This is a genomic window from Nocardioides phosphati, assembly GCF_014646375.1.
Classification (GTDB): domain Bacteria; phylum Actinomycetota; class Actinomycetes; order Propionibacteriales; family Nocardioidaceae; genus Nocardioides; species Nocardioides phosphati.
The window spans coordinates 114,140-159,670 of record NZ_BMNI01000008.1 but is presented as its reverse complement, the minus strand read 5'-3'; the positions used below and the strand labels follow the sequence as shown (position 1 = coordinate 159,670).

The window sequence follows — 45,531 nt, the reverse complement described above, 5'->3', positions numbered from 1 at the left end:
ATCACCGAGGAGGTCGCCATCAGCGCCTAGCGACACGCCCGACGGAGGATTCGTTTCGTACACCACGCCTAGGGACTTGACCGGTTGAGGTTAGGTTGGCCCGGAAGTTTGCAGTGAACAAGGGGGATAGACCGTGGCTGATGGGGTAGCCAGGCAGGGCTTTGTGCGGCGGCACCGCGTCACGATCGCATCGTGGTCGGCGCTCGCGGTCGTGTCCGGCGTGCTCGTCGCCTACGCGGTCAACGCCGACGGCTATCCCGTGCACAAGGCCGAGCTCAACGACGGTGGCGTCTGGGTGACCAACCAGGCCATGGGTGCGGTCGGCCGGCAGAACGTCCCGGTCGCGCAGATCGACGGGCGCGTCTTCGACGGCGCCGCGTTCAGCGCGAACCCCAACCTCGACGTGCTGCAGGACGGCTCTGCCGTCGTCTCGGTCAACCGCGCGTCCAACTCACTGCTGCCCATCGACGCCGCGATGTCGGCCGGCCTCCCCGAGCAGGCCGTCACGGCGGCCGGCTCAGCCACCCTCTTCGGCGGGGGCAGCCTCGGTGCGCTGGACCCCTCCACGGGCAAGGTGTGGGCCACGACGGTCGACCCGGACAGCGGCACCACGACGCTCACCGGCGTCACGAAGGACGCCAAGCCCCTCGCCACGGTGGGCGGTGGCGCGGTGGGCGCCGCCGGCGTCGACGGCACCCTGTACGCCGCGTCGGGCGACGAGGGCAAGGTCGTCACCCTGCGCCGCGCTGCCGAGACGTTCGAGAAGCCCGAGACCGACGACCTGTCGCCGGACCGCGAGGGCGATCTCGCCGCGATGACCGTCGTCGGCGCGACGCCGGTGGTGCGTGACGACAAGGGCAACGTCCTGACGCCCTCCGAGGCGCTCGGCAACTTCGGCGCGGGCTCGGTCCTGCAGCAGTCCGGTCCGGCGTCCGACGACGTCCTGGTGGCGACGCCCGACGCGCTGATCGCCGTCGCGGTCGACGGTGGCGGCAAGCGCGAGGTCGCCAAGGTCGGCGCCCAGTCGTCGATCGCCGCTCCCGTCGAGATGGCCAACGGCTGCGCCTTCGCGGCGTGGGGGAGTGGCGACAAGGGCACGCTCGTCACGGCGTGCGGCGACGACAAGGCTGCGGTCAACACCTTCGACATCAAGGACGGCGCGCAGCTCGTCTGTCCGCCCTCCTCGAGGTCATGGAGGAGGGCCGGGTCACCGTCGACGGCACCACCCATGACGCGGGCAAGCCGTTCATGGTCATCGCCACGCAGAACCCCATCGAGCAGGCCGGCACCTACCGCCTGCCCGAGGCGCAGCTCGACCGCTTCCTGATGAAGACCTCGGTGGGCTACCCCGACGAGGCCAACACCGTCGACCTGCTGCTCAACGCCTCGGTCCGCGACCGCGCGACGCTGGTCGAGCCGATCATCACCTCGGCGACCGTGGCGCAGATGGCCGAGCTCGGCGACAAGGTCCACGTCGACGCGGCGATCGTCCGCTACGTCTCGCAGCTCGCCGAGGAGTCGCGCCGCCACCCGCACGTCAAGCTCGGCCTCTCGGTCCGCGGCTGCCTTGCCTACGTCCGTACGGCGAAGGTGTGGGCGCTGGCCGACGGGCGCGACCACCTGATCCCCGACGACATCAAGGACCTCGCTGTCCCGGTGCTCTGCCACCGCCTGCTTCTCGACGCCGAGGCCCAGTTCAACGGCGTGACCGTCGAGCAGGTCATCAGCCAGCTCCTCGACGACGTCACCCCGCCCAGCGAGCGGGTCGCCTGAACCCATGGCACGGACGAAGGGGAGGCGCGCGGCGCCGTCCGGTGAACGCCGGGCGGCCGGTGCCGCGCGCGGCGCGACGGACGCGATGCGCTCGTCGTTGAGGAAGGCAGGCCCGGTGCTCCAGAAGGTCAGCCCGGCGCTCCAGAAGGGGCGCGAGCGGGCCGGTGAGCTGAGCGAGCCCGTGCGCAAGCGCGTGGCACCCGCGTGGGCGACGTTCACCCCGGCTGCGCGTGCGCTGCTGGTGGTCTGCGTCGTGGCGTGGCTCGCCGCGGCGTTCGGGGGCTGGAGGGAGATGGCGGTCGTCGCCGCCGGCGTCCTCACGCTCCTGGTGCTGGCGGCCCTCTTCATGATCGGCCACACCAACCTCGAGGTCCGGATGACGACGGAGCCGCCGCGGGTCACCGTCGGCGACCCGGTCACCGGCGAGGTCGAGGTGAAGAACAAGGCGAAGACCCCGCTCCTGCCGGTGCGCCTGGAGCTCCCAGTCGGCCGCGGCGGCGTCGCCTTCGACCTGCCCGCGCTGCGCCCGGGCAACTCCCACTCCGAGCTCTTCGTCGTCCCCACCGAACGCCGCGGCGTCATCGAGGTCGGTCCGGTCACCACGGGTCGTGGGGACCCGCTCGGCCTCTTCCGCCGCGAGGTGACCTGGTCCGACGTCCACGAGATCTTCGTGCACCCGGTCATCACGCCGCTGGAGCCGCTCGGAGCCGGCCTGATCCGCGACCTCGAGGGCAACGTCTCGGAGAACGTCTCCCAGAGCGACCTCGCCTTCCACGCGCTGCGGGAGTACACCCCCGGCGACGACCTGCGCCACATCCACTGGCGCTCCTCGGCGCGCCACGGTCAGCTGCTGGTCCGGCAGTTCCTCGACACCCGGCGCTCGCACCTCAACATCGTGGTCGACAGCGACCCGGCGTCGTACCGCGACCCGGAGGACTTCGAGCTGGCGATCAGTGCGGCGGCCTCCCTGCTGGTCCGCGCGATCATGGACGGCTTCGACGCGACCTTCCTCTGCGGCGAGCACGCGATGACCCGCGGCACCGGCCGCTCCGCGCTCGACGCGTGCTCGCGTGCCGAGCTGGCCGGGAAGCGGATCATCGACGTGGCAGGCCGCGGCGCACGGCTCGCGCCCGACACCAGCCTGGTCTGCCTCGTCACGGGTCCGCATGCACCGTTCACGACGCTGCAGCGGGCGGGTGCGCACTTCCCGATCGAGGTCGGCAAGATCGCGATGATCATCGACCCGACCGCGTCGGCGTCGCTGAAGTCGGTCGCCGACCTGCCCCTGCTCACGCTCGGTGCACTCTCCGAGCTCCCCGGCCTGCTGAAGTGGGGTCTGTGATGAAGCGCCCAGCCTCGATCGTCCCGACCGGGCGCGCGCTCGTCGACCTGCTCTTCGTGCTCGCCCTCGGCACGGCCGCCATGATCGGCTTCCAGGACACCTTCCACGGCTCGATGTTCCTCGTGGCCGGCCTGCTCGGCCTCGTGCTCGGTGCGCTGCTCGCCCACCTGGCGGTGGAGCTCGGCCAGCCCGTCGTGGTCCTCGCGCTCTTCGTCGTGGTGGCCTTCTTCCTGCTCGGCGGCGCTGTCGCCGGTCCGGAGAGCGCCGCTTCGGCCCTGCCGCTGCCGGACACGCTGGTCGACCTCGCCGACAAGTCCGTGCACGGCTGGAAGGAGCTGCTCACCACGCTCCCGCCGGTCGACGGCGGACCGCTGCTCGCCCTGCCGTACCTCCTGGGCCTGGTTGCCGGCGCCGGCACGATGACGCTCGCGCGCCGGCTCCGCTCGGCCTGGATCCCGCTCGTCGGGGCCCTCGCCCTGCTCGCCGCGGTGATCCTGCTCGGCGTGCAGGACGCGACCCACCTGGCCGTCATCGGCCTCGTGGTCGCCGTCCTCGGCGTCGCGTGGGTCGTCGTCCGCGCCCGCTGGCAGTCCATGACGGTGACCATCGGCAGCCGCAGTACGAGCCGTCTGGTGCTGGGCGCCGTCCTCTGCGCGGTGGCTGCCGGCGGCGCCCTCGCCATCGGCCCGCGCCTGCCGGGCACGGGGGAGGAGCGCACCGTGCTCCGCACCTGGGTCGAGCCGCCGTTCGACGTCGGCCAGTACCCCTCGCCGCTCGCGTCGTTCCGCAAGTACACCGAGGGCTACCAGGGCCCTCCGCAGTACCAGCTCAAGGAGAAGCCGCTGCTCGCGGTCAAGGGCCTCCCCGAGGGGACGCGGGTCCGCTTCGCCGGCATGGACAGCTACAACGGCATCGTCTTCGGCGCCGCCAACGACTCCGGCACCGAGTCCGGCAACCGCGACACCTTCCAGAAGGTCGGCTCGGTCATCAAGAACCCGGCCCGGGGCAAGGAGGTCACCGCGACCGTCAAGGTCGAGGAGGGCTACAAGGGCGTGTGGCTCCCCGAGGCGGGTGCCCTGACCGGCATCACGCTCGGGAAGGGCCTGGAGGACCAGACCGACGCCTTCCGCTACAACCTGGCGACCAACACCGGCGTCGTTCCGGGCGGCATCAACCCGGGGGACACCTACACCTTCCGGGCCGTCCTCGCCGACGACGAGCTCGACAAGAAGGGGACCACCTGGCTGGGCGCCCTGCCCGGCATCGAGGCGGCCAGCCGCTTCCAGGAGCTGGCCACCCAGTTCGCGGGCCAGAACGCGTCCACGCCGCTCCAGCAGGTCCTCGCGATCGCTGCCGAGATGAAGTCCTCGGGCAAGTACACCGACGGCGGTGAGGGCGCCGAGCAGTTCCGTCCGGGCCACTCGCTGCTGCGGCTGAGCCAGTTCGTCGCCGCTGACCAGCAGATGGCCGGCAACGACGAGCAGTACGCCGCGATGATGGCGATCCTCGCCAACCAGGCGGGGGTCCCGGCCCGCGTCGCGATGGGTGCCAAGGTCCCGGCCGGCGGCGTCATCAAGGGCAAGGACGTGCACGCCTGGGTGGAGCTCCGCGCCGGCGACGGCACGTGGCGCGTGCTCGACACCGACGAGTTCATGGGCGACACCCCGCCCGAGCAGGAGACCCCGCAGCAGAAGAAGCTCGTCGCGGGCAAGGTCGTCCCGCCGCCGGCGCCGGTGCGGCCGCCGTCGAGTGCCGGTGACCCGGTCGAGGACAGCCTCGACCGCCTCGACCAGCACCGCGACTCGGGCTTCGAGATCCCGGGCTTCGTCTGGTGGCTGCTCAAGTGGGTCGTGCTGCCGCTGCTCATGCTCGCCGCGATCGCCGGCCTGATCCTGTTCCTCAAGAAGCGCCGCAGCCGCATCCGCCGTACGACGGGCCCGGCCGCGGCCCGGGTCGCCGGTGCGTGGCGTGACCTGCTCGACCACGCCCGCGACCACGGTCACGCGGTCAGCGGCCGGGCGACCCGCCGTGAGCAGGCGGCCGGGATCCCGGTCGAGGGCCTGGGTGCGGTCGCCCGTGGCGCCGACGCCGGTGTCTTCGGTCGGGTGGACCCGACGGAGGAGCAGGCCGAGGAGCTGTGGCGTCAGGTCGACGCGCAGCGGGCGAAGATGGTCGAGCCGCTCAGCCGGCTGGCCCGGTGGAAGGTGGCGCTCAACCTGGCCAGCTTCCGCCCGCCGTCGCGCTCCTGACGATGTCAGACCGGCTCGATGCCTCCGGGCGGGGAGCCGGTCTGCGTGTGCGGGGTACGCGCCGCGCCGATTTCGCCGGCGCCGTCGGATTCCGACGTTGTCGGGCTGCCCGAGGGGTCCCTTTCTGCCGGGACCGGCGAATTCCGACCTCGCCTGCGGGCGCGCCCGGTGGTCGAGACTTTCGAGACCTCAGCCCGTCTGGGCCAGACGCCGCTCGATCCGGCGCAGCACCGTCCGTGCGCTGCGGTCGCGCGGGTCGGCGTCTGTCGGTGGCTGTCAGCCGAAGTGGCAGACGTAGTGCAGCGTCTCGGTCGTCTCGATGTCGAACGACGAGTCGCCCGGGACGTCGAAGGACTGGCCGCCGGTGTAGTCGGTCCACTCCTGCGAGCCGGCCAGGCGGACGCGGCAGGCGCCGGCGACGAGCTCCATCGTCTCGGGAGAGCCGGTCGTGAAGACGAGCTGGGAGGGCAGGATGACGCCGACGGACTTCTTGGTGCCATCCGCCAGCTCGATGCTGTGGGAGACGCACTTGCCGTCGAAGTAGACGTTGGCCTGCTTGGTCACGGAGACGTTGTCGAACTGGGTCACGGCGCAGATCCTACGGTCAGCGGAGCCAGCCGGCGCCACAGGAGCAGCTGACGCGGGCGGAGCGGGATGCCTTGGAGACCTGGTGTCCGCGCCAGAGGTGGAGGCGCTTGAGGAGCTTGTGACGCATGTGGTCAACGCTGGCAGGGAAGCAGCGCTATCTCCGAACCGCCTGTCTGGACCAGTCAGGTCCGTTGCCCGGGCCCCTCGGGTACCCCTGAGCGCGGGTGGTCGACAGGCGTCGTCCGATCACCCGACTCCGGGTGGACGAAAGTCTGACCGATCGGAGGACAGGGTCAGTTGACGTCGCCGGGCGCCGGGAGGGCGTCGACGCCGTACTCCGCCTTGTACGCCGCGAAGTCGTCGCTCTCGATCGCGTCGAAGAGCGCGGTGGTCTGTGCGATGTCGAGGGAGACGGTGCTCGCGGCACCCACCATCGCCGTGCCGTCGTGCGGCGCGGTGACGTACTGGACCTGGCCGCCGCGGGAGCGCGCGATGTCGATGGCGAGGTCGCGGATCACGCCGGAGGTGAGGTTGTCGTCGACGGCGACGAGGTCACTGAGGTTGCGCACCAGGCGGGTCAGCTTGATCGGGTTGAGCAGCGTGCCGTTGGACTTCAGCTTGGCGACGATCGCGCGCAGGAAGTTCTGCTGGCGACGGATCCGGTCGAAGTCACCGCCAGGCAGGGTCTTGCGGGCCCGCACGTAGTCGAGCGCCTCGTTGCCCTTGACCGTCTGCTCCACGCCGTCCACGGTCACGGTGACGCCGCCGAGGGCGTTGGTGACGGCCTTGAAGCCCTCGAAGTCGACGATCGCGACGTGGTCGATGAAGACGTCGAAGTTCTCCTCGAGCGTCTCCGCCAGGAGCGCCGGTCCGCCGAAGGAGAACGCGGCGTTGAGCTTCTGGGTGTCGTGACCGGGGATCGGCACCCACGAGTCACGGGGGAAGGAGACCAGCTGGCTGGTCTTCCGGTCGGCCGAGAGGTGCCAGACCATCATCGTGTCGCTTCGCATGACACCGGGGGTCCATTGGCCGCTGGCGAGCATGTCGCGCACGTCGGCGCCGTGGCCGTCGTCAGCGCCGATGAGCAGGATGTTGAGCGCCTCGCCCTCGGCACGCACGGGACGGTTGGGCCGGTCGATGCCGGCGCCGAAGCGGTCGATGCCCGCGACCTGACGGTCGAGGTAGACCACCCAGCCCGCAGTCACCAGCAGCAGGGTCGCCAGCAACCCTCCCAGGACCGAGAGGGCCTTGTGCCGGCGGAGGAAGGACATCGTCAGCGCTCAGCGGAGGCGTCGACAGGGCCGTCGACGGGGGCGCCCTTGCCGGCCTTGACCTTCGACGGCTTGCTGCCCTTGCGCTTGCCGCCCTCGGGCGTCTCAGGCGCAACGGGGGCGTAGCCGTACCCGTAGCCGTACCCGTATCCGTAGCCTTCGCCGCTGCCCTTCTGGGGCACGCGGTTGAAGACGACACCGAGCGGAGCCGCGTCGATCTGGGTCAGGCGCTCGCACGCACCACGGACCTGCTCGCGGCTGGTCTTGCCGTGGCGGACGACGAGGATGGCTCCGTCGGTCTTGGAGGCCAGGAGTGCTGCATCCGTGACCGGCAGGAGTGGCGAGGCATCGAAGATGACCACGTCGTACGACGTGCGCAGCGTCGCGATCAAGTCGGTCATCGCCTGGCTCTGCAGCAGCTCGGCCGGGTTGGGCGGCACGGCGCCGGAGGCCATCACGTGCAGACCGGTCGGGTGCTCCTGGATCACGTCGGCTGCGGTGAGCTGCCCGACGAGGACGGTCGTGAGGCCGACCGCTTCATCCACGCCGAGGATCGCGCTGGCGCGCGGTCGGCGCAGGTCGCCATCGACGAGGAGGACCCGGACACCGGCCATGGCGAGGGTGATCGCGATGTTGTTCGCGGTCGAGGACTTGCCTTCGCCGGGTACGGCGGAGGAGATGACGAATGCCTTGCTCTGCGCGTCGACGTCGACGAACTGCAGGTTGGTGCGCAGCACACGGAAGGATTCGACGCGGGGGTGGTGGGGACTCATCGTGCTGATGAGCGGCTCCTTGGCCACGATCGCGTCGTTCTGGATCCAGCCCAGGATCGGCGCCGGGGTGATCGCCTCGATGTCATCGGCGGTCTTGAGGCTGGTGTCGAGCAGTTCGCGGAGCGCGGCCAGGCCGAAGCCGAGCATCAGGCCGAGGACGGCGCCCATGAGCAGGGTGCGGAGGGCGTTGGGGGAGACCGGCGCTGTCGGCACATTGGCCGACTCGACGGTGGTCGCCTTGAGGACCGGCTTGTCCTTGCCCGGCGGTGTCTCGAGCTCGGCGACCAGGTCGGCCAGCTCGTCGGCGTACGACGCCGCGATGTCGCGCGCGAGCTCCGGGTCGGGGTCGGTCACGGTGATCTGCAGGAGCACGGTCTCGGGCACCGCCTGGGCCGTCACCTTGCTTGCCAGCTCGGCCGGCGTCAGGTCGAGGCCGAGGTCATCGACGACGTTGTCGGCCAGGTCGCGTCCCTTAGCCAGGTCGGCATAGGAGGCGACGCGCTGCATCGAGAAGATGGCGCCCTGGTTGGCCGCTGTCGTGTCGCTCGAGGACGTGGAGATGAAGATCTGGGTCTGCGACTGGTACTGCGGGGTCGCGCGCAGCACGAACGCCTCCGCCAGCGCGATGCAGACGATCAGGCCGAAGGCGACCCAGCGCCAGCGGCGACGGAAGACGTGCAGGTAATCGCGTAGCTCCACGGTTGTCCTCTACTTTCCCCCATGACCGGGCGGTCCCCGGAAGCGTAGGCCACATGGCCCGACCGGGTGGTTTTGTCCGATGCGAATGCGGCAGAAGGCCGATCTTCGCTACACTCGCGAACATTATGGGGGAGAGCAACTATTCGGAGGGGCGCGGCAGCGCGCTCATCTTCAGCCTGCGCAGGTTCCGCGTCGCGATCCTGCTCGGCTTCGATGTCGTTGCGCTTGTCGGTGCCTATGCCGCCATGTCGCTGCTGCGCTACGACGCAGCTGCATCCGACGTTCCATGGGGTTGGGTCTTCGGGCTGGCAGGCATCAGCGTCGCGTTCTTTGTCGCGGTGGGGTTTGTTCTCAAGACCTACGCAGGTCGAGTGGCGGTCGGCTCGGTGGACGAGACGCTCGCCGTCTGCATGGCGGCGCTGGTAGCCCTGCTCGCCGCTGAGGTTGTCAACGTCTTCGGGCCCGACATCCAAGTGGGTCGCACCGTCCCGATCGCCGCCACCTGTGTGGCGCTCGTGCTCGCGCTCTGGGCGCGCGCAGCCTGGCGCCGGCTGGCGATCCGCCTGGGTTACGCCCCCGGAGCCGACAGCGCGGTCCGTGCGGTCATCGTCGGTGCTGGCGGCGCCGGCGAGGCCCTGGTCCGCTCCATCCGCTCGACCCCGGGTGCGCCCTACATCCCCGTCGCGATGGTCGATGACGACCCGTGGAAGCGGCACCGCCGCATCGAGGGCGTGGCGGTCAAGGGGCGCACCACAGAGCTCGAGGGTGTGGTCCGCCGCGAGGCCGCGGAGAAGGTCATCGTCGCCATGCGGCAGATCGACCACGAGTTCCTCCAGCGGGTCGACGCAGCGGCAACCGCTGCCGGCGCGACGGTCATGGTGCTGCCATCGGTGGCCGAGATGTTTGGCTCCCGCGTCGACATCCGCGACGTGCGTGACATCAACATGGCCGACATCCTGGGGCGCAAGCCGATCGAGACCGACGTTGCCGAGATCGCCCACATCATCGCAGGCAAGCGGGTGCTGGTCACCGGGGCCGGCGGGTCCATCGGCTCCGAACTCTGCCGCCAGATCGCTCGGTGGGAGCCGGCCGAGCTGATGATGCTCGACCGCGACGAGTCTGCCCTGCACGGCGTGCAGCTCTCCCTGTCGGGTCACGGACTGCTGCACACCGACGAGGTGATCCTCGCCGACATCCGGGATGCCGCTGCGCTCAACCGGATCTTCGACGAGCGCCGACCGGAGGTGGTCTTCCACGCGGCCGCGCTCAAGCACCTCCCGATGCTCGAGCAGTATCCGCTCGAGGGCTTCAAGACCAACGTGCTCGGCACGCTCAACACCCTGGAGGCGGCTCGCCGGGTCGGGGTCGAGCGCTTCGTCAACATCTCTACCGACAAGGCAGCCGACCCGACCTCGATCCTCGGCCTCTCCAAGCGCGTCGCCGAGCGAATCACGGCCGGCTACGCCCGGCGGTCGGACGGCATCTATCTCTCGGTGCGGTTCGGCAACGTGCTCGGCAGTCGCGGCTCCGTCCTCACGGCGTGGGCCGCGCAGATCGCCGCCGGTGGGCCACTCACCGTTACCGACAAGGACGTCACCCGCTACTTCATGACGATCGCCGAGGCTTGCCAGCTCGTCCTCCAGGCGGGTGCCATCGGCTCTGCCGGGGAGGCGCTCATCCTCGATATGGGCGAGCCCGTCCGCCTCGACGACGTCGCGCGCGCCCTGATCAAAAAATCCGGCAAGGAGATCGAGATCGTCTACACCGGCCTGCGCGACGGCGAGAAGCTGGACGAGATCCTCATTGCCAACGACGAGGGTGACCACCGCCCACACCACGATCTGATCAGCCACGTGCCGGTGCCGCCACTGGTCGATGGCGTCGTGCTGGACATTCCGGCCTACGTTAGCCGCGATGAGGCCCGCGCAACTCTGACCGGTTGGTGCGCCGTCGGAGATGCTTTGCACGTTCCCCGCCCTGCCACCCGCCGCTGACCTGAAACGAAGGATCCCCGTTGATTACCAATGACACTGTCGTGCTCGTGACCGGCGGCACTGGCTCGTTCGGCTCCACCATGGTCACTCGTCTGCTCGAGGGTGGGGTGGGGGAGATCCGGATTCTCAGTCGCGATGAGCTCAAGCAGCACGAGATGCGCAACCGCGTTGGCGACGACCGGGTCAAGTTCCACATTGGCGACGTCCGTGACTACGACAGCGTGGACCGTGCGATGCGAGGCGTCGACCTGGTCTTCCATGCCGCGGCGCTCAAGCAGGTCCCGTCGTGTGAGTTCTTCCCGATGGAGGCGGTGAAGACCAACGTCCAGGGCAGCTCCAACGTCATCGAGTCTGCTCACATGAACGACGTCGGCTCGGTGGTTTGTCTGGGCACGGACAAGGCGGTTTATCCCGTCAACGCCATGGGCATCTCGAAGGCGATGATGGAGAAGACGGCGCAGGCCTTCGCGCGCAACAACCCGCAGTCCAAGACGGTGGTCTCGACGGTCCGCTACGGCAACGTGATGTGTTCGCGTGGTTCGGTCATCCCGCTCTTCGTTGAACAGCTCCGGGCCGGCAAGCCGCTGACCTTGACCGATCCTCAGATGACGCGCTTCCTCATGTCGCTGGAGGAGGCTGTGCTCCTCGTCGAGCATGCCTTTGAGAACGCGACCCCCGGCGATCTCTTCGTGCGCAAGGCGCCAGCGTGTACCGTGCAGACCCTTGCCGAGGCGGTCGCTGACCTGATCGGGGTTGAGGCGGACGTAAAGGTGATCGGCACCCGTCACGGGGAGAAGCTGTACGAGACTCTCGCGAGTCGCGAGGAACTTGTGCGCGCCGAGGACCAAGGTGATTTCTACCGCGTCCCGGTCGATGCCCGCGATCTCAACTATGGCCAGTTCTTCGACGAGGGTGACGTCCGTGAGGCTGCGACTGAGGACTACCACTCCCACAACACCGAGCAGCTCGACGTCGACGGTGTGAAGCAGGTGCTCGCGGCCCTCCCGGCTTTCCAGAAGCTACTGGTAGCCGGGTCGTGACCGGCGAGCTGCCGCCGCTGCCGTTCGCCCTGCCCGACGTCGGCGAGGAGGAGATCGCTGCCGTTGCCGAGACCATCCGGTCCGGCTGGGTGACGACCGGACCGAAGGCCCGCGAGTTTGAGGAGCGTTTCGCCGCCTCGCTTGGTGAGGGCATCGAGGCCGTCGCGGTGAACTCCGCGACGGCGGGGCTTCATCTCGCCCTCGAGGCCATCGGTATCGGCCCGGGTGACGAGGTTCTGGTCCCGACCTGGACATTCACCGCGACGGCGGAGGTCGTGCGCTACCTCGGCGCTGAGCCGATCCTCGTCGATGTCTGCGCCGACACTCTCAATATCGACTTCGCCGCGGCGGCAGAAAAGGTCACAGAACGCACCCGTGCGATCATGCCGGTGCACATCGCTGGCTACCCGATCGACGCGAAGGCCCTCGCAGCGTTCGCGGATCGGCACTTCCTCAAGGTCGTCGAGGACGCGGCCCACGCCTATCCGTGTGCCGACGGCGATCAGCGGGTCGGCGCGGGGACGTCGGAGGCGACTGTCTTCAGCTTCTATGCCACGAAGACCATGACGACGGGCGAGGGCGGCATGCTGGTCACCCGCGACCCCGAGATCGCCCAGCGTGCGCGCGTCATGCGACTTCACGGCATCAGCCGTGACGCCTTTGACCGGTACCGATCCACCGCCTCGCCCTGGCGCTACGAGGTCGTGGCGCCGGGGTACAAGTACAACCTCCCGGACCCCGCGGCGGCGATGGGCCTCGTGCAGCTCTCGCGCGCGGAAGAGATGCGGGGCAAGCGGCAGGCGATCGCCGAGCGGTACCTCACTGCTTTTGCAGATCTGGACGTCGAGCTGCCTCCCGTTGTGGAGTCCGGCGTCCACGCGTGGCACCTCTTCATCATCCGGCTCGCCGACGAAGCCGCTCGTGACGCGTTCGTCGCGTACCTATCCAGCCTGAAGATTGGCACCAGCGTGCACTTCATCCCGCTGCACTTCCAACCTGTGTGGCGAGACCGCGCTGGTCACGTGGCTTCTGACTTCCCGGTTGCGTCGCGTGAATTCGATCGCGTCGTGAGCCTGCCGATCTTCTCGTCGATGAATGAGGCGCAGGTCGAGCGCGTCATCGCCGCGACGCGAGAGGCGCTGGCGTGAAGCGTGTTCTCGACGTGGTGATCGCGGGGGTCGGCCTCGTCGTCGCCTCTCCGGTCATGGTGGTGCTCGCACTTGCTGTCGCGCTCACGTCGCCCGGTGGCGCCCTGTTCCGTCAGGTCCGGGTGGGCCGCGAGGGTGAGGAATTCGAGATCCTCAAGTTCCGCTCGATGCGACTCGGTGAGCCGGGTATTGAGGTCACGGCGGGTGGTGACCCTCGGATCACCCTCGTGGGCGCCGTCCTACGGTCGACGAAGCTCGACGAGCTCCCGCAGCTCATCAATGTCCTGCGAGGGGAGATGAGCCTCGTCGGCCCGCGGCCCGAGGTCCCGAAGTACGTCGCTCACTGGCCGGCGGACATCCGCCGCGAGGTCCTGTCGGTGCGACCGGGAATCACTGATCCCGCGTCCCTCACGTTTCGCCGCGAGGAGGAGATCCTTGCCGAGGCCGACGACCCAGAGCGGGCGTACCTCGAGGAAGTCATGCCGCAGAAGCTCGCGCTGTACGTCGACTACGTGCGCAACCAGACCATCACGGGCGATCTCGGCATCTTGCTCGGGACTGTCAAGGCGACGGTGGGTGGCTGAGGATGCGCATCGGCATGCTGACGCAGTGGTACGACCCTGAGCCGGGTCCTGCGAGTCTTCCTGGGGCGCTGGCTCGGGGCCTTGTCGCACGTGGCCACGAGGTACGGGTCGTGACCGGCTTTCCGAACTACCCCACCGGAGAGATCGCAGACGGCTACACGCAGAGTCGTCGTATGGACGAGGTGCTCGACGGGGTGCATGTTCGCCGGGTCGCGGTCTACGCGAGCCACGATGGCTCGACAGTGAAGCGCATGGCCAACTACGGAAGCTTCGCCGGCTCGGCCTATGCCTCGGGGCTCGGTGCCCTGCGGGGTGTCGATGCGTTGTGGGTCAACTACTCGCCGGTGACGATCGGTCTGCCGATGTTTGCGCAGCTCCGCCGGCACGGCACCCCCACGGTCGTGCACGCTCTCGATCTCTGGCCCGACACACTCTTTGCGAGCGGTTTCGCAGACGGTGCGGGACCGGGCAGGTTCATCCACGCCTCGCTCGATCGCTGGACCAACCGGATGTACCGAAAGGCGGACAAGGTCGCCTACATCTCACCCGGCGTCGGTGAAGTCCTCGCCCGCAGGGGAGTACCGACGTCGAAGCTTGCATACGCTCCGATGTGGGCTGACGAAGCTGCGTTCCAGTTCTCCAAGCCCTCGGATGACCGCTCGAGTTTCGAGGTGCCGGACGATCACACCCTCCTCGTGTACGCGGGCACGCTCGGCAGCGCCCAGGACCTCAGCTCCTTGGTTCGCGCAGTCGCGCAGGTGAGGGACAGCCCCCTGACCTGTCTCATCGCCGGGTCGGGCACGGAGGAGGAGGGCCTTCGTACGCTCGCCAAGGGCGAAGGTGCAACCAACCTGCGTTTCCTTGGCCGTCTGGGCAGGTCGGAGATGAGGCACCTCATGGCTGCTTCTGACGTCCATTTCGTCGGGCTGAACAGTCACCCGCTGGCGAAGATCACGATGCCGAGCAAGATCCAGTCGATCCTCGCGTCTGGCAGGGCCATCGTCGGGACCCTTGAGGGGGACGCTGCGGACGTCGTTCGTGCGGCTGGCGGATGGACGGTCGCCCCTGGCGATGTCGCCGCGCTCGCAAATGTCCTGCGTGAGGTTGCCGACGCGGGTCGCGACGACGTCATCAGACGAGGCGCCGCTTTTCGGCGGGTCTACGACAAGCAGTTCAGCTATTCCCTGGGTGTGTCTCGGGTCGAGGCGCTCCTCGAGGACGCGGTCGCCGGGAGGTGCCCATGACGATCCGGCCACTCGATGCAGGCGACGTCCACGCGTGTGCGTCGCTGCACCGCCGCGCGTTCCCGGCGTTCTTCCTCTCGCAACTCGGAGAGCGGTTCCTGCGCGAGTTCTACCGCTCGTTCGTCGATGCTGACGGCGCGATCACTGCGGTGTCGGTGGACCCAGGTGGGGCGCTACAGGGTGTCGTGGTCGGCACGACCACTCCGCAGGGATTCTTCAAGCGCATGCTCATCCGCCGCTGGTGGGCATTCGGCCTCGCATCGATCGGGCTCCTGATCCGTCAGCCACGCCGCCTGCCCCGCGTCCTTCGCGCCGTGACCTACCGCGGCGACTATCCCGTGAGGATGACGGGATCGCTGCTCAGCTCTATCTGCGTTGAGCCGACCGCGCCTGCAGGCACTGGCCAATCGCTTTTGCGGGCGTTCGTGGAAGGTTCCGCCGCGCTCGGTGTGCGGAGCGCACATCTCACGACAGATCGACACCAGAACGAGCGCGCGAATCGCTTCTATCAGCGGGCAGGCTGGCTACTCGTCGGCCACTACTCGACGCCTGAGGGGCGGGAGATGAACTGCTATCAATGGCCTGGACAGCTGACGAAGGATGATGACTCGTGACGATCGCGATCACCGGAGCCCGAGGGTTCCTCGGTTGGCACACTGCCTGCCGGCTTCTCGCCACCCGAGGTGAGGAACCGGTGCTTCTGGGACGCGAGGAGTTTGGTGACCCCGACGGCCTCACCAAAATGCTCGCGGACGTGCACACGGTGATTCACATTGCCGGGGTCAACCGTGCAGAAACTGACGAGGAGATCGAGCAGGGCAACATCGCCCTCGCGCAGTCGCTGGCCGATGCGCTCGGCGAGCGTCCCGTCCACGTGGTCTACGCCAGCACGGTGATGGTCGACCTCGATACGCCCTACGGCCGTGGCAAGTCCCGGGCCGGTGAGATCCTGTCTGCCTTGCCCGGCACGCTCGCAACGGTCGAGCTGCCGAACCTCTTCGGTGAGCACGGACGTCCGGCGTACAACTCCTTCATCGCGACCTTCGCCCACGAGGTGGCACACGGACGCCAGCCGTCCGTGACCGGTGACCGGCAGATCCCGCTGCTGCACGCGCAGGACGCTGCAGAGGTGCTGCTCTCTGCAGCCGAGGTGCGCGAGGATGCCACGATCCGGCCCGCGGGCGAACCACACGGCATATCCGAGGTGCTCGACATGCTCAACGAGTTCCACGCGACGTACGCGATGACTGGCGACATCCCCGACGTGTCGTCGAAGTTCCGGCTGGATCTCTTCAACACCTACCGCGCGGCCCTCTGGCCGCACGGATACCCGATCATGAAGCCCGTGCATGCGGACAACCGCGGCGAACTCATCGAGACCGTCCGTTCGCACGGAGGTCAGGGTCAGGCCTACGTCTCCTCGACGAAGCCGGGCCAGACCCGCGGCGAGCACTACCACCTGCGCAAGATCGAGCGTTTTGTCGTCTTCAAGGGTGAGGCCGAGATCAAGCTGCGCCGGCTGTTCCACGACGAGGTGCTGGCGTTCCGCGTCAGTGGCGACCAACCCGCGCACCTCGACATGCCGACGATGTGGGTCCACAACATCGTCAACGTCGGCGACGAGGACGTCATCACCGCCTTCTGGGCGGATCAGCTGCTCGATCCGGTGAATCCGGACCAGTACCCCATGAAGGTCGTCCAGGAGGCCGCCCAGTGAAAGTCATGACCATCGTCGGCACGCGCCCGGAGATCATCCGGCTCGCGGCCGTGATCAAGCGCCTCGACGCAACCGTTGACCATGTGCTCGTCCACACCGGGCAGAACTACGACCACAACCTCAACCAGGTCTTCTTCGACGACCTCGGCCTGCGGGCGCCTGATCACTACCTCGGTGTCGACACCTCGTCGCTGGGCGCAGTGCTCGGCGGGGTGCTGATCGAGACAGAGAAGGTCATCCTCGCCGAGAAGCCGGACGCCGTGCTCGTGCTCGGCGACACCAACTCCTGCATCGCCACGATCATGGCCAAGCGGATGAGGATCCCGACCTATCACATGGAGGCGGGCAACCGCTGCTTCGACGAGAACGTGCCTGAAGAGACGAACCGTCGCCTCGTCGACCACGTCGCGGATTTCAACCTCGTATATACCGAGCACGCCCGCCGGAATCTGCTGGCCGAGGGGCTGCACCCGCGCCGCATCATCATCACGGGCTCGCCCATGCGCGAGGTACTCGAGTCGCAGCGCGCGTCGATTGACGCATCCGACGTACTAGACCGCCTCGAGCTCGAGCCCCAGGGTTACTTTCTGGTTTCCGCACACCGCGAGGAAAATGTCGACTCGCCGGCGCGCCTTCAGAAGCTCGTCGACTGCCTGCTTGCCGTTTACGAGAAGTGGCAGTATCCCGTCATCGTGTCCACGCACCCGCGTACGCGGAAGCGACTCGAAACGCTCGGTGCCGATCTCGGGGCAACCGACATCCGCTGGATGGAGCCGTTCGGGTTCCATGACTACAACAAGCTCCAGGTCGACGCTGCGTGCGTGCTGTCGGACTCCGGAACGATCTCAGAGGAGTCGTCGATCCTCGGGTTCCCGGCGATCACGCTGCGGGACTCGATCGAGCGGCCCGAAGCACTCGATGCGGGGGCGATCATCATGACTGGCTTGGAGGCGGCCGATGTTGTCGCGGCAACGGCGGTCGCGATGAAATGGGAGCCGGTCCCGGTCCCCGCGGGCTATGAAGTGGTCAACACCTCGCAGCGCACGGTGAAGTTCATCCTCTCCACTGCCGCCCGACACCACCAGTGGGCCGGAATCCGAACCACGTGATGTCTGCCGAAGCCGATCGGGCACGCACGCGACGCCTCGCGCACGGTGTCCTCATGTCGACTGCTGCTCGTGGCCTTTCGCTCGCCGTGCCACTCGTCATGATCCCCTTGACCTATCGCTATTTCGGGCCGGAGCAGTACGCCGTGTGGGCAACGGTTGTCGCGACGACCAGCATGTTTCTCTGGGCTGACCTTGGTCTGGGGAATGGTTTGATGACGCGGTTGTCGGCATCTCTTGCGAGGGCCGACATGGCTGGGTCGCGCCATCTCATCAGCGTCGCCTACTCGACTTTGTCGCTCTTGGCCTTGGTGCTGCTCGCCGGGCTGCTCGTGTTGGTGCATCTGGTGTCCTTGGCGCCGGTATTCGGTACCGATCATGCGAGTCACGTGAATGCGACAGTTCTGGTCTGTTTTGGCCTTCTCTTCATCAACGTGCCGCTGGGGCTCATCCAGCGGATCCAATACGCAGCGCAGGAGGTCGGTCGCAGCCATCTCTTTCAGATGGTGGGCCCGGTGTTCGCCCTTGCTGCGGCGTCCGTGATGATCGCCCTCGGTGCGGGCTTCCTCCCTACTGTGGCCGTCATTGGCCTCGGGCCGATTGTCGCGTCACTCGCCGCGAGTGTCAGCTTTTTCGCACTCAGGCCAGAGCTTCGGCCTGTTTGGGTCTGGCCGCTTGGCTCCGCCTCACGCGAGCTGCTCCGAATCGGTGGGCTTTTTCTCCTGGTGCAGGCGACCTCGTCTGTTGCGATGAACGTCGATCTTCCGATTGCCGCCCACACTTCCAGTGATGCTGAGCTTGCGAGTTTCAGTGCGACCGTTCGGGTCTTTCTCATACTGGGTGCCATCGTGTCGGTGGCGGTACTGCCGATGTGGCCTGCCAACGCAGAGGCGCTTGAGCGAGGTGACGTGCTCTGGGTCAGGCGGACGACGCGACGCATGTCCCTCCTGAGTGTGGCCGTGGTTGCGGCCGCGGGTCTTCTCGGTGCCATGGTGGGTGGACCTGTTCTGGAGTTTCTGCTCGGCGCGGGCTTCCATGCTGACCGGCGGGTCATGCTCGCTTTGACATTGATGTGGGCCGTCGTGTCTGCGACGTCGCCGTACCTCCTGGTGCAGAACGCCGCGGGAATGCTCGTGCCGCAAGTGCTTGCGTGGCCAGTGCTACTCATCGCGGCCGTGCTGGTGAAGTACTTCGTCGCTGTGCACGTCGGTCTCTGGGCAATCGCTTTAGTGGGTGCGGGAGTCCATGCATTGGTGATCGGACCGATTGCAGTTTTTGGATGTCGCCACGTCCTAGCGAGGGACGTGCGGGCGGAAGTGAGGATTGGATAATGGGGCTTCTCGGAAGAGTTCGTGATCGTGTCCAGGCAAACATGGACCCTGAAGCCTTCGCACGCAGGCTCGGTGCGAACTTGAATGGCCGGGTCCGGTTCTATGGAATCTCGCGCGCGACCCTCGGGTCGGAGCCGTGGATGATCACGTTTGGCGACAACGTCATTGTGGCGGCTGGCTGCCAGTTCGTGACCCACGACGGGGGAACGATGATCCTGCGTAAGGAGCAGCCGGACCTCGAATGGAGTGCGCCGATTAGAATCGGCGATGACGTGTACTTCGGTGTGAATACCCTTGTCTTGCCGGGCGTGACCATCGGATCCCGTGTCGTGGTGGGGGCGCATGCAGTGGTCACTCGCGATGTCCCGGATAACTCCGTTGTGGCTGGCAACCCGGCACGCCTAATCTGCTCGGTCGACGAGTATCTGGCAAAGATGCGGGCCAAGTCCTTGGGAATCGGACACTTGGTGGGCGAAGCAAAGGACCGTGAATTGCGGCGGATCTACGGCTACCCAGACGCGGGAAATTCCTGACGTGTTGGTCTCGCACGGCCGCCCCGCAGGATGGCGCCAGATCTTCGTCCCTATTCGATCGCTTGCGCGAGTCATCCGATTCATCCGACGGCTCGTCGAGGGGATCGAGGGGGCCGACGGGGCCCGACGGTTCGCGTCATGCGGCGCCAGCGTCCGTTTCGATCCGCGCGGCACCTACTCGTTTGACACCATCTTCCTCGGTGACTTCGTCAATCTGGGAGCGCGACCAACCTTGCTTGCGACCAACAGCTCGATCGTGATCGGGAACCATGTGATGTTTGGCCCGGAGGTTGTCGTTCGCGGCGGCAATCACCGCATTGATGTTGTGGGCCGTTACATGGACTCGGTCGGACCATCGGAGAAGAGGGCGAGCGACGATTTGGGAGTGGTCATCGAGGATGACGTGTGGATTGGCCAGGGAGCGACGATTCTGGGCGGCGTATCTGTCGGCCGTGGGGCGGTCATCGCTGCGGGCTCCGTAGTCACAAAGTCCGTGCCTGCCTACACGATCGTCGGAGGAAATCCGGCCCGGTTCCTCCGCTCCCGCTTCTCTGAAGACGAGATTGCTCAGCACGAGTCCATTTTGGGAATCGACGGGTCTGGCAACGCATGAAGATTGTGATCGTCGGTCAGATGTCAGTGGTCCGACCCTCTGCGGGACTTCAACGTGTCATCGGAATAGCGCGGTCACTTGGCGTCCATGGCCACGACGTGACGATTCTTGGGCACGATGGACAATCAGCAGACGTCGAGCTTGCTGCGGGACTGCGCGGACTTTCCTTCGCAGTAGATGGGCGGCGCGGCCTCGTGGGGAGGCTCAGCGCCGATCGTTTATCGCGACGGCTCGCCCGGCTGTCACCTCCTGACGTAGTGATCTCGTACGGCGGTGATGCCATGCACACGGCGGTTCTCCGGCGATGGGCGCGGCAGCACCGCGTCCCAGCTATCCTCGATTCAGTCGAGTGGTACGACCGGAGTCACATCCCTGGAGGTAGTGTTGGCCCGCGGGCTCTCGCGAACGAGCGCGCGATGCGGCAGACGTATCCGCGTTATGGACGAGTGATCGCAATCAGTTCATTCTTGGCCCGCTACTACGCGAGCCGCGGGTGCGACGTGATTCGGGTGCCACCGACGCTGGATGTTGCCGCCACACAGTTCGTCGAACGACCGGGTGACGGCCGGCTGAAACTGGCTTACGCCGGCATGCCCGGCAAGAAGGACCTGTTGGCCGAGATCGTCGCTGGGTTGCGCTTGGTCGATCCTCATCATGAGTTAATCCGCCTTCAGATCATCGGTCCGGACGAGCGGACACTCGCGTCGGCCGGCATCTCGACCCAGGGCACGGGGATCCAGGTTCTGGGACACGTGAGCCGACAGGATGCGATCGACTGTGTTGCGAACGCGGATTTTGTCCCCCTGCTCCGCAGTGATCAGCGCTACGCGCACGCGGGGTTCCCCACGAAGGTAGCGGAGGCTATGGCTGTGGGTACCCCGGTGATCTGCAACCTGACGTCGGACCTTGGGGAGGTTGTGGCCGACGGTCGGACGGGTTTTGTCTGTGGACAGCCTACGGCGCAGGCCTTTGCCGACGCGCTCGCAGAGGCGCTTGCGCTCTCGCAGGAGTGCCGCGCCGGCATGCGGGCCGCGGCCCGTCATCGAGCCGAGGAGTATTTCGACTTTCGAACCTATGCGGATGCCCTCAACGGGCTGGTTCGCCGAGCTGTGGAGGAATGATGCGGAACCGGCCGATCGTGGTCCAGCACTCATTCGGCGACGCGGGATCCGGCGGGCCGGTGGGTGCGCTCGAACGGGTCCTTGCATCAGACCTCGCCGCGGAGTACGAGTTCGTGCGCATGCATCAGGAGACCGCAACAGGCGGAATCGACCGCTCCCGGCTGCGTGCGTGGACCGCGATGCTGCGTGACGTGAGGCCGGACATCGTTCATGCCCGAGGCCTCGGCAACGAAGGATTTCACGCGGTGTTGGCCGCCCGGCGTGCAGGTGTTCCTAGGATTCTCGTCAGCGTCCATGGCTCCGTTCGCGATCTGGTGAACGTCGGCGGGCTAAGGCATCGCGTTGTGCGAGACCTACTAGAGCCAGCGACCCTCCGTATGGCAAGCCATGTGACCACGGTCTGCCACTCAGCGGCGCAACGGGACTTCATCCGCCGCCATCAGGCGAAGTTCGTCGGGCCGATGACGAATGGCGTCGAGTTGTCCCCTTCGAGAGGGGGCGATCGCGAGAGCACGCGCATTGCCCTTGGGATTGCCAGTGACGAAACCATCCTGATCAGTGTTGGCCGACTTACCTTTGAGAAGGGCCACCGAGCTCTTGCTGGATCGCTCCGGCTTGTTGGAGCGGAGGTCGCGGGCGGCGTTCGACTATTGGTCGTCGGTGACGGACCTGAACGGGCAACTATCGAGCAGGCGTATGCCGGAACCGGCATCCGGGTCGATTTCCTGGGACGTCGGTACGACGTGGCAACGCTGCTACAAGCCAGTGACGTCTTCGTCTTTCCGTCCCTGCACGAGAATCTTTCGAATGCGCTCCTCGAAGCCATGGCAGCGGGACTTCCCGTCATCGCATCGCGTGTCGGGGGAAACGTGGAAGTGGTGTCGCGAGGTGGCGGCCTTCTGGTCGAGCCGGATGAATCACTCTCTGTCGCGCAGGCGATTGTCGCGCTCGTGGAGGACCACGAGCTGCGGAGGGTTCTTGGGAGCGAGGCGCGCAAAGTTGTGGAGGATCACTACTCGATTGCAAGCATGACCGAAACATTGGACGCGATCTACCGCGAGATGCTGGGGGACTGACGTGCGCGCAACCCTGCTTGGCTTCACGATTCCAGACACCGATTTCCAGCAGATCCTCCGTGACGACCCGGTCATGCCGACCCAGACACAGAAGTTTGCCTGGGCGCTGGTGGATGCACTCCGCCAAAACGGGGTGGAGTTGGATTTGGTCTCCACCCTGCCAGTCTCCAACTTCCCCGCCTCGCCGCGCCTGCTCGTGGGGCGTCGGATCTTCTCTGAGCGTGGGCTATCGGGGCTCCTCCTACCGTGCGTCAATGCTTTAGTCCTCAAGCACCTAACGCGTTTCATCGCTTGCCTTCTCTTTGCTACGCCTCGCATTCGCCAGCATCGTTCCGAGTGGCTCCTGCTTCATGGTGTGCACTCGCCCTTTCTCTGGTACGCGCGCGTGGTTCGTGCGCTCTTGGGCGTTCCGATCGCCGCAGTGCTCAGTGACCCTCCAGGCGTTGTGCGCCGCTCGGACGGACTGCTGGCGCGGGTGCTGAAGCGACTCGACATCCGGGTCACCCGACGCGCGCTCAGTGGCTTCGACGCGGTTATTGTGCTGAGCAAGCCACTTGCATCGGACTTCGCGCCCGGTATTCCCTACCTTGTGATGGAGGGCCTTGTTGCTCTGCCTGAGACCTCCGTGCCCTGTCGCGCCTCCGGTCCTCCGCGAATCGTGTACGCCGGCGGCCTTGTCCAGGAGTACGGCGTACTGAACCTGGCCCGGGCGGTGATGGAATCCGACTTGGATGTGCGTGTGGAGTTCTATGGGAGCGGTGACGCTGCCCCGACACTTGAGCAATTCAGCGTCGAAGACCCGCGTATCGTGGCTCCCATGCTTCTGGATCCCGCTGAGCTTCAGAGTCGCTACCTGCGGGCAAGCCTCCTTGTGCAGCCGCGCCCGACTGATCAGGACTTCGTTCGGTACAGCTTTCCCTCGAAACTGATCGAGTACATGGCTACGGGTGTTCCAGTTGTGTCGACGCGGCTCCCGTCGATCCCCGCCGACTACCAGCCGTTTGTGGTGTGGGCAGACAGTACGGACCCGCGTGGATTGCGCCAGGCGATCGAGACGGGTCTCGCCCCCGCGGTTAGCGGCATTGGTGCCGAGGCCGCAGCCTTCGTGCGCGCCACGAGGTCGCCCGATGTGCAGGGTCGCCGGATCCGGGACTTCCTCGGGGAGGTGGCGTCCTGAGCAGCGCCGACATGCGTGAGGCCCTCCCTACGCGCCCACTTGCGTTTTACGGGCCTCTGAAGATCTCTCTCTTCTGGCTGCTCGGTACCTACTTCCTATTCTTGATCCTTGGTGACACGGAGAACCTCACTAACGGCCCGAAACTGGCCGTGTTCGTCTTTGCCGCGACAGGCTTCCTTGCGCTCGGATATGTGCTCAGCATGAAGGCGCGAATCGGGACGTACGACCCATCAGTCGACCTGCCCGAATTCCCGGGCCGTGGGGCACAGTTTCTTGTCTTAGCGAGCGCACTCTATTACTTGGCGTACGGCGTCAGCTACCTGCGGGAGTACAGCGTTGCCAGCGTGCCCGCCATCCTGACGTCCCTGGCGGACCCTGGCGGCGCTTATGCGGCGAAATTCGCTACCTATGAGCGACAGAATGCAAGCGAGGCATCCAACGGCGTCATCCAATTGATCACGATCGCGGCGGTTTTCTCGGCGCCACTCCTGCCTTTTCTTGTGGTCTACTGGCGCCGACTTCCGGTGGCACTGCGGATCTTTTCCGTGATTGCCGTGTGCGCTTACAGTTCATTCTTCCTTGCCATTGGCACTCTGGTGGGCCTAGGAAACCTGCTTATTTTTCTGGCAGTCGGTGTTGCTGTCGCGCGTGCCCGTGGAGCAGTAGCCGCGCGCACGCTTGGGCAACAACGATCCGTCATCGCACTGGCGCTGGTGCTTATAGCATTCGCCGCCTACATGTCCTACAACCAGTCACAGCGCCTGATCCAATTCGGCAACGCGTCCGCTTTCGAGCCGAATCCGATAGTTGCCTCAGTATTTGGTGACAGCTTCGGTCGGGGCGCATCGGTGACGATGTTCTATCCAACTCATGGCTATCGCGGCTTGGCATATAACCTGGACACACCGTTTCACTGGACAAAGGGCCGGGGTGCTTCGCGAGCCCTCGACTCCTACCTCGCTCAGTACGGAATGGGTGCAACCGCGTCGCGGGACACCTATCCCGCGCGTACCGAGGCTCGGACTGGATGGCCCTCTGGCACCTATTGGGCAACTATCTATCCGTGGCTCGCCTCGGATCTAACATTTCCAGGTGCAGCTCTTTTCATGATCCTCGTTGGGTGGTGGTTTGCACGCTGGTGGTTCGAGGCACTGGTGTACGGAAGCAGACTTTCTTTGTTGCTCGTGGCGCAAGCGGCCACCCTGATCGCCTTCGTGCCCGCAAACAATGCGCTCGGGATCAGTCGCGGAAGCCTCATCTGCGTTGCCACGCTGCTGGCCTGCTACGCAATTCGCCCGAAGCCCGGCCGGGCAGTGCTAGACCTCACACGAAATGCGTCTCGGAAGCCTCACGAAACCAACCCGCGGTCTGTTCGAGTCCCGCACGCAGGCTGACCGGCGTCACGGCAGGAAACAGCGAACGCAGAGTGGTGTTGTCAGCCATAGAGTGCGGGACGTCGCCAAGGCGGGGAGCGCGATGGCGCACGTCGGCGGTGATGCCCGTGGCAGCCTCGAGTTCGGCGATCAGGTCGAGCAACTTCGTGTTCGTTCCAAACGCCAGGTTCGTCGGTTCGGGGTGGGACACCCGCCGCTCGGCAGCGTCGAGAAGGACTGCGCACACGGTGCCGACGTACGTGAAGTCGCGGGAGTTGCTGCCGTCGCCGTTAACCCACACGGGCTCGCCCTTCATCATCGCGTCGATCCACGTCGGGATGACCGCCGCGTAGACGTGGCCGGCGCGCTGGCCGGGGCCGAACACATTGAAGAAGCGGAACGCCAGGGTCTCCATGCCGAAGGATTGCTGGAAGGCGAGGGTGTACTGCTCGGTGGCCAGTTTGCTGACCGCGTACGGGCTCATCGGGCGCACCCACTCGCGCTCGCCCTTGGGAAGTGCCGGGTTCATGCCGTAGACCGAACTGGAAGATGCACACATCAGGTGGCCGACGTCGGCCTTGCACGCCTCGTTAAGCACCGTGAGTGTGCCCGTGGCGTTGGCGTGGTGGCTCCTCAGAGGGTCGGCGACGCTGCGGGGGACGCTCCCGAGCGCGCCGAGGTGGACGATCGAGTCGACGCCCTTCACCGCGGACGCCACGGCGTCCTCGTCGAGGAAGCTCGCCTTGCGGAAGTCGACGTCGAGCCCATTGAGGTTGTCGGCGTAGCCGTTGGAGAGGTCATCGATGACGCGGACCTCGTGGCCCTTTGCCAGCGCTTCGCGGGCGAGGTTGTGTCCGATGAAGCCGGCGCCGCCGGTGATGAGGATGCGCATGGGTTCCTTCGTGGGATGGTCAGAGCCGGACGTCGACGGCGTCGACGGGCCAGGCGGACTTGAGGTCGTAGACGACGTGGCCAGTAGGGTCGCCGAGGGCATGGATCTGGTGGACGGTGAAACCAGAGAACTCGCGGTGGTTAACGGCAAGTAGAACGCCTGCGTAACTGCCCTCGATTGGACTGGGGATCACGTCGATGCCGTACTCATGCTTAGCCTCCGCTGGGTCGACCCACGGGTCGTGCACGTCCACCGTGACGCCCATCGCCTCAAGCTCGGAGACGATGTCGACCACCTTGGTGTTGCGGAGGTCGGGGGTGTTCTCTTTGAACGTCAGGCCGAGAATCAGTACACGCGCCGAGCGCACGTCGATGCCCTTGCGCAGCATGGTGGTCACCAGCTGCGTGGCAACGTACGAGCCCATGGAGTCGTTGAGACGGCGTCCCGCCAGGATGATCTCCGGGTTATGGCCGACCTCCTGTGCCTTGTGCGTGAGGTAGTAGGGGTCGACGCCGATGCAGTGGCCGCCTACGAGCCCGGGGCGGAAGGGCAGGAAGTTCCACTTCGTGCCAGCGGCCTCAAGAACGTCGAGGGTGTCGATGCCCAAGCGGTTGAAGAGCAGGGCGAGCTCATTGACGAGCGCGATGTTGACGTCCCGCTGGGTGTTTTCGATGACCTTGGCGGCTTCGGCGACCCGGATCGAGGGAGCCTTGTGGGTGCCGGCGGTGACGACGCTGGAGTAGAGCCTGTCGACGAGGTCGGCGGCTTCTGGAGTGGAACCCGACGTCACCTTCACGATCGTCTCGAAGCGGTGCTCCTTGTCACCGGGGTTGATGCGCTCGGGGGAGTACCCCACGAAGAAGTCCTTGTTGAAGGTCATGCCGCTTTCGGACTCGAGCAGCGGGACGCAGTCCTCCTCCGTCGCGCCGGGGTAGACGGTCGATTCGTAGACCACGATGTCACCCGGACGGAGCGAACCCGCGATCGTGCGTGTGGCAGCCAAGACCGGGCCGAGGTCGGGACGCTTGTGGCGGTCGATGGGGGTCGGTGTCGTCACGATGTAGACGTTGACGTCATCGAGCGCCGCTGGGTCATTCGACACCGTGAGCCGATCGACACTGGCGAGCTCCTCCGAGCTGACCTCAAGTGTCCGGTCGTGGCCCGCGTTGAGTTCGCCGACTCGATCCTTGTTGATGTCGAAACCGACGACGTCGTACTTGCGGGCAAAGGACACCGCGAGGGGGAGCCCCACGTAGCCAAGGCCGATCACGCCGATGCGGATCTGTTCTGCTGGACGGGCGGACATGCTGCTGACTAACTCCTCTTGTTTGTCGATCCGCCGTCGGCGGGCGTCCGTGGAGGTGAGCAGCCCGGTCTGTGTAGCCCCCAAGCGCCGATCGTACGGCAGTGGCCGGATCGTCGGAGGGTCAGCCGTCAGTGAACGGCTCGGGCGCTTGGGTCAGGCGCCGGCGGAGGCGAGCTTGGTGACAGCCGCGACGATCCGCTCGAGGTCGCCCTGGCTCAGGCTCGGGTGCACGGGCAGGGAGAGGCACTCCAGCGCGGCCTGCTCGGTGTTGGGCAGGTCGACGTCGGCCTGGAACGGCGCAAGGCGGTGGTTGGGGATCGGGTAGAACATCCCGCTGCCGATGTTGAACTCCTCGCGCAGCGCCTTGGCCAGGCCGTCACGGTCCTCGGCGACGCGGACCGTGTACTGGTGGTAGACGTGCACGGCACCGTCGGCCACGGGCGGGGCAGTGACGCCCTGGAGGTTGGCGCTGAGGAAGGCGGCGTTCTCCTGGCGCTGCTTGGTCCAGCCGCCGACCTTGGTGAGCTGCACGCGACCGATGGCGGCGTGGATGTCGGTCATGCGGTTGTTGAAGCCGACGACCTCGTTGGCGTACTGCACCTCCATGCCCTGGTTGCGGTAGAGCCGCAGCAGGCGCTCGATCTCGGGGGTCGCGACGGAGACCATGCCACCCTCGCCGGAGGTCATGTTCTTGGTCGGGTAGAGCGAGAACATCGCAAACGAGCCGAAGCCGCCGACTGGCGTGCCGTCGAGGCTCGCGCCGTGGGCCTGGGCCGCGTCCTCGAAGAGCTGGATGCCGTGCTCGTCGGCGATCTCGCGGAGCGCGGGCATGTTGGCCGGGTGGCCGTAGAGGTGCACCGGCATGATGCCGGCGGTGCGCTCGGTGATGCTGGCGCGCACGCTCTCGGGGTCGAGACAGAACGACTCCGGGTCGATGTCGGCGAAGACCGGGGTGGCGCCCGTGAGCGCGACGGAGTTGGCCGTCGCCGCGAACGTGAAGCTGGGGACGATGACCTCGTCGCCCGCCTTGATGCCGGAGGACAGCAGGCCGAGGTGCAGGCCGGAGGTGCCCGAGTTGACCGCCACGCAGGCGCGGTCGAGGCCGAAGTGCGCGGAGAACTCCTCCTCGAACGCCTTGACCTCGGGACCCTGGGCGATCATGCCGGAGCGCATGACACGGTCGACGGCCTCGCGCTCCTCGTCACCGATGATCGGCTTGGCGGGGGGAATGAACTCGTTCATGGGTGTCCTCACGGCTGGGTGGCGTGGTCGGCCAGGGTCTGGATGGTGAGCGTGGCGGCGTTGCCGTCGCCGTACGGCGTGCCGCGGTCCGCGGTCGGCGCCGGGCGGGCGACGCTCGTGGCGACGTCCGCGGGGTCGTTGGTGAGCTGGTTCCAGCCGCCCTCGAGGGTCTCGACCCACTCGGTCTCGCTGCGGATGGTGGTCGTCGGCGCGCCCAGGAGGAACGCCTCCTTCTGCAGGCCGCCCGAGTCGGTGACCACGGCGCTCGCGGCGCTGACTGCCTGGACCAGCTGCGGGTAGGAGAGCGGGGCCACCGGCGTGATCGCGCCCTGGTCGAGCTTGAGGCCGTGGGCCTCCGCCTTGGCCACCAGTCGGGGATGGGCGGCCAGGAAGACGCGCTTGTCGAGGCCCGCGAGGGCGTCGAGGATCGACGCGAGCCGGGCCGGGTCGTCGGTGTTGTCCGGGCGGTGGATCGTCGCCACGACGTAGGGCTCGGTGGTGTCGATGGGGGAGGCGACCGGAGCGTTGCGCACGCGGTCGGCCGTGGCGAGCAGGACGTCGGTCATCACGTCGCCGACGAGGACGCTGCGTGCGGCGAGCCCCTCGTTGGCGAGGTGCTCCATCGCGACCTGCGTCGGCGCCAGGCAGAGGTCGGCCGAGTGGTCGGTGAGGACGCGGTTGTGCTCCTCGGGCATCCGTCGGTTGAACGAGCGGAGGCCGGCCTCGAGGTGGGCCAGTGGGATGTGGATCTTGGTCGCGGCGACCGCGGCGGCCAGCGTCGAGTTGGTGTCGCCGTAGACGAGGACCCAGTCCGGGCGGTGCTCCTCGAAGACCTCTTCCAGGCCGATGAGCATCTGGCCGGTCATCGCGCCGTGCTTGCCGGAGCCGACCGCGAGGTTGACGTCGGGGGTCGGGATGCCGAGCTCGTCGAAGAAGTTCTGTGACATGTTCTCGTCGTAGTGCTGGCCCGTGTGCACGACCACGTGCTCGACGCCCGCGGCCGCAGCCGCGTGGGCGATCGGTGCGAGCTTGACGAACTGTGGACGTGCTCCGACCACGCTGATGATCTTCATGCGGTGGGGCCGTCCTTCACTGCGATGTCCCTTGGTCTCGACTGCTGCTGGCGCGGGTGCCAGGGACAGGCTATCGACCGTCGCGCCGACGGCCCTGTTCGACATACGGGGAGGTGGCCGGTCTGGACCAGTCCTTCCGATTTCTGTGCAGTTTCATGTTTTTCCGTCCGTGCGCTGTCGGCTCCCCGAGAATGCCCGCGGAGGGGCGCGGACCGACCGCTGCCACATGACGTCTGGAAGGACGCCACCACATGATGAAGCGCATCGCGCTCGCCGCTGCCGCCATGACCCTGTCGGGCCTGGCCATCGCCGCTCCGGCGGAGGCCGTCGTCTACCCGAAGTCGATCGCGACGGCGTGCTCCGAGCGCATCGTCGACACCACGGTCGCCCGAGGCCAGTCGATCCTCATCGACTTCAAGGCCGTGCCCACCGCCGGTAACGGCCGGCCGGTCGGCTCGGTGAAGTTCGTCTTCCGCAACCGCGCCGGCAAGGTCATCCGCACGACGACCCGCAGCTACGGCGGCAAGACGACGCGCTACGGCTTCGTGCCGCTGCGTGCCCGCGGCAAGATCACCGTGGCTGCGCGGTTCAGGACCCCGGCTGACTCGGTCTACAAGGGCTGCTCGACGCGCGCCTCGTTCCGCCGCCTCTGAGGGTGACCATCACCCGTCGTCGTCTGACGGCCGCCGCACTTGCGGCGGCCGTCGTGGCGTTCGCGTACGCCGCCTGGGTCGCCCTCGGCGTCCGCTCCGACCTGCTGGACGGCGAGGCCGCCGCGCGCGACCTTCGCGCGGCACTGGAGGACCCTGGGACGTCCGATGCCGCCGAGAAGGCCGCCGACCGGTTCGAGGCACACCTCGCCTCTGCCGACCGGCGTACGTCGGGGTGGACCTGGGCCGTCCTCGAGGGCGTGCCGTTCGTGGGCGACGACGCCCGAGCGGTCGCCACCTTGAGCCGGGTCGGCGCTGCCGCCGCGCGCGACGGCGTACGGCCGCTCCTGGAGGCCGGGGTGACCGACCCCGAGGGCTTCGCGCCGCGCGACGGGCAGGTCGACCTCGACCGCATCGCGATGCTGCGCAAGCCCATGGCGGCCGCGGCCGCGGCGTTCGGCGACGCGTCGGAGGAGCTCGCGGAGGTCGACTGCAGCGGGCTCGTCGGCCCGCTGGCCCGGTCGCTGCGGACGCTGACCGACGACATCGACGCCGCCGCCGACGGGCTGGAGGCCGGCCGGGTGGCCACGGAGCTCCTCCCGACGATGCTCGGCGGCTCCGGGGAGCGCCGGATCCTGCTCGCCTTCCAGAGCCCGGCCGAGCCTCGTGCTGCCGGGGGCTTCCCGGGGGCGCTGGCGGTGCTCGAAGCCCGCGACGGGCGCCTTGAGCTCGCCGAGCAGATCCCGGCTGGGGCCCTGCCGAGCGGAGCCCAGGTGCTCCCGCTGACCGCCGAGGAGCAGGAGCGCTTCGGTCCGGCGATGGCGATCTATGCCGGCGACGCCGGGTTCACGCCGCACTTCCCGCGCGTGACCGAGCTGTGGCGGGCGCACTGGGACCGCAGCGGTCGCCCTGCCCTCGACGGTGCGGTCGCCGTCGACCCGGTGGCGCTCGGCTACCTGCTGGCCGCGACCGGTCCGGTGCAGGTCCGCGGTGCCGAGCTCACCGCTGACAATGTCGCCCACGAGCTGCTGCACGGCGCCTACGTGCGCTACGCCGACCCCCTGGAGCAGGACCGCTGGTTCCAGCAGGTGGCCAGCGCGGTCTTCTCCCGCCTGACGACTGGGTCGGTCGACGCACGGGCGCTCCTCGACGGCCTGGCCCGCGGCGCCCGCGAGGGACGCCTGCTGGTCAACTCCAGACACCCCGAGGAGCAGCAGCTGCTCACCGGCACCCAGGTGGCCGGTGAGGTGCCGGATGCGTCGGTGCCGGCACCCCAGGCGGGTGTCTACTTCAACGACTCCACGGGCTCCAAGATGGGCTGGTTCTTCCACCCGGAGGTGACCGTCGAGACGACGTCGTGCGACGCCTCCGGGCGCACGATGACCGGCACCCTCGGCGTACGCAGCTCGCTCGAGGCCGGCAAGCCGCTGCCGGCGTACGTGAGCCCGGGCAGCCACGGCATCCCAAAGGGCACGCACCTGGTCTCGGTCGAGCTCTTCGCGCCACAGGAGGGGACGCTCGACCGGATCACGTTTGACGCGGAGCCCCAGGAGAACGCCGTCGTGACGCCCTATCGTGGCCACGCGACGACGAGCGTGGCGCTCGAGCTCGAGCCTGCCGGGCACCACGTCGTCACCTGGCGGATGACGACACCGTCCCGCGAGCCCGTCTCGATCCGCGTGACTCCGGGCGTCGACAGCGGTGGGGGACCGGTCGAGCTGCCGGCCTGCTGAGTTCAGCTTCCGGGGATCGCGCTGAGGCCGCTGGTGAACGCAGCGACGAGCGTTGCCTGCGCCGGGCGGCCGGGCCACGGAGCGCCGAAGGTTCCGCGGTCCGTGGAAAGGCGCCGCTCGAGGAGCCCTTGGTCGCCCGGCCAACGTGCCAGCATCTCCTGTTGCCGCTCGGGTCCGATCGTCCTCACGACGTCGCGCCCCAGGAGATGCGCCGCGGCACGCAGGCCATGGAAGTCGTGTGCGATGTTGACCTGTTGTCCCTCCTCCGTGTCATAGAGGCGCTCGGTGACAGCGCGCGACTCTGCATACCAGTGGAGTGCCACGGCGAGATCAGTCGCGTCCTTGTACTCCCCGCGCTCCCAGCGATCGAGCCACGCGCCGACCTTCGCGGCGACGTAGCCCGGGACGGTCGGAATGCGAATGACGCCAGCCGTCGGCAGCGCCAACGGCAAGGAGTCCGCATGGATCTCTTCGAATGCCCAGACGCTCAGCGTTTCACGACGGGTCGGGGGCTCGACGGAGCCGACAGGGTCTTCGACGTCGCCAAAGGGGAGGAGATCCACGTCGCGGTGTTCGATCCGGAAACAGACTCCGCTGTCGGAGACAGGTGTGAACGCTTTCGCGGCCTCTTCAAAGTGTGTCCAAGAGCGGAGACCGAGAGCCAGGTCGAGGTCGTAGGTCTCTCGTGTGCCGAATTCGTGACCAAGGGCTGAGTGCATGACGTCGCGGCACATGGCACCGATGAGCATCACCCGGTCGGGAGCGAGACCTGGTGCCTTCTTGAGTAGCGCGGAGACGACGGTGTCGATCGGGGTCAGAAGGCCCTCATGCGCGGCAGTTGGGTCAAACAACGCTGCGCCTCCACTGCTCGGCCGCATCCCGCAGCCGGGGGTCCTCGCTGGTGAACAGCTCGGCATAGACGAGTGGCCACGGTGTCGCCGTCGGGTCTGCTGCCTCGTCGGGCACGTGCCAGAAGGCTTTCCGGACGAGAACGTTGGGCGGACCGTCGGTGCGCCACCTGTTGGCCATGATCAGGCGAGGAGTCAGCTCGGGTGTGTACAGGGTGGTCGTGGCGGGCCGGAGGAGCGATGCGATCGCGGCCTCGCCCCCTACGTAGATCGGCATCCCCGCGCCATCGGGGTGGCGCTCGGGGTCACCGCGGAACTCGCCAAGGTGAAGTCGTCGGGCGAGCCCGGTGGGGAATGCGGCAGCCCACAGATCCAGCAGGCGATGGTCAGCGTGGGACGCCGTCGCGTCGTAGCCCTGATCGCGCAGCGCGTTGCGGGCTCCGTGGGCGAGGCCAACGGAGACGCCTGCGCTGGAGGCGAGTTCGCGTGCTGATGCATGCCAGAGCGACGGCCAGGTGAGGAGCGCGCACACGACCTGAGACCGTCCCGCGCTGAAGAGGTTGCCGCTGGCGCGGGGGAGGACGAGCCGAGGCGTGTCGGTGTAGTAGTCGACCCGCTTCGGTTGGCTGCGCCGCCCCCGGACGTGGACGATGACATCGCCGAACTCGAGTGAGGCGTTGCCGAGTGCGTCGACGTACTCCACTCCCGCGTGCCGCAGCAGGTCGGCGGTTCGTGGATGGATGTGGTCGGAGATAGCCAGCGTCCTGCTCGCCGGCGGATCCGCATGCGATATCCGGTTGCGGACGGTGTCGGCGAGCTCGACGAGGTACGACGCCTCGGAACGCCCCCGACGCAAGGTGAGTGCCGCCAGTGCTTCGTCGGTAGTACTTTCGTGTGCGTCGATGCGGAGGTCGTCGAGCTGCATCATCACCTGGTCGAGGACCAGTCTCTCGTAGGGTCGCATGCATGCCTCCGTTCAGTTTCGGCCTGCGTTCAAGATAACTGAACAGTCCTGAAAACTGAACAGGCTGCGTGTGTCACTCCACCCAGTCGCCGACCAGCCAGTCGGCGTTCTCCTTCATGTGGGCCACCGCGGTCAGGTGCTGCTCGGAGACCCGCCAGGCCTGGAACGCTGCCTCGTCGTCGAACGTCGCGTCCTCGACCACCCACGGTGCCCTTGCGGTCGTCGAGGCTGGTCGTGATCGTCCAGCGGCTGGCGCCGAGGCGCGGCCGTGCCGCCTCGAGTGCGGCGACGGCGTCGGAGGCAGAGGCGCCCTCGTGGAGCCGGAAGAGGACGACGTGGCGGAACGGCATGGATCCGACCCTAGAGGGCGCCGGGGTCGTCTTCTGCCGGGACCGGCTCGTTCGGTCGTCTCGTTGCCGTCCGCCCCGTCGCAACTGCTCGGCGCCGGCGCTTCAGGGCCTGTGGATGAGAGCCGACGGCCGACGCGGTTCTGTTCGATGCTCGCGGAGTGCCTGGTTCCGAGAAGCCCCTTGTCCTGACGCAGCCGTTCACGACTGCGGAGGCGCTGGCCGCTGGCATGACCGAGCGGCAGCTGCGGGCGAAGAGGTTCCGGCGGCTGCATCGCTCCGTCCACGTCCTCGCGACTGTGCCGGTGACACCGCGACTGCGGGCGCAGGCAGCCCTGAAGCTCTTCGATGGCCACGCGCACGTGAGCCATCAGCTGGCCGCCGCGGTCTACGGCATCGCCGTGCCCCGCGGCTTTCGTGCCACCGTCGTCGTTCCGGAAGAACGCATGCGTAGGCGTCACGCCGACATCGCCTGCGTCGTACGCCGGTCGCCGGCGGTCTGGTTCCAGGGTCTGCCGGTGGCGTCGCCGGAGGCGCTGATCGAGCAGCTCGCCGAAGTCCTCGGTCTCGTCGACCTGGTCATCGCTGGAGATGCCCTGCTCCACCGCAAGCTCACCACGATCAGCCGGATCCGCGACTATCTGCGGACGAGTGCGCATCCAGGGGTGCGAGCAGCCCTGGCGGCGGTCGAGCTGATGCGCACCGGCGCGGAGTCGCCGCAGGAGACGAGGCTGCGGCTGCTGCTCCACTTCGCTGGCCTTCCTCGCCTCGAGACACAGGTGGAGATCCGCGACGCTGGTGGCAGGTTGCTCCGCAAGCACGACCTGGGCCACGTTGAGGCGCGGGTCGCCGTCGAGTACCAGGGTCGCCAGCACGTCGAGGTGGTCGAGCAGTGGGAGTCCGACATCGATCGTCGCGAGGCTGCCGACGTCGACGGCTGGCGTCAGGTCGACGTGCTCTCCAAGGGCATCGCTCGCGAACCCGCACGCACCATCCAACGTGTCGCCCGGGCGCTCCGCGAGCGGGGCATCGAGGTCGGACCCCTCAGTGACGAGTGGAAGCGCTACTTCTATCCGGGGCAGAAGGAGTCGGCGCCGTACGAAACCGACGGGTGATCGGCGCCTGACCGGTCGGCAATGCTCGGCGCCGGCACTTTCCGACGCTCGCCGAAATGCGCGAGCGGCGGCCACCCGCGAAGGGTGACCGCCGCCCGGCGTACGACGTGTGTCAGCCGTTGATCATGCCCGCGCCGACGGTGACGCCGGTGGTCTCGTCGATGAGGATGAACGAGCCCGTGGTGCGGTTCTTGGAGTACGGGTCGACGAGCAGCGGGACGGTGCAGCGCAGCTGCACGCGGCCGATCTCGTTGACGCCGAGCTCCTTGGTCTCCTGGTCGCGGTGGAGGGTGTTGACGTCCAGGCGGTACTGGATGTCCTTCACCATCACGCGGCCGTTGCGGGTCGTGTGCTTGATCGCCAGCTTCGCCTTCGGCCGCAGGGGAGCGGTCGTCATCCAGCAGACCATCGCGTCGATGTCCTGCGTGGCGGTCGGCGCGTTGTTGACGCGGGCGATCATGTCGCCGCGCGAGACGTCGACGTCGTCCTCGAGGCGGATGGTGACCGACATCGGCGGGAACGCCATGTCGATCTCCTTGTCGAAGAGGTCGATGCCAGCGATCTTCGACGTCATGCCGGACGGGAGGACGACGACCTCGTCGCCCTGCTTCAGGACGCCGCCGGCGACCTGGCCGCCGTAGCCGCGGTAGTCGTGGAACTCGTCCGACTTCGGGCGGACGACGTACTGCACCGGGAAGCGGGCGTCGATCAGGTCGCGGTCGGAGGCGACGTGGACGTGCTCGAGGTGGTGCATGAGCGTCGGGCCCTGGTACCACGCCATGTTCTCCGAGCGGTTGACGACGTTGTCGCCGGCCAGCGCGGAGATCGGGATGACCTCGAGGTCCGGGATGTTGAGCTTCGTCGCGAACTGCGTGAACTCGGCGTGGATCTTGTCGTAGACCTCCTGCGAGTAGTCCACGAGGTCCATCTTGTTGACCGCGAGCACGAGGTGCGGGACGCGGAGCAGCGAGAGGATCAGCGCGTGACGGCGCGACTGCTCGGTGAGGCCCTGGCGGGCGTCGACGAGCACGAGGCCGAGGTCGGCGGTGGAGGCACCGGTGACCATGTTGCGGGTGTACTGCACGTGGCCCGGCGTGTCCGCGATGATGAACTTGCGAGTGGGCGTCGCGAAGTAGCGGTACGCCACGTCGATGGTGATGCCCTGCTCGCGCTCGGAGCGGAGACCGTCGGTCAGCAGTGCGAGGTCGGTGTAGTCGTAGCCCTTGGAGACCGACGTGGCCTCGACGGCCTCGAGCTGGTCCTCGAAGATCGACTTGGAGTCGAGCAGCAGGCGACCGATGAGCGTCGACTTGCCGTCGTCGACCGAGCCGGCGGTGGCGAACCGCAGGAGGTCCATGGGCTTCTTCTCAGCAGTGGCCATCAGAAGTAGCCCTCCTTCTTGCGGTCTTCCATGGCGGCCTCGGAGAACTTGTCGTCGCCGCGGGTGGCGCCGCGCTCGGTGACGCGGGCGATCGCGACCTCGTCGATGATCTCGTCGATGGTCGAGGCCGTGCTCTCGACGCAGCCGGTCAGGGTGATGTCACCGCAGGTGCGGAAGCGCACGGTGCGCTCGGAGACGACCTCGCCCTCGCGGCACGGGTTGAGCGGCGTCTCGGTCATCAGCATGCCGTCGCGCTCGAAGACGCGGCGCTGGTGGCTGAAGTAGATCGACGGGATCTCGATCTGCTCGCGGCCGATGTAGTCCCAGACGTCCAGCTCGGTCCAGTTGGAGATCGGGAAGATGCGCATGTGCTCGCCCTCGTGGAGGCGGCCGTTGTACAGCGACCAGAGCTCGGGGCGCTGGTTCTTCGGGTCCCACTGGCCGAACTCGTCGCGGTGGGAGTAGACGCGCTCCTTCGCGCGGGCCTTCTCCTCGTCGCGACGGCCGCCACCGAAGGCGGCGGTGAAGCCGTTCTCCTCGATGGCGTTGAGCAGCGTCGGGATCTGCAGGCGGTTGCGGCTGATCTTCGCGGCGTCGGGGATGATGCCGTTCTTGATCGCGTCGTCGATGGAGGCCACGACGAGGTTGATGCCGAGCCGCTCGACCCACCGGTCGCGGGTCTCCATGACCTCGGGGAAGTCGAGACCCGTGTCGACCTGGAGGATCGAGAACGGGATCTTCGCGGGGTAGAACGCCTTCTCCGCCAGGCGGAGCATCACGATGGAGTCCTTGCCGCCGGAGAACATCAGGACCGGCTTCTCGAACTCGGCGGCGACCTCACGGAAGATGTGGATCGACTCCGCCTCCAGCTGGTCGAGCTGACTCAGCTGGTAGTCGGCGTGCGTTTCTGTCATGAGCTTGGGGTGACCTCTCGTCGCTTATGGCAACCAGCATCCTAACCGCGTGCGGGCCCCGTGCCCGCCGCGGTCCGCGCCGCGCCGTGGCCGGGGTCACGCCGAGGCCTCGATACTTGCCCACAATCCCGATCGACCCAGTAAGGTTTGCGACCACGCGCGGCCTGTTCCGATCACCTGTGGCTCGTGCGACATCCCGCCAGACGAACAAGGGTGCAACCGTGGCCGATCTCCTTACGGGTCAGTTCTTCCAGATCCTGACCGCCGGCTTCCTGGTCGGCATCATCGTCGGGCTGACCGGTATGGGTGGCGGCGCGCTGATGACGCCGGCGCTGATCTTCCTCGGTGTGGGGCAGACGGCGGCGATCGTCACCGTCGACCTCACCGCTGCGGCCATCTACAAGACCGGTGGCGCGATCACGCACTGGCGCCAGGGCTCCCCGAACGTCCGCCTGGCGGCGTACCTCATCGCCGGCTCGGTGCCGATGGCGTTCCTGGGTCCGTGGCTGCTCAACGGCCTCATCGACGACCCCGCGCAGCTCGAGAACACCCTCAAGCTGTGCATCGGCATCGCGCTGCTCTTCGCCGCGTCGACGTACGCCCTGCGCCTGCTCATCAACATGCGGCGGGTCAACAGCGGCGGCGGCGAGCCCGACGCCAACCCGCACATCCGGCTCGTGCCGACCGTGCTGGTCGGCGCGCTGGGCGGCCTGCTGGTCGGCGTCACCTCGGTCGGCTCCGGCTCGGTGATCATGATCGCGCTGCTCATGCTCTACCCGGGCCTGCCGGCCGTGAAGCTCGTCGGCACCGACCTGATGCAGGCGGTGCCGCTGGTGCTCGCCGCGGCACTCTCGAACATCGCGATCCACGGCCTCGAGTGGGACCTGCTGTTCCCGCTCGTGCTCGGCTCGGTCCCCGGCACGGTCCTCGGCTCGCGCCTGGCGCCCCGCGTCGCGCAGTCGATCATCCGGCGCGGCATCGTGATCGTGCTGACGATGTCCGGCACGGCTCTGCTCTTCAAGGCCGGCCTGCACCCGTACGGCGAGGGCCAGGACACGCTCGAGGCGATCACCGTCGCGGTGGTCGGCCTGGTCATGCTGCTGCTCGTGCCGCTGGTCTGGGGCCTGCTGCGCAAGCAGAACGGCCTCCCGATGTTCGGGGCGCCCACCGTGGCCGAACTCGAGCGGACGCCACTCCACCGCAGGGGCTGACCCCGCCCCTCCGGAACGAACGAAGAGCCCCGAGTCGCAGGACTCGGGGCTCTTCGTTTCGTTGCTACCGGCTCCGCTGCGTCGTACGCCGCCGGTGCTACTTGACCTGGCGGTTGCCGGGCAGCGTCTCGACGTGGTGGTCGCGGAGGTACGACACGAAGTGGTCACGCTGGACGGCGTCGAAGAGCGCGACCGCCTGCTTCAGCCTGAGGAGGACGACCGACTGGTCGCCCACCATCGCCGAGCCCTGGTAGGGGACGGTGGCGAAGGACATGTTGCCGAGCTTGAGCTTGAGGCCGGCGAAGGCCAGCTTCATCACCTCGGTGTCGCTGAACTCGTTGTCGAGCGCCAGGTTGCCGGTGATCTGGTCGACCAGCTTCGTGACCTTGAGCGGGTTGGCCAGGACCGACATGCTCCGGGTGCGCTCCACGACGGCACGCAGGAAGTTCTGGTGGCGCTGCACACGGTCGAAGTCGCCGCGCGGCAGGCCGTAGCGGGTGCGGACGTAGGCCAGGGCGCTCTCGCCCTTGATGGTCTGCCAGCCCTGGTGCCAGCTGACGCAGTTGCAGCGGTGGTCGAAGACGTCGGTCGGCACGTAGACCTGCACGCCGTCGAGGGCGTCGGTGATCCCGCGGAAGCCGTTGAAGTCGGTCACGACCATGTGGGTCAGGTGGACGTGGAAGTTCTGCTCGATCGTGCGGCCGAGGAGGCTCGGGCCGCCGTAGGAGAAGGCCGCGTTGATCTTGGTCGAGCCGTGGCCGTCGACCTTGACGTAGGAGTCGCGGGGGATGGAGACGACCTGCGCGTGCTGACCGTCCTCCTCCACGTGGACGACCATGATCACGTCGCTGCGTACGCCGGTGGAGGTGAGGTCCTGGCCGTTGAGGTTCGACAGGTCGATCTTGCCGTCGTTGTCGCTGCAGCTGCGCAGGCCGTTGCTCTTGGGGGCCGCCTCGTCGCAGTCGAGGCCGACCAGCAGGATGTTCTCGCCGCCGAGGAACGGCGGGCGGTTGTCGCCCAGGTCCGGGTCGAAGCCGGGCGCGCGGTGCAGGTGGAGCCAGAGCCACAGCAGCCAGAGCAGGATGATCAGGAGCAGCAGCAGGAGCAGGCCGACGATCGCGGCGAGTGCCGGGTTGTCGTCGATCCACCGCCGGATCCGGTAGGGGACCATCCGGACGTAGGCGCGGCGCAGCGTCTTGAAGCGCTTGCGCTTGCGCCGCCGCCGCTGGCGCGGGGAGCGCTCGAAGTCGATGCCTCCGAAGAGGGGCTCGTCGTTCGTCATCGCTGGGGGACCTCCGGCTGACCGGTCTGGTTCGACATCAGTTCCGCTCCTCCAGTGCCGGCATGACGATCGCCAGCAGTTCGTCGATCTGCGCGGCGGCTGCGGCGACCGCGCGGCGACCGCGCCGGTAGGGGTCGGCGACGTCGACGCGGACCTGGGCGACCCCGCTCGTGGAGGCCACAGTCTTCACAAGGTCGACTCCGCTGAGCGAGGAATCCACGCGCTGGACGCCCGACGCGAACTGCCCGAGCGAGAAGACCTTGCGGAAGGTTGCGGGGTAGTCGGTGAGGATGAACTGGCGGTGCTCGGACTCGGCCGTGAGCACCAGGTCGGCCTCGTCGATGTGCTCGCTCGTGAGGCGCCGGCTGCGGAACGCCGCGATCGCCTCGGGCGTCACCTCGGGGCTGTGGTCGAACGCCGTCGCCATCGTGGCGTCCATCGGCTTGTCACGGAAGCCGATCGTGCCGGCCGAGCTCAGCTTCAGCGTGGAGTCGGGGCCGAGCATCGCCCGTCCCGCGAGCTCCATGTACGGCGAGCGGCAGATGTTGGCCGTGCACACGAAGAGGACGTTGACCATCACACCTCCAGCAGGCCGGCAGCAGCGAGCGCCTTCTCGACGTCCGCCAGCGCATCCTCGACCGAGCGGCCGGTCGTGTCGACCCGAACGTCGGCATCCTCAGGGACTTCATAGGGGCTGGAGATTCCGGTGAACTCCGGGATCAGGCCCTGGCGCGCCTTCGCGTAGAGGCCCTTGCGGTCGCGGCGCTCGCACTCCTCGAGCGGAGTCGCGACGTGCACCAGGAAGAAGGTGCCGCCCGCCTCCTCGACGTAGCGGCGCACGTCCTGGCGGGTCGCGTCGAACGGCGCGATCGGCGAGACCACGGCGACGCCGCCGTGGCGGGCGATCTCGGCGGCCACCCACCCGATGCGGCGGATGTTGGTCTCGCGGTCGGCCTTGCTGAAGGTGAGGCCGGCGCTGAGGTTGCGGCGTACGACGTCGCCGTCGAGGCTCGTGACCGTGCGCTCGCCCTGCTCGAGCAGCTTGTCGAGCAGCGCCCGCGCCAGCGTCGACTTGCCCGAGCCGGAGAGGCCGGTGAAGAAGAGGACCAGCCCACGGCGGTCGAGCGGCGGGCGGTCGAAGTCGACGATCTCCGCGACCTCGGCCGGCAGCTCGGCGTCCGTGTCGGCGTCCGCCAGTGCGAGCACCGTGTCGTCGCCGGCGTAGGTGGCCAGCACCTGCGCACCGAGCGCATGGTCGGCCTCGGCGTCACCGTGGGCCGCGAGCGGCACCACGACGACTGCGGCGTCGGGCAGGGCGCGGGCGGCGGCGAGGGTGGCACGCACCAGGCCGACGGCGGAGAGGTCGGCCGGCGTGCCGTGGCCGGTGAGCGCGACCAGCACGACGCGGCCCTCCACGGCGGCGAGCTGCTCGAGCTCGGCGGTCGTGAGCGCGTCGGCGACGGGCACCCAGGTGGCGCCGGCGTAGTGCTCGCGGGCCTGCGCCGGGGAGAGGTGCAGCCTCCGGAACGGTCCGTACGCCGGAGCGCCCAGGGCCGTGGGCACCCAGCGGCCGTCCTGACGCGTCACCGTCGCGAGCGGCAGGCCCTCCGGGTCGACCAGCTCGACCGCGGGCTCGGCGGCCAGGCCGTCGGGGAGCGTGAGCGTCACGGGGGATCCGGGCTCGTCGTACGCGGTGAGGGGAGCGAGGGCGCCCGACAGCAGCAGCTCGAGGTCGTCGAGCTCGCGCGGCGTGGGGCAGTGCTGCGGAAGGGGCTGGGGGTTCGCAGTGCTGGACACGTCCGCCATCCTCCCATGCACCCGCAGGCTCTCCCCGCATCACGGGGAGCGGTGCTTGCCGAGTGCTTGCGCGGCGCCGTTGCGTACAACGGCTAGCACCACTAGCGAGTCGGGTTTCTCCTTGTTTTGAGGGGGAATCCCTTATCTGCGTGCGCCAGTTCACACCGCTTGCGGTTGCTATCGCTAACAATAGTTAGCAATACTGGGGGCATGGCAAAGGGCGTGGTCGGCAAGACGGTCGACAACCTGGGGGAGTACCTCAAGGAGCAGCGGACGGCTTCCAAGCTTTCCCTGCGCCAGCTCTCCGAGGTTGCCGGTGTGTCGAACCCGTACCTGTCGCAGATCGAGCGTGGTCTGCGCAAGCCCTCCGCCGACGTGCTTCAGCAGATCGCGAAGGCCCTGCGGATCTCCGCGGAGCAGCTCTACATCCGCGCGGGCATCCTCTCTCCGGAGGACGGCCTGGGCGGCTCCGTGGAGCTGGCCGTGCTGGCCGACCCGGGCCTGACCGAGCGACAGAAGCAGTCCCTGCTCGACGTCTACGCGTCGTTCCTCGCCATCAACGCGGCGGAGAGCGGCGAGGGCGAGAGCTGACCCACCCCGAAGGTGTGGCGGCCCCGCCCACCGGACCTCGCGACCGTCGCCGGTCGCGCAACAAACAGAAGGAGCCAGCCATGGCCAAGAAGTTCGACGTGAAGAAGATCGTTGCCGACCTGCAGGAGAAGGTTGCTGACGTCCAGAAGGACGCCACCTCCACCGCCAAGGACGCGCAGGCGAAGGTTGTCGCCCAGGTCAAGGACCTGCAGGCCACCATCGAGGCTGCCCCCGGCAAGATCGAGGCGTCGGTCAAGGAGACCCAGGCCGACATCCTCGCGAAGATCACCGAGCTGCAGACCGCTGCCAAGGGCCTCCCGGCCAAGGCGCAGGAGCAGATCAACGCCCGCCTCGCCGAGCTGACCAAGTCGGTCGAGGAGCTCACCGCCAAGGCGCAGAAGCTCGTCGAGAAGTACCTCCCGGCCGCCGAGAAGTACCTCCCCGCGAAGGCCGAGAAGGCTGCCGCTCCGGTCGCCGAGGCTGCCCCGGCCGCTCCGGCCAAGAAGGCTGCTGCGAAGAAGGCTCCGGCCAAGAAGGCTGCCGCCAAGAAGGCTCCGGCCAAGAAGGCTGCCGCCAAGAAGGCCTGACCCCTCCGGGTTCACGCTTCCTGAGCACAAGGCCCGCTCGCGCTACGGCGCGGGCGGGCCTTGTGTCGTCTCCGGTGTCCTTTCCGGACGCGCGCCAGGGGCGCGGAGGCGAGCCGGTCAGGCCAGGGCGAGGTCGGTCTCGACCATCCGCTTGACGATGTCGGTGAACTCCAGCGTGGGCGCCCAGCCCAGCGCCGTGCGGGCCCGGGTGGCGTCGCCGCGCAGGTCCGTCGGGTCGGTGGGGCGCAGGAGCGCGGGGTCCACGCGGACCCGCGCCTCCCAGTCGCTGACCCCGGCCTGCTCGAACGCCGCGGCCACGAAGTCGCGCACGCTGTGCGAGGCGCCGGTGGCGATCACGTAGTCGTCACCCTGCTCGTGGCGGGCGGCGCGGACCATCGCGTCGACGTAGTCCGGGGCCCAGCCGAAGTCGCGGCGGGCGTCGAGGTTGCCGAGCACGAGCTCGTCGGCCGTGCCGGCCGCGATGGCGGCGACGGTCGAGGTGATCTTGCGGGTCACGAAGCGGGGCGAACGCCGCGGCGACTCGTGGTTGTAGAGCACCATGCTCGAGGCGTGCAGGCCGCGGGAGCGGTAGACGCCGGTCATCAGGTGCGCGTAGGCCTTGGCGGCGCCGTACGGGTTGACGGGGCGGAGCGGGGTGGCCTCGGTCTGGGGTGACTCCGAGGGCTCGCCGAAGATCTCCGCGCTCGAGCACTGCACGAAGGCGACCTGCTTGTCATGCGCCTGCGCGACGCGCCACGCCGACTCCAGCAGGGCAACCGCTGCGCCGCCGTTGACGGCCGCGCTGAGGTCGGGGTCCTCCCAGGAGGCCGCGACGGAGGAGAGGGCGGCGAGGTTGTAGACCTCGTCGGGCGCGAGGTCGGCGACCAGGGCCCGGGTCGCCGCGACGTCGCACAGGTCGCCGCGGTGGAGCACGACGTCGGCCGGCAGGAACTCCGGGACCTCGCCGGACAGCGTCAGGGCATGCACCTCGACGCCGTCGGCCAGCAGCCGCTCCGCGAGGTAGCTGCCGTCCTGGCCGGACGCACCGGTCACGAAGGCCCGAGAGACGCCTGCCATCAGAGGCCGGCGAGCTTCTTCTGCTCCGCGAGGTCGGAGTCGACCATCATCGCGACGAGCTCGGGGAAGTTGACCTTCGGCTTCCAGCCGAGGACCTCGCGGGCCTTGGAGGAGTCACCGATGAGCAGGTCGACCTCGGCCGGACGCATGAACGCCGGGTCCTGGCGGACGTAGCGCTCCCAGTCCTCGATGCCCGCGTGGGCGAAGGCGAGGTCGAGCAGCTCGCGGATCGTGTGGGTCTCGTCGGTGGAGACCACGTAGTCGTCGCCGTTCTCCTGCTGGAGCATCAGCCACATCGCCTCGACGTAGTCGCCGGCGAAGCCCCAGTCGCGCTGCGCGTCGAGGTTGCCCATGACCAGCTCGTCCTGGAGGCCGAGCTTGATGCGCGCGACGGCCTGCGACACCTTGCGGGTCACGAACTCCGGGCCGCGACGCGGCGACTCGTGGTTGAAGAGGATGCCGCTCGAGGCGTGCATGCCGTACGACTCGCGGTAGTTGATCGTCATGTAGTGGCCGTAGACCTTGCTGACGCCGTACGGCGAGCGGGGCCATAGCAGCGTGTCCTCGGTCTGCGGGACCTGCTGCACCTTGCCGAACATCTCGGAGGAGGAGGCCTGGTAGAACTTCACCGCGCGCGGGTCGTCGCCACCGTGGAGGCGGACCGCCTCGAGCAGGTTGAGCACGCCCATGCCGGTCACGTCGGAGGTGACCTTGGCGTTCTCCCAGGAGTAGGCCACGAACGAGATCGCGCCGAGGTTGTAGACCTCGGCGGGGTTGCTGTCGTTGAGCGCGCGCATCAGGCTCGACTGGTCGGTGAGGTCACCGGTGAGGATCTTGACGTCGGGGAGCTCGCGCTCGACCATCGCGCGCTTCGGGTTGTTCTGCCCGCGCATCAGGCCGTAGACGTCGTAGCCCTTCTCGAGCAGCAGCTCGGCGAGGTACGGACCGTCCTGACCGGTGATTCCGGTGATGAGGGCAGAAGGCATGGCGGGGATTCTGCCAGAGGCGCAGGGGGCGGGTGATGCGTCCCACGCCTGTGCCGCGCACTGGACGGATCCACGCTGCATGTGCGCCCGGTGTGCGCCCGGTGCGCGCTCGCGGTCAGCCGCGGTAGGCGTCGCCGGCCTTCTGGCGGGCCTCCCACGCCGTGGCGACCATCTGCTCGAGGGTGTGGCGCATCTGCCAGTGGAGGTCACGCGCGGCGAGCTCGCCGGCGGCCACGATCCGGTCGGGGTCGCCGGGGCGGCGCGGGTGCATCTCGGGCTCGAAGTCGATGCCCGTGACCTCGCGGATGGTGTCCATGATCTGCCGGACGCTGGAGCCGGCACCGCTGCCGAGGTTGTAGACCGGCTCGATCGGCTCGCCCGCGGCGAGGCGCTGCGCCGCGGCCACGTGGGCCTCGGCGAGGTCGGCCACGTGGATGTAGTCGCGCACGCACGTGCCGTCGGGAGTGTTGTAGTCGTCGCCGAAGATCTTCGGGGTGCGGCCCTCCACGAGGGCGTCGAAGACCAGGGGGAAGAGGTTGTGGGGGCTCGCGTCGTAGAGGTCGGGGCTGCCCGAGCCGACGACGTTGAAGTAGCGCAGGCTCGTGTGGCGCAGCCCGTGGGCCACGCCGGCGTCCTTGAGCAGCCACTCGCCGATCAGCTTCGTCTCGCCGTAGGGCGACTCGGGGTGGTTCGGCGTCTGCTCGGTGACCAGGTCGACGTCGGTCGTGCCGTACGTCGCGGCGCTGGAGCTGAAGACCATCCGGTCGGCGCCCGCGTCGCGCA

Annotated in this window: 42 protein-coding genes (1 of these 42 running past the window's edge); 24 read left to right on the top strand and 18 right to left on the bottom strand. The window is 67.8% G+C overall.

What is annotated here, in order from left to right; translation table 11 throughout:
• The first annotated feature begins 1,191 nt into the window (after window positions 1-1,191).
• Genes IEX47_RS14670 through IEX47_RS14660 form a run of 3 tightly spaced genes read left to right on the top strand, consistent with a single transcriptional unit; the run spans window position 1,192 to window position 5,364 of the window.
• Window positions 1,192-1,773 (top strand): AAA family ATPase, encoded by a 582-nt coding sequence (locus IEX47_RS14670; protein WP_188784751.1) that lies wholly within the window; start codon window positions 1,192-1,194, stop codon window positions 1,771-1,773.
• Between the two features lie 4 nt (window positions 1,774-1,777).
• Window positions 1,778-3,115 (top strand): DUF58 domain-containing protein, encoded by a 1,338-nt coding sequence (locus IEX47_RS14665; protein ID WP_188784750.1) that lies wholly within the window; start codon window positions 1,778-1,780, stop codon window positions 3,113-3,115.
• Complete coding sequence (locus IEX47_RS14660) at window positions 3,115-5,364, top strand: transglutaminase-like domain-containing protein (RefSeq protein WP_188784749.1); 2,250 nt, start codon at window positions 3,115-3,117, stop codon at window positions 5,362-5,364. Before IEX47_RS14665 ends, IEX47_RS14660 begins: the two co-directional genes overlap by 1 nt.
• A 276-nt stretch (window positions 5,365-5,640) precedes the next feature.
• Here IEX47_RS14660 and ppnP read toward each other — a convergent pair whose 3' ends face one another.
• From ppnP to IEX47_RS14645, 3 genes are all read right to left on the bottom strand, one after another.
• Window positions 5,641-5,952 (bottom strand): pyrimidine/purine nucleoside phosphorylase, encoded by a 312-nt coding sequence (ppnP, locus tag IEX47_RS14655; RefSeq protein WP_188784748.1) that lies wholly within the window; start codon window positions 5,950-5,952, stop codon window positions 5,641-5,643.
• 293 nt (window positions 5,953-6,245) lie between these two features.
• A complete protein-coding gene (locus tag IEX47_RS14650) occupies window positions 6,246-7,223 on the bottom strand; it encodes an LCP family protein (RefSeq protein WP_188784747.1) in 978 nt (325 codons plus the stop codon).
• A gap of 2 nt (window positions 7,224-7,225) precedes the next feature.
• On the bottom strand, window positions 7,226-8,695 hold the full coding sequence (locus IEX47_RS14645; protein ID WP_188784746.1) for a tyrosine-protein kinase domain-containing protein: 1,470 nt from the start codon (window positions 8,693-8,695) through the stop codon (window positions 7,226-7,228).
• 53 nt (window positions 8,696-8,748) lie between these two features.
• Between IEX47_RS14645 and IEX47_RS14640 the strand changes: the two genes are divergently transcribed.
• The 15 genes from IEX47_RS14640 to IEX47_RS14570 are packed head-to-tail and all read left to right on the top strand — an operon-like array spanning window position 8,749 to window position 24,773.
• Window positions 8,749-10,689 (top strand): polysaccharide biosynthesis protein, encoded by a 1,941-nt coding sequence (locus tag IEX47_RS14640; RefSeq protein WP_188784745.1) that lies wholly within the window; start codon window positions 8,749-8,751, stop codon window positions 10,687-10,689.
• Between the two features lie 20 nt (window positions 10,690-10,709).
• Window positions 10,710-11,729: a polysaccharide biosynthesis protein gene (locus IEX47_RS14635; protein WP_308423284.1), complete on the top strand. Its 1,020-nt coding sequence runs from the start codon at window positions 10,710-10,712 to the stop codon at window positions 11,727-11,729.
• On the top strand, window positions 11,726-12,877 hold the full coding sequence (locus IEX47_RS14630; protein WP_229662907.1) for a DegT/DnrJ/EryC1/StrS family aminotransferase: 1,152 nt from the start codon (window positions 11,726-11,728) through the stop codon (window positions 12,875-12,877). The genes IEX47_RS14635 and IEX47_RS14630 overlap by 4 nt, the downstream gene beginning before the upstream one ends.
• A complete protein-coding gene (locus tag IEX47_RS14625) occupies window positions 12,874-13,461 on the top strand; it encodes a sugar transferase (protein ID WP_188784744.1) in 588 nt (195 codons plus the stop codon). The genes IEX47_RS14630 and IEX47_RS14625 overlap by 4 nt, the downstream gene beginning before the upstream one ends.
• A gap of 2 nt (window positions 13,462-13,463) precedes the next feature.
• Complete coding sequence (locus tag IEX47_RS14620; protein ID WP_188784743.1) at window positions 13,464-14,705, top strand: glycosyltransferase family 4 protein; 1,242 nt, start codon at window positions 13,464-13,466, stop codon at window positions 14,703-14,705.
• The gene (locus tag IEX47_RS14615; protein ID WP_188784742.1) at window positions 14,702-15,319 is read left to right on the top strand and encodes a hypothetical protein; all 618 of its coding nucleotides are present in this window, start codon (window positions 14,702-14,704) and stop codon (window positions 15,317-15,319) included. The genes IEX47_RS14620 and IEX47_RS14615 overlap by 4 nt, the downstream gene beginning before the upstream one ends.
• Complete coding sequence (locus tag IEX47_RS14610; RefSeq protein WP_188784741.1) at window positions 15,316-16,422, top strand: polysaccharide biosynthesis C-terminal domain-containing protein; 1,107 nt, start codon at window positions 15,316-15,318, stop codon at window positions 16,420-16,422. Before IEX47_RS14615 ends, IEX47_RS14610 begins: the two co-directional genes overlap by 4 nt.
• 5 nt (window positions 16,423-16,427) lie before the next feature.
• The gene (wecB, locus tag IEX47_RS14605; RefSeq protein ID WP_188784740.1) at window positions 16,428-17,531 is read left to right on the top strand and encodes a non-hydrolyzing UDP-N-acetylglucosamine 2-epimerase; all 1,104 of its coding nucleotides are present in this window, start codon (window positions 16,428-16,430) and stop codon (window positions 17,529-17,531) included.
• A gap of 53 nt (window positions 17,532-17,584) precedes the next feature.
• On the top strand, window positions 17,585-18,859 hold the full coding sequence (locus IEX47_RS14600) for a lipopolysaccharide biosynthesis protein (RefSeq protein ID WP_188784739.1): 1,275 nt from the start codon (window positions 17,585-17,587) through the stop codon (window positions 18,857-18,859).
• Complete coding sequence (locus tag IEX47_RS14595; protein WP_188784738.1) at window positions 18,859-19,392, top strand: DapH/DapD/GlmU-related protein; 534 nt, start codon at window positions 18,859-18,861, stop codon at window positions 19,390-19,392. The genes IEX47_RS14600 and IEX47_RS14595 overlap by 1 nt, the downstream gene beginning before the upstream one ends.
• A gap of 1 nt (window position 19,393) precedes the next feature.
• Window positions 19,394-20,005, top strand: a complete 612-nt coding sequence (locus IEX47_RS18150) for an acyltransferase (protein ID WP_308423283.1) — start codon at window positions 19,394-19,396, stop codon at window positions 20,003-20,005.
• A complete protein-coding gene (locus tag IEX47_RS14585) occupies window positions 20,002-21,126 on the top strand; it encodes a glycosyltransferase family 4 protein (RefSeq protein ID WP_188784737.1) in 1,125 nt (374 codons plus the stop codon). Before IEX47_RS18150 ends, IEX47_RS14585 begins: the two co-directional genes overlap by 4 nt.
• A complete protein-coding gene (locus IEX47_RS14580) occupies window positions 21,126-22,202 on the top strand; it encodes a glycosyltransferase family 4 protein (RefSeq protein WP_188784736.1) in 1,077 nt (358 codons plus the stop codon). Before IEX47_RS14585 ends, IEX47_RS14580 begins: the two co-directional genes overlap by 1 nt.
• Before the next feature lies 1 nt (window position 22,203).
• The gene (locus tag IEX47_RS14575; RefSeq protein WP_188784735.1) at window positions 22,204-23,379 is read left to right on the top strand and encodes a glycosyltransferase; all 1,176 of its coding nucleotides are present in this window, start codon (window positions 22,204-22,206) and stop codon (window positions 23,377-23,379) included.
• A gap of 11 nt (window positions 23,380-23,390) precedes the next feature.
• Window positions 23,391-24,773, top strand: a complete 1,383-nt coding sequence (locus IEX47_RS14570; RefSeq protein ID WP_188784734.1) for a hypothetical protein — start codon at window positions 23,391-23,393, stop codon at window positions 24,771-24,773.
• Here the strand turns inward: IEX47_RS14570 and IEX47_RS14565 are convergent.
• The 4 genes from IEX47_RS14565 to wecB (IEX47_RS14550) form a co-directional block, all read right to left on the bottom strand.
• Window positions 24,703-25,644, bottom strand: coding sequence for an NAD-dependent epimerase/dehydratase family protein (locus IEX47_RS14565; RefSeq protein WP_188784733.1), 942 nt, complete (start codon window positions 25,642-25,644; stop codon window positions 24,703-24,705). The two genes, IEX47_RS14570 and IEX47_RS14565, sit on opposite strands and share 71 nt — an antisense overlap.
• 19 nt (window positions 25,645-25,663) lie before the next feature.
• The gene (locus tag IEX47_RS14560) at window positions 25,664-26,950 is read right to left on the bottom strand and encodes a nucleotide sugar dehydrogenase (RefSeq protein ID WP_188784732.1); all 1,287 of its coding nucleotides are present in this window, start codon (window positions 26,948-26,950) and stop codon (window positions 25,664-25,666) included.
• A 153-nt stretch (window positions 26,951-27,103) separates the two neighbouring features.
• Complete coding sequence (locus IEX47_RS14555; protein WP_188784731.1) at window positions 27,104-28,192, bottom strand: DegT/DnrJ/EryC1/StrS family aminotransferase; 1,089 nt, start codon at window positions 28,190-28,192, stop codon at window positions 27,104-27,106.
• Between the two features lie 8 nt (window positions 28,193-28,200).
• Window positions 28,201-29,265, bottom strand: coding sequence for a non-hydrolyzing UDP-N-acetylglucosamine 2-epimerase (gene wecB / locus IEX47_RS14550; RefSeq protein WP_188784730.1), 1,065 nt, complete (start codon window positions 29,263-29,265; stop codon window positions 28,201-28,203).
• Window positions 29,266-29,516: 251 nt separating this feature from the next.
• On the opposite strand from wecB (IEX47_RS14550), the gene IEX47_RS14545 reads away from it, so the two are divergent.
• A complete protein-coding gene (locus tag IEX47_RS14545; RefSeq protein WP_188784729.1) occupies window positions 29,517-29,918 on the top strand; it encodes a hypothetical protein in 402 nt (133 codons plus the stop codon).
• A gap of 2 nt (window positions 29,919-29,920) precedes the next feature.
• A complete protein-coding gene (locus tag IEX47_RS14540) occupies window positions 29,921-31,648 on the top strand; it encodes a DUF4012 domain-containing protein (protein ID WP_188784728.1) in 1,728 nt (575 codons plus the stop codon).
• A gap of 2 nt (window positions 31,649-31,650) precedes the next feature.
• Here IEX47_RS14540 and IEX47_RS14535 read toward each other — a convergent pair whose 3' ends face one another.
• The 3 genes from IEX47_RS14535 to IEX47_RS18120 form a co-directional block, all read right to left on the bottom strand.
• Complete coding sequence (locus IEX47_RS14535; RefSeq protein WP_188784727.1) at window positions 31,651-32,499, bottom strand: hypothetical protein; 849 nt, start codon at window positions 32,497-32,499, stop codon at window positions 31,651-31,653.
• Window positions 32,492-33,421, bottom strand: coding sequence for a type IV toxin-antitoxin system AbiEi family antitoxin (locus IEX47_RS14530; protein ID WP_188784726.1), 930 nt, complete (start codon window positions 33,419-33,421; stop codon window positions 32,492-32,494). Before IEX47_RS14530 ends, IEX47_RS14535 begins: the two co-directional genes overlap by 8 nt.
• A gap of 112 nt (window positions 33,422-33,533) precedes the next feature.
• Window positions 33,534-33,662 (bottom strand): hypothetical protein, encoded by a 129-nt coding sequence (locus IEX47_RS18120; RefSeq protein WP_268238987.1) that lies wholly within the window; start codon window positions 33,660-33,662, stop codon window positions 33,534-33,536.
• Between the two features lie 306 nt (window positions 33,663-33,968).
• On the opposite strand from IEX47_RS18120, the gene IEX47_RS14525 reads away from it, so the two are divergent.
• Window positions 33,969-34,922, top strand: coding sequence for a hypothetical protein (locus tag IEX47_RS14525; RefSeq protein ID WP_229662905.1), 954 nt, complete (start codon window positions 33,969-33,971; stop codon window positions 34,920-34,922).
• A gap of 112 nt (window positions 34,923-35,034) precedes the next feature.
• Here the strand turns inward: IEX47_RS14525 and IEX47_RS14520 are convergent, their stop codons facing one another.
• Together IEX47_RS14520 and cysD are read right to left on the bottom strand one after the other, a co-directional pair.
• The gene (locus IEX47_RS14520) at window positions 35,035-36,303 is read right to left on the bottom strand and encodes a sulfate adenylyltransferase subunit 1 (RefSeq protein WP_229662904.1); all 1,269 of its coding nucleotides are present in this window, start codon (window positions 36,301-36,303) and stop codon (window positions 35,035-35,037) included.
• Window positions 36,303-37,217: a sulfate adenylyltransferase subunit CysD gene (cysD, locus tag IEX47_RS14515; protein ID WP_188784724.1), complete on the bottom strand. Its 915-nt coding sequence runs from the start codon at window positions 37,215-37,217 to the stop codon at window positions 36,303-36,305. The genes IEX47_RS14520 and cysD overlap by 1 nt, the downstream gene beginning before the upstream one ends.
• A gap of 221 nt (window positions 37,218-37,438) precedes the next feature.
• Here cysD and IEX47_RS14510 point away from each other — a divergent pair, with 221 nt between their 5' ends.
• Window positions 37,439-38,428 carry a sulfite exporter TauE/SafE family protein gene (locus tag IEX47_RS14510; RefSeq protein WP_229662903.1) on the top strand — a complete coding sequence of 330 codons (990 nt, stop codon included), beginning with the start codon at window positions 37,439-37,441 and terminating at the stop codon, window positions 38,426-38,428.
• A gap of 97 nt (window positions 38,429-38,525) precedes the next feature.
• On the opposite strand, the gene IEX47_RS14505 is transcribed toward IEX47_RS14510, so the two are convergent.
• From IEX47_RS14505 to cysC, 3 genes are read right to left on the bottom strand one after another with little or no spacing between them, the layout of a single operon-like run.
• On the bottom strand, window positions 38,526-39,710 hold the full coding sequence (locus IEX47_RS14505; protein ID WP_188784722.1) for an LCP family protein: 1,185 nt from the start codon (window positions 39,708-39,710) through the stop codon (window positions 38,526-38,528).
• 37 nt (window positions 39,711-39,747) lie between these two features.
• A complete protein-coding gene (locus IEX47_RS14500; protein ID WP_188784721.1) occupies window positions 39,748-40,287 on the bottom strand; it encodes an arsenate reductase/protein-tyrosine-phosphatase family protein in 540 nt (179 codons plus the stop codon).
• Window positions 40,287-41,507, bottom strand: a complete 1,221-nt coding sequence (gene cysC, locus IEX47_RS14495) for an adenylyl-sulfate kinase (protein WP_229662902.1) — start codon at window positions 41,505-41,507, stop codon at window positions 40,287-40,289. Before cysC ends, IEX47_RS14500 begins: the two co-directional genes overlap by 1 nt.
• Window positions 41,508-41,717: 210 nt before the next feature.
• Here cysC and IEX47_RS14490 point away from each other — a divergent pair, with 210 nt between their 5' ends.
• Both IEX47_RS14490 and IEX47_RS14485 read left to right on the top strand, forming a co-directional pair.
• Complete coding sequence (locus tag IEX47_RS14490; protein ID WP_188784719.1) at window positions 41,718-42,098, top strand: helix-turn-helix domain-containing protein; 381 nt, start codon at window positions 41,718-41,720, stop codon at window positions 42,096-42,098.
• A gap of 80 nt (window positions 42,099-42,178) precedes the next feature.
• Complete coding sequence (locus IEX47_RS14485; protein ID WP_188784718.1) at window positions 42,179-42,685, top strand: hypothetical protein; 507 nt, start codon at window positions 42,179-42,181, stop codon at window positions 42,683-42,685.
• A gap of 117 nt (window positions 42,686-42,802) precedes the next feature.
• Here IEX47_RS14485 and IEX47_RS14480 read toward each other — a convergent pair whose 3' ends face one another.
• The 3 genes from IEX47_RS14480 to galE form a co-directional block, all read right to left on the bottom strand.
• The gene (locus IEX47_RS14480; protein ID WP_188784717.1) at window positions 42,803-43,762 is read right to left on the bottom strand and encodes a GDP-mannose 4,6-dehydratase; all 960 of its coding nucleotides are present in this window, start codon (window positions 43,760-43,762) and stop codon (window positions 42,803-42,805) included.
• Window positions 43,762-44,748 (bottom strand): GDP-mannose 4,6-dehydratase, encoded by a 987-nt coding sequence (locus IEX47_RS14475; protein ID WP_188784716.1) that lies wholly within the window; start codon window positions 44,746-44,748, stop codon window positions 43,762-43,764. The genes IEX47_RS14480 and IEX47_RS14475 overlap by 1 nt, the downstream gene beginning before the upstream one ends.
• A gap of 115 nt (window positions 44,749-44,863) precedes the next feature.
• Window positions 44,864-45,531: the 3' portion of a UDP-glucose 4-epimerase GalE gene (galE, locus tag IEX47_RS14470; protein ID WP_188784715.1), read on the bottom strand. Its footprint extends 304 nt past the window's final position; the window shows 668 of its 972 coding nt (coding positions 305-972); its start codon lies beyond the right edge, outside the window; its stop codon occupies window positions 44,864-44,866.

Excerpts from the sequence above, each read along its gene's own strand:
- IEX47_RS14570 (WP_188784734.1), top strand. The coding sequence starts at position 23,391 with ATGCGTGAGGCCCTCCCTACGCGCCCACTTGCGTTTTACGGGCCTCTG.
- IEX47_RS14660 (WP_188784749.1), top strand. The coding sequence starts at position 3,115 with ATGAAGCGCCCAGCCTCGATCGTCCCGACCGGGCGCGCGCTCGTCGAC.
- IEX47_RS14650 (WP_188784747.1), bottom strand. The coding sequence starts at position 7,223 with ATGTCCTTCCTCCGCCGGCACAAGGCCCTCTCGGTCCTGGGAGGGTTG.
- IEX47_RS14620 (WP_188784743.1), top strand. The coding sequence starts at position 13,464 with ATGCGCATCGGCATGCTGACGCAGTGGTACGACCCTGAGCCGGGTCCT.
- IEX47_RS14580 (WP_188784736.1), top strand. The coding sequence starts at position 21,126 with ATGCGGAACCGGCCGATCGTGGTCCAGCACTCATTCGGCGACGCGGGA.
- wecB (WP_188784740.1), top strand. The coding sequence starts at position 16,428 with ATGACCATCGTCGGCACGCGCCCGGAGATCATCCGGCTCGCGGCCGTG.
- IEX47_RS14545 (WP_188784729.1), top strand. The coding sequence starts at position 29,517 with ATGATGAAGCGCATCGCGCTCGCCGCTGCCGCCATGACCCTGTCGGGC.
- IEX47_RS14665 (WP_188784750.1), top strand. The coding sequence starts at position 1,778 with ATGGCACGGACGAAGGGGAGGCGCGCGGCGCCGTCCGGTGAACGCCGG.
- IEX47_RS14560 (WP_188784732.1), bottom strand. The coding sequence starts at position 26,950 with ATGTCCGCCCGTCCAGCAGAACAGATCCGCATCGGCGTGATCGGCCTT.
- IEX47_RS14505 (WP_188784722.1), bottom strand. The coding sequence starts at position 39,710 with ATGACGAACGACGAGCCCCTCTTCGGAGGCATCGACTTCGAGCGCTCC.
- IEX47_RS14520 (WP_229662904.1), bottom strand. The coding sequence starts at position 36,303 with ATGGCCACTGCTGAGAAGAAGCCCATGGACCTCCTGCGGTTCGCCACC.
- IEX47_RS14530 (WP_188784726.1), bottom strand. The coding sequence starts at position 33,421 with ATGCAGCTCGACGACCTCCGCATCGACGCACACGAAAGTACTACCGAC.
- IEX47_RS14565 (WP_188784733.1), bottom strand. The coding sequence starts at position 25,644 with ATGCGCATCCTCATCACCGGCGGCGCCGGCTTCATCGGACACAACCTC.
- IEX47_RS14480 (WP_188784717.1), bottom strand. The coding sequence starts at position 43,762 with ATGGCAGGCGTCTCTCGGGCCTTCGTGACCGGTGCGTCCGGCCAGGAC.
- IEX47_RS14615 (WP_188784742.1), top strand. The coding sequence starts at position 14,702 with ATGACGATCCGGCCACTCGATGCAGGCGACGTCCACGCGTGTGCGTCG.
- wecB (WP_188784730.1), bottom strand. The coding sequence starts at position 29,265 with ATGAAGATCATCAGCGTGGTCGGAGCACGTCCACAGTTCGTCAAGCTC.
- IEX47_RS14640 (WP_188784745.1), top strand. The coding sequence starts at position 8,749 with ATGGCCCGACCGGGTGGTTTTGTCCGATGCGAATGCGGCAGAAGGCCG.
- IEX47_RS14555 (WP_188784731.1), bottom strand. The coding sequence starts at position 28,192 with ATGAACGAGTTCATTCCCCCCGCCAAGCCGATCATCGGTGACGAGGAG.
- IEX47_RS14490 (WP_188784719.1), top strand. The coding sequence starts at position 41,718 with ATGGCAAAGGGCGTGGTCGGCAAGACGGTCGACAACCTGGGGGAGTAC.
- IEX47_RS14475 (WP_188784716.1), bottom strand. The coding sequence starts at position 44,748 with ATGCCTTCTGCCCTCATCACCGGAATCACCGGTCAGGACGGTCCGTAC.
- cysD (WP_188784724.1), bottom strand. The coding sequence starts at position 37,217 with ATGACAGAAACGCACGCCGACTACCAGCTGAGTCAGCTCGACCAGCTG.
- IEX47_RS14585 (WP_188784737.1), top strand. The coding sequence starts at position 20,002 with ATGAAGATTGTGATCGTCGGTCAGATGTCAGTGGTCCGACCCTCTGCG.
- IEX47_RS14595 (WP_188784738.1), top strand. The coding sequence starts at position 18,859 with ATGGGGCTTCTCGGAAGAGTTCGTGATCGTGTCCAGGCAAACATGGAC.
- IEX47_RS14485 (WP_188784718.1), top strand. The coding sequence starts at position 42,179 with ATGGCCAAGAAGTTCGACGTGAAGAAGATCGTTGCCGACCTGCAGGAG.
- IEX47_RS14600 (WP_188784739.1), top strand. The coding sequence starts at position 17,585 with ATGTCGACTGCTGCTCGTGGCCTTTCGCTCGCCGTGCCACTCGTCATG.
- IEX47_RS14500 (WP_188784721.1), bottom strand. The coding sequence starts at position 40,287 with ATGGTCAACGTCCTCTTCGTGTGCACGGCCAACATCTGCCGCTCGCCG.
- IEX47_RS14670 (WP_188784751.1), top strand. The coding sequence starts at position 1,192 with ATGGAGGAGGGCCGGGTCACCGTCGACGGCACCACCCATGACGCGGGC.